The organism is Pseudovibrio sp. W74 (genome assembly GCF_001623085.1).
GTDB lineage: Bacteria > Pseudomonadota > Alphaproteobacteria > Rhizobiales > Stappiaceae > Pseudovibrio.
Window position 1 is genome coordinate 644,415 of record NZ_LMCJ01000017.1, and the last position, 57,671, is coordinate 702,085.

Consider the following 57,671-nt stretch of genomic DNA (forward strand, 5'->3'; position numbering starts at 1 on the left):
GTAACCCTTGCTTTTGAGCATTGCTTTCGGGAACTCGTAGAGAACTCCTAACCGTTCAGGATCATCAATCTTGCCATCACGCACATCACGGTAATACTCAAGTTTGCTTTTCCAGACCCCTGCTGGAGGCTCATCAGAATGCGTAGTCAGATAAACAACAAATCCTTCAGGACGGGCAATCAATCCGCCAGTGGCCTCCTGCAGCATGGCCGCCGCCTTTGGCTTCTTGCCAAACAACCACAACTCATCAACCAGAACGAAGCCAGCTTTTTTGCCAGATAGCGTGTCGCTGTCAGCAGCTACAATCTTGAGGTTTGAGTTTGTGGTCTCGTGTTTGATTGTTCGCAGGTGCGTAGTCACTTTGAGGATTTTTTTGAGTTCCGGATCATAGGAGACCATCGCAGCAGCTGGCTCAAAACAGTTGTTGGCCACCTCAATGGTTGGAGCCAATAGCAACAGCTCATTGAGGTGACGCCAATTGCGAATGAGCGCTGTCACCATGATCCCTGCTGCAATAGTGGACTTGGCGTTTTTCTTTGAGATCAGGAGCAAAAACTCACTGATCAACCTCTGCCCTTGTTCCGCATCATAGGCGCCAAAGATCGCACCAACAAAATCAAACACCCACTGGTCACAGCACTCACCAAATGTCGGCATGCCAGGAACATCAACCACCTTGAGCGATTTGAAGACGTTCAAAGCTGCTTCGGCTTCAGCAGTGAACAACGGACCAAAGGGGATGAGAGATTTCCCTTGAACGATCCGCTCCTCCCAATCCACGCAGGCAGTTGACCAGTGCTGAACTTTCAAGACAGTTCTTTCTTAGTTGATCAGTTGGGGGGCCTGGGGCGGTGCAAACTTTCCGGCATAATCTTCTGCAGTTTTCTTTCGCTCTTCTTTTTTGCCGAGCGTTTTTTCAGATGCCGCAGGAACACTCTTTCCACGGTTGGCAATCGCTTCTGCCAGCTTGTCACGATCAGAGTTCTCAAGCCGGGAGAAGATTTCCTTAATCGCTGACACCTTCCCGGCTTCGGCCTGGTCCATGAGCTTACCCAGAAGCTTGGCCTCAACCCTCGCCCGAGCTTCATCCCTGGCTTTGAGCTGACGAAAATAATTCTTGCGCAAAGTGGGTGCTGTGATCCCTAAAGCTGCAGCAATTTCATCCTGAGTTTTTCCGAAAGCGAGTAACTGCATGACAAGTCTACGCTTTTCATCACTCACCATATGAGGTGGACGCCCTCGTTTTCCAAATCCCTCAGGGATTGGATCGCCTAGCAGGTCAAAATCGAAGTTGGTCAAAAAAAAATCTCTCAGTTATATCGGGGTGGGTAAGGGCAACTCAGCCCCCGGACTTTTACCCCACCCCCACTTCCGTTATCAATCAACGCCTTGGCAACGGATCCGCTGAGCCTTCGCACTCTTTCGATTGTGGCACCACGTGCAAAGGCATTGGAGGTTGGATGGGTCGAGATCCGCGCCGCCGTCCTTGCGCTCGACGATGTGATCGGCGATCAGCTTGTGTTGCAGCTTCGAGAAATCCTTGCCGCACATCTCGCAAACATAGCTACGCAGCTGCTTGATGTACCTGGCGAGCACCTTCCATTCAGGTGTCAGGTAGAACGGATCAACTGCTTTCGGCGCTTTGCGCAGCGTTGGGCCCAATGTGTTTAAACGGGGAGTGATCGACTTGAGGGGCAAAGCCAGAAACCTAAACAGAAAAAAGGTCCGCTTCTCAGCGAACCAGTTAATTGCACTTTGCACGTGCTCCAAAATTCCATAGAAACTCTTCGCGCCAACTCCGCTTCTCAGCGTCTTACGTTGACTGGGTCTCGTGTCCAGGTCGCTCTGTTTGGTATAGCGGCTCCTAACCGCTCAGGCCCCGGAGATCCACGGGATCATCCTGATATGCATGATGGTTAACGCAGCGCCACTTTGTCAACTGTCACTGTTGCTTTTGTGGTTCGGCCAAAGGCTTCAACGTCCACTCTCAAGGACTGACCACCATCAGATACTTCTCTCACAACCCCCTTCAGAAGAGCACCGGATCCAGCAGTCAGCACGACACCACAGCCGATACTAAAGAGCTGGCCATGCAAGTTCTTTCTGCCAATCTGCGCTTCACACGAGGCATCGAGCATACGTAACATCTCAGCTATGGGAACACGGTGTGAAGCCGCATCTTTGGTTGCAGCAAGAATTTTTTCCACACCATCGCAATTGCGCACCTGATCACAGGACTGGCCGCCGATAACATCCAGTCCAACGAACAGATACCGAGGAAACATGGGAGCGCTCACATCCAGCATTTGCGCCGACCGCTTCACCTTCTTTCGCTTGGGAAGCATGGGCAGGTAAGCCACCGCACCTGTCGCCGCAACGCTTGCCTTCGCCCGATCCTCACAGTTGGGGTTCGTCTGCACCACGACCCACTCAAGGGGCGCCTGCTTGATGAGAGTGCGAAGCAAGTTGTAATCCTGCTCCAACGCCCTGTTACCTGCATTCGGTGCCTGGTTCATCACTGAACCCCGCCAGACTTTGATGCCATTAAAAGCCAATCCCGCGTCTTAGTCGCTGTATGCGTATCACTACTGCGAGCAACTGGAGCCTCATTAGCGGGCTTTGCCACCTCGGGCGAGCTTGCCAAATGGAGCACATCACGTTCCTCATTCAATCTATGCAGTGGCATAGGTTTGCCCTCCGTCATCAGCAGCCAGCGTTGCGACATCGCAACCGTAAACTTCCAGAAACACAGCGTTACAGAGATCCATGCGTCGTTTGGCAAAGGCGTTGATCATCAACTGAACGGGATGACGATTAGGCAAAGGCCGCTCTGTGCATCCTGTCTCGCCATAAAGCACCTTCAACGCTTCAGATCGCTGTGCTTTCAGGCGGGCTTCTCGCGATTGCACCTCAACAATCAATCCTTCAATCTCGCGATCAGAGGGAAACCTGTGCTCGGTTTTTACGAAATCAAACAGCACAGAAATCCAGTCTCCGTTGCAAGCCTCCAACGTCTGCGCTTTGCCGTCAGCCAGAAGGATGCGCATCACCGCATCAGTGGGCAGGCTATAGCGGCGACCATCCCGCCTTTTGCGCATGGGCTTCACACCCATCACCGCTTTGCATGCAGCAATAGCAACCGCGTAATCAGGCCATCTACGCCCGGAAACTTCCCGTGCAATCTTGGTGGAAGCGAGCTCGAGCGTCTCAGCCTCGAACCCGCCTAACTGTTTGCACAGCATGTTAAAATAAGGCTTCTTTTCTTCACCTGGAACCATGGTGAACTTGCCAGAGAGCGGTTTGACGAAGAAGTGCATCACATCGGCATAACGATCTTCAAGGGACTTTTCGTCGAGCTCTGTCATCGGGCGTACTCCGCTTCAAGCTCGGCGATCACCTCCCGGCAACTCTCCCGCTCAAGCTCTTCGCGCTGCGCCCGTTGCCGTGCAGCTTTCTCGCCCAACCGCTGGTATTTGCCATAGATTTTCGAGACTTCCAGCCGCGCCTTGTGCGCAGAAAGCACCGCTCCGGTGAAGTAGTTCAGCGAATGGATCAGGCCGGGAGCCCGTCCAGCCACCTCGCGCACCGCTGTGACCACGTCCTGTTCCAGGTCACAGCCACGCACAAACCAGCCGATGGCAGGGTTGGCACCGCCCCGCAGTTCATCAACATCAAGCCCCACTGAGGTAAGCAGAGCAGCAACCCCGCGCATAAACCGCCTTGCTGCCTCGCTTTGCTGCAACACGCCAGCAACTGGAGGCATGGAATTTGCCTCAACAGACCCACTCGCAGCCGCTTCGTCATCAACATCAGAAGTTTTTAAAGACAAGTTATTATAGCTGCCCGTCTGGGCGGGCATCCCCTGCCCCTCTGTGCAACAGTCTGCAGATACATGCCCGTCTTCAATATCGGCAGCAAACAGGTCCATCTGCTCCGGTATCGGCATGTCTTTATTGATGACCCGATAAGTGTAGGAGCAGCGCCCGCCATCAGGGCGTTGGCCCGCGTTGCGCTCAAGCCAACCCGATGCCATCAACCGACTGATGGCCCGATACACCGTAGATCGCGCCACCCCCAACAGCTCCGCAATCTTCACTTGAGATCGATAGCAGATTCCGTTTCTGTCGGTAGAGGAACACAGAACACCCAGCACATCACGGTCACGTGGCATCAGGCTTTGATCCGCATAAACCGCCGCAGGCACAAACGAGATACGCGGGCGATCTGCTTGGCTTTCAAGGGCTAAAGTCGCGTTCATAACGTCCCTCCATTTTCAGGTGTGCTCCTTGAAGAACACATCATGTGAAATGACTGAGATACCCAAAGTCACAAAACGCTCATCCCTCTCCAACACTGTCAGAGACGGAGGATTTGTAGGCTGAGAGGTATTTGGCGTATTCCTTTTGGGCGGCTTCGAACATGCCGACGATGCGGTTGTGTTCGGCTGGGGTGATCTCCCAATCAGCAGCGGCTTCCGAGGCGGCTTTGATGGCATCACAGGCCGCCTGAACCATATCAAGAGCACACGCAGCCGGGGTTTTGCTGGTTTTTGCGTCCAGTTTGGTGGTGATGTAGCCAAGAGCTCGCAAGTGCGCGAGTGTGAACACCGGATCACTGCCGATGGAGACCAGCTCTTCTTCCAGCTTCACCAGGCTCATCAAAGTGATGTTGCCAGCCTCATTCACATCAGGCCATTTTTTTATGGTGGTCAGGCCTAGTTCCAGAAAGGCGGCCGTGCACTCCTGCCCGCCAAAAGCTTTGATCAACTCTCTGGTCTGACGACAGATCCAGACTTTGCGCCCGTTGTTCGTTCTGGAAAAACTCATAGGTACCCGATCCCTTCCAGAAGCCCAATGACCCATTGAGGATCAGGCCATATGTTGATAGGCGAGAACAAAAGACCTGACAGCGTGGGCAACTAAAAACAACAATTCGCAATCATCATGTTCTCAACGACAAAGCAAAAGTGAGAGCAGCTGAGTGATGCGCCAGCTAATCAGCTGCTCTCTACAAGTCGCGACCTAAGGAAGTTCAGGAGTTATCCCGATGGGTTTCCACGTGCTTAAGGCTCAGATTGCGACCGGATAGGTTCTGCCCGCTTCCAATTGAACAGTGTCCTAGGCAATGGCTTACAATTCGCTTGCCCTAGTTCATCAAGAACATCGAACCACGCAGCAGGGAACATGCCTTTCTGTTCTGCCGCATATACCGCACCATCTCTGACGCCTAAGGCGTCCTTAATAGTGTCTCGTCCCAAGACAACAACGATGTCGCGCACATTTTCCATAAACCGTAATTTACAATTTATTTGTATTTTTTCAAGTGCAAATTCTTTTTAGGTGCAAATTTTTTGTAATATGGGATCTATAAAGATATGGAACAACCAGCAGAATCCTCGAACAAAAATGTCTCCGAGCGCCTCAAATGGCTCAGAGAGCATTACAACATCTCAACGAAAGAACTCGCCACGAGCATTGGCGCGAGCTACTCGCAAATGGCTAACTGGGAAAACGGAACGCAACGCCTATCACTCAAAGGCGCCTTAGCAATCAATAGTCGCTATGGAACATCGTTGGATTTTCTTTTTTTAGGAAGAGCCGAGACGTTACCGACAACCATGGCAAAAGCCTGGGCATCCAGACCTCTGGTAAGCAACTCCAACAGGTCTAATGACAACCCAGAAGAATAAGCAGAAACCACTAACTTTGATAATCTCAATGCGTCGCCCATAACCTCCCCCAGACAGCACCTCAATGCAGATACATGCAAACCCAACAAATCAAAAAAATCAAATTCTAACCCAAACCAGCCCCTAACTCCGCGCGCGAACTGACCTTAGGTCACTTTGATTAGCGATTAAAATCCAGCGCCTTACGTTTCCGTAAACTTATCACCCACACCTACAGCACCTACCAGCCACTCCACCCACATGCGGTAGTTTTACTCCCTCAACACACCGAACACCCATAAAACTTCCTGTTGATCACCACCCCACAGCATCATCCAAACACTGAAAATGAAGCTCAAATGAGCTTTCAGATCAAGGTATTTTGCAAATTTTTTGTAATTCAATAATTGACATTACAAAATTTTTGTATTTAATCATCTCCATCAATTACTCGTTTTTGGAGATCCAGATGCCCAGTGCTCAAGTCATCCAGTTTCCCGGAAGCCGTAAAACCACCCCACCTCGTCCTGTAAAATCCGCAGCCGAGATTGGCTTTGAGGCTCTTGAAGTCAGCTCCCAAACGCAGACCGACACCTGCTTTGCCCGCGATGACCTACGCGAGATGCTCCAGATCTCCCCCGACAAGAAAGCCGCCATCGCAAACCGCATCTATTCACTGCGCGAAAATTTCGTGGATGCACAAATCTCCCTGACAAAACTGCTGAAGCAGATGGGCCGCACATAACAGCGCCACCTGTCCCTCACGATCATCAGTTCGAGTTCCCATCCTAAGGAACAGACCCATGACCAGCATTGAGAATGACGTCTTTAATGATCACTGCAACGTGCCCCTGTTCCTCGTCAGCGAAGCCATGAAGCTGGTCGTCCTGGCAATCTTCGCCGCCACTCTGCTCTTCCTCGCCCCTGCGCTTGACCAAACAGTGATTGAGGCAAAACACAGCGTCCCTGCGGATTTCATCGCCGCTCATCTTGCCGCATTCGAAACCAGGTAAGGAGGCTAAAGTGGACCTCGCCCCGCGCCGCAAGAAAGCACCTCAACCATTCCCGGTCGCCAACCTCCTACCGCGCTCTGACAAGGAGCAGGAGATAACGCTCGAACGCCTCCTCAACGCCCAGAAAGTCATTGCCACCCTCATCGCAGCAGGCAACACAAAGTACCTCCCGATCTTCCAACGCCTGAAACACGAGATCAAAGAGTTCCAGCAACGCGAGGACGACCTGGCATTGGCGCTACGGATTGCGAAGGATGATTAGGTGGGTGAGATAGAGAGAGAGCTATGGTGACTACAGCGGGCACTCGCCTCGAAGCTGCGCATACCCATTTTAAAAAACCCAGAGCCCTTTAAAGGACTCTGAGCAGTCTGAATTTCTTGATCTGGTATCGAGCTCGACTACTTGGCAGCCTTGGAGGTCAGCTTCGCCAAAACACCACGCATTTTTTCGATTACCGGTGATTTATCGACATCATCCAGATCCTTCATTGTTTCCTTCGGATCTTCGTAAGCCAACCAGACCTGACCCTCGGAATCCTCATAGACCTGAACTTTAAGTGGCAGGTACAGGCCTGCCCGCGGGTCGATCTCCATCGCAGGGGTACCAAGAACCGGATTACCGAAAATCAGCAACTGGTTCGCCGGAATGGACATACCAACCTTTTCAGCTCCCGCTGCATGGTCAACACGAGCAAATATTGTTGCCCCTGCTTTCCTGGCAGTAGCCTCCAGCGCATCCATAGTCTCCTGCACTGCTTTATTGGTATCGACCTTGATAATATCTTGAGCCATAGAGGGATACAAACTCCCAAGTATTAGCGCTGAAGCCAGAAACAAACTACGCAAATCACTATCCTTCTTGTGAAATTAATCCGGCTTCGGGGAACATATAGCCAAATACGCCAGAAGCCAAACTTAGATAACCAAGCCCTTCCCCTACCGGAGTTTGATTATTTAACTATGGAAATATTCCAGCTACATATAAATTATTTTCACATGACCGTGTCTGATGGACTGATGGGTGTGGGATGGAGCGTGCTGCAACTGCGGACTGAAGGTTAGCCGAGTAACAGTGTGATCGAAGCTTACAGCTTCTGCGCATTTGGCATGGCACATATGACCAAGAGCGGACACTGAGACGTTTATTGCGATCACCATATCAAAGAGCATTCTCAATTACTGGTTGGCCTTACTATGCTCTTAACGGAAATAGAAAGCAGGCCTCCCTATTGGGACTGTGGCCATTCTGGTTGGCGATATCCTGCCAGCATACTCAACGATACTCGAATTGAAATTCCCTTGCTCGGAGGATTGCTAAGGATAGGTCATCTGCATGCCCTTCAATAACCTGCGTCAAACGTTGCTGCATGTTACCACCAGTCAACACTATTGCTCCAATCTGCATTTCTCTATCAAGATACGCCGTAGTGCCCGGCTTGACATATGATGATTTGGGAACAAGGGATATTACGCCAATCAGGATACTTGTCTTCACATGTACCACGCAGCTGCTGCCTGGCTTCATGCCTAGAGCAGTGATGACAACGACTGCATCTGTCTTCACATCTGAGCCAACAACTGAAAATCCATTCTTACGCAGCGTGATTTCCATTTTGTTTTTAAGCCTGTTTGGACTAGGCAAGCAACCATCTGTTACATTGTCGAATACGTGAATTTTAACGGCATCAATTGAGCTGAGTAGCGCGGCATCAGCTGCTTCATAAGAGGTTAATGATTCAGCATGAACTGTTTGCCGACAAAACAAAATCACCAAGGAAATAGTAATAAATTGAACCGTCTTTCTCATGCGAGGCTCCTTAGTTGGACAATTCGCCGGGCAGGCAAGTGCCACATAGTCTAGTATCTTCGTATTGGAGGCCAGACATAGCCTTCTCTGCTGCAGCTAGTGTGTCGAAAGGAGTCCACTTGGTAGGACCACTATCTTTCTTGTGTTGATTTTTTTGCCCGCTGCCATAATTACAATGTGAGCAGTCGCCCCTATGAATCCGAGCTCGTTTATGTGGAGGGGCCTTAAATAACCAAAACGGTTGCATTTGCTTTGCTCCTTAGTTGGATTCATAATGTGATTTGTACATTAAAGAGACGAAATCGCGCCATGTCTTCACTTCTTTGCAAATCCCTTTTTGTAAAAGTTTTCTACCAATAGAAATGGGTATTCTTCGACTTTGGGCACCATTATGAAGTATGTACCCAATCACATGCTTCTCACCCTTGGTTCTCTTTTGGAACTTCGTCTCTGATTTCTCTTTCTTTTTGGGATTGAGTTTAAAGTTGCCTGTTTTGATAATAGTGCTTCCGCCATAATAGCTTCCTCTCTTCATTATCCCCCCAATAAACTTTCTCAGAGAAACAGTCGCTGATGTAACACCAAAACTAACGGTGGAACTGCAAAAGCGCCAAGACATTAAACACCATGCCATATTTGTTTAAAATTGCAGTTTTTTCCAGTTAGTCATATCCTACATTCAAACCTATGTTTGGATTTCATAACCTCATGAATATTGCTCCTATAGACAGACAGGTCGTCATTTTGTCCGCTGAGAAGAAAAGCAAGCGGCTGCTTAGTGAGGCGCGCGATCAACGTTACCTAGTTTTGCTCGGTGAGCCAGGTATCGGAAAGTCTGAAGCGCTGAAATATGAGGCAGAAGCTGAAGCAGGCCAGTTTATTACAGCTAGAGAGGTAATGAATGGAGCAGATTTGAAGCCCAGCCAGACAGTCTTCATCGACGCACTAGATGAATATCGGTCAGATGGGCAAGTCAAAGATAAAATAGATAAACTTTCCAATGCCTTGTCTCAGCAGGGTATTCAAAAGTGGCGACTCAGCTGTCGTGCTGAAGATTGGCGCAGCCTTGCCGATTTGAATGCCGTAAAGCGCGCCGCAGGTGGTCAAGATATTGTCGTCGCCCAACTGCTTCCACTGAACGAAGCTCAGATACAGGAAATACTATCAGTTAGAGGAGAACGAGATCCTGAAGGCTTTATCAATGAGGCTCACAGACTTGGGGCTAGTGCCTTTCTACAAAGCCCGCTAAGTCTGACCTTGCTGCATACGGTTGTGACAGCCAACAATACCTGGCCATCAACTCGCTTCGATCTGTTTGAACAAGCAGTCAAAACGTTAGCTCACGAACACGACCCTGAACGTGCAACAGATCCTCGAACCGCCATATCCGAAATCGTCGAGGCAGCTTCTCAGTTATGCTTTTATGTTCTCGCCTCTGGCGCAGAAGCAATATGGCATTCGAACGGCCTTCCCTCAAACTCAGGTAAATCCGAGTACGTCAGTCCAAGTTCTTTGGGTTTGGACCATCCCCTTGCAAGAGCAGTGCTGGATACAGCTCTGTTTAAGGGTGAGGGACATGTTTTTGAACCTTTCCATAGAACTGTTTCTGAGTTTTTGGCTGCACGATATCTCGCTTCTTTAGTTACTGGTGGCATGCAAGCCCCGGCCTTTCCTCTCGGAAGAGCAGAAGCATTAATCACGAGTGTCGACAACAAGGCACCTAGCGAACTTAGAGGACTTTATGCTTGGTTCGCGGCCCATCTACATAAGCAACGTGACATTGAAGGAGCATTGCGGCTCATTGAATGTGACGCAGCTACGGTGCTTGCGTACGGGGATGCTGCAGCTTTTGACACAGCAGGCCGTAAAGCAATTTTGCATAACTTGGATAAAGACGATCCTTATTTCCTTGGCTCTCTGGATGAGACCACTGTCTTAGGAGGCTTAGCAGGGGACGACTTGACTGAAGAATTCATTTCAATCCTTGATGCTGAAATAAACAGCCATCTCCAACTTACGGTCTTGCAGGCCCTTGCGGATGGCCCCCAAATCGAACGATTACAACCAAAACTGCGCGAAATAGCCTTGGACCCTAATCGTCGGTTCTGGATGCGAGACAGAGCTGCTCGTGCATTAATTAAGAGTGCAAGTGATGGGGACCATGAGGGGTGTACTCTTCTTAAAGCACTAAACAGTTCGCCTGTAACTAAAGATCAAGTTCACTTGCGAGCTCAGATAGCCTCCATGATATCACCTGATATCCTCCCTACGTCTCAGATCAGGAAAATCTTAGCCGATTACAACTCGCTTCCCGAGCCAGAAGACAATGAAGAACCGCTTGATGTCGGAGTCTTAGATTCACTCTCAAACGCTCTAAAGAGATCACCACGTCCAGAGCTATTCGATGAGCCGATATTTCTGGAAGTGGATGAATTTTTCCAACTAAAAAGTGAAGTAACGAGGTTTCTTCAACGTGCGGTGGCTGCCGTCATTAACGAAGACCCAGATGTAGAAGCGGCCAAGCTTTTAACTTGGATTGATAACTCAAAGGTACATATCTGGAGCAAGGTAGGAGCAGGCACAACTCAAGCGGTTCGTGGGTGGCTCGCAGTGTGTCAACGAAAGCGAGAACTGGAACTATTTCTTGTAATTATTAAAAAGACATCATTTGATGATGCTCCATGGATGCCAGCCTATCAGTATAATTCGACGGTTGATAGCCTTCCTTCAGCAGAGTTAGTTCTGGATTTACTCAGCCATGCACAACAAGAAAATCAAGGCAAACAACGAAGGCGTTTGTTTGAAATTGCAGCGTATACAGCAAAGAGAAGTGCAGATTGGCTGGAGCTAAAAGACACTGTTATCGCTAGCCTGCAATCTGAGGGAGATTTTACTGACTTTATCAGTAAATTACTTTCCAATCCCAATCAGGAGTACGAAGAGAAAGCAGCTAAGCGGGAGAGAGAAGTTGCTCGAAAGGCCGAAACCCAACGAGTTGAGAATGTTGCGAAGCTTGCGCCAATTTTGCCTCAACTAAGGTCTGCCGACCCTTCTGTGTCAACTTTCTTGCTGAGTGCAGCTCGGTGCTATAGGGATGCCGTCCTTAAGAAAGTGCCAGACCCCTGCGTGAGGCTAGCTGAAGTCAGCAATGAAGAGATTGCCGATGGATTGGTCGAAGGATTTATCCACTTCACAGCATGTACAGATACCGGCCTAAGTGCGGCTAAGCTTGGATGTAAAACAGCAGGACAACCAGACTATGAGCAAGAGTACGTCATCGCGGCAGGTATACATCAAGCGCTTCTCAATGATCGAGAAAAAGATATAGCGTCATCCCCTCTGATAACAGCAATAACAGGCCTTCGTTACAAGTGGTTCAGTCAAGTAGACCAGCCTTCTATAAGTGACTGGGCCATCAACAGGTTAGCACAAGATGTTGAGGAAGGGGCAGAACTTGTCTTCACCTATTGGAACTCAGCACTAGAAGCTGGTCGGCATTACTTGGACTATCTGGATCTCTTTTTGGAGTCAGATGACCGTGAGTTTCTATTCCAAAGCCTTCGTAAGCTACTTCACATGCAACCAAGCCTTCCAGATTTAGCCCTTAAACAGGCATTGGCCGCCGGTATGGATGTTTTTTCCCGTGATGAGTTGGAGGAGCTGATTGGTCTTGCATTGAAGTCTGAAAGTCTTAGCAAAGAGCAGAGAGATATTTGGAATTCAGCAGCTTTGATGCTTGATCCAGATAAAGCTTCAAATGAGCTATCAAACGAAGAGTGTCAATCAGCCCTTCTTGCTCTAAATGGAAATCTATACCAAGCAATGAAGGATTTCTGCCCTAATCAAGATGCCTTGGATTTTGTCTATATAGAGGTACTTGGGAAAGAAATTTCCTTAAAACAAGACGACTGGCTAAAGCCAGAAAACAAGAGCGCGTTGGTTAATGCTGCTATTGATCGTCTAAGCACTTCAGATGTTTCAGACGTAGGAGCAAAACTAAAAGCTCTTATCAAAGATGTCGATCCAAGTTGGGGATCCAGGATCGCTCATGCCGCTGCGGAGCACGCTAGCAAGCTAAGAGATAAACTCTATACACCACCATCTATTGAGGAGCTTAGTAAAGCTCTTGCTGGTGGGCCTCCTGTAAATCCAGCTGACCTCAAAGCATGTCTGTTGGAAGAGATTGATAGGTACAAAAGCACGCTTCGAACGGGTACGGAAATGCCTTGGAAAGCTTATTGGAACACGAATCGCTACGGTAAACCGACGACTCCAAAGGTTGAAAATGTATGCAGGGATCGATTTCTTGAGCTGTTGCGACCACCTCTGGAAAAATACGGTGTTGCAGCAAGCCTTCCTGAAGCAAGAAGGAAAAACGACACGCGGGCTGACGTTCTCTTGATCAGTCACGCTGGCAAGAATCTGCCAATTGAAGTCAAACGCCATTTTCATGACGAACTGTGGACTGCCCCAGTAAACCAGCTTGCTGGTTATGCATCGGATGAAGGAGCCTGTGGTTATGGGGTCTATCTCGTCTTTTGGTTTGGAGCAGACGAAAGAGCTACGCCCGCAAGACCAGATGGTCGTGCACGTCCAAAGAATGCCCAAGAACTAGAAAAACTTCTAATATCTGATTTGCCTGCTGAGATGAAGGATACGATTTCTGTGTTCGTGCTGGATGTATCAAAGCCAAAGAGCCCCTCTGATTAAGGAGCCTCAACCCTTGATGGAAACACCCGAATGGCAGCAGTTGGCCCGTTCAGCAAGTTACTCTGTGGCCATAGCGGGCAATCACTCTAGACTTGGTCAATTACAACCTCGAAGTATTTCTCTTTCCGATTGTCTGCGGGGCTAATAACCCATAGCCGGCATTCGCTGCAGGTGTGAAACCCAAAGGAGGCAACAGACCGACGTGGAAGCTTGGACCATCAGCGGTCATCAGAGCGTTTCCATCAAGAGTTGAGACGACTCTCTCGCAGTTGGTCCACCCTTCTCAAACAATCAATTATTGTTTTTACGAATCTCGATAGCCTCTTCAATCCAATCCTCGATGTGATCTTCAATGTAGCTATATACACCCTTACTTGTCGATCTTGGAGGATCATAAGCTTTTGCGATAGAAGAAAGCCGCTTTCCTGTAGGCCCGTGCTTGACATAATACAGAGGATTAGCGCCTTTGGTCGACTGCTTACCTTGGCTGTTTTTAATGTTGTGAATAAAGATGACTAAAACGCCTTTGTTCTTGTTCCAAGATTCCTTTATTTCATGATTGATCCATTTTCGGTCTGCCGTGTTTGAGCCCGCCAATATAATTGTGCAGGTTCGACCGTTCATCTGATCTTCAATCCATTTTTTTATCTTAGCATCACCACCATTTGTGACTGTCTCCCAGTCATTATCTGATGCAGGTTTGTTCCCCTCAACAGCGCCTATATTACGTATCGTCGACACACGCCAATTGTCAGGTTTATATTGGAAGCTATAAAAACATTTTCTAGCCATGTTTAGTAATCCTTCAATTATTTATCTCATTTAAAATAGTCATCACATTGCTCAAAATATCTTCGAACGTTATGCAATCGTTGCCCAACTTAGAAAAGCAATCTTTGATAGGCTGGGACACTGGTCCATTGTATTTTTCGAAATCACTATTAACTTCGTCCCACAGCTCTTTTGCCATGTAACCGGTAGCTCCAATAGGTAACAGAAACAGTCCTTTCTCTTTTGCAATCTCAAATTCTTGGCGCATACCGTTTGACAGAACGATGTCATCGCCAACTAGTTTATTCCCAAAAATGAAGATGGCTATACCAGAGAAGGAGAGCATATCTCTTCGATACTCTGTCCAAAGTTTCGCTAAATCCTGACCATTTGTAGGGGATTGAGGAAACGGGCGGAGTATTAATCTCTCTCCGCGGATCGTTTCACCATACTTCATGTAAATTTGCTCAAGTGCGCCAGTGATTACTGCGCTTCCAATGCCGAGGCCAAATCCCGAAACAACGCGAAAATTCTCCTCTATAATCGCTTTACTTAGCTCTGCAACGAACTCATGAGTTTCTTCTTCGTCTCTAGGGGAATAGCTATGGGCTGCCCCCGATACAAAAACGGTATCACGCCTATATTGCTTTTCGAGGTCGTCCAGAATTTCCGTTATTTCGTGATACTCATCAATCATAAGTGATTGGATGCCATAGCCAAGTAAATCTTGGACAAAGTAATCTTGCTTACGCTTTCGATATTCGAACTCTGCCTCGTCCAAGCAGTCTTTTAACTGTACTGTTCGCAAAATGCAGTAATGCATTCTTTGATTTTCATCGTAGGCAACGCGCACCCTGCTGAGTATGTAGTCGATATTTGGATCAGAAAAACTAAATCCAAGAAATAGAAACGTTTTAGAGGTTATGTCACCTGTTAGAGCGTTTATGAAAGATTGTTTTTCAACGTGATATTTCTCGTAATCGAGTCTTGTTAAGACAGCATCATTGGGATGATCTACATCGCCATGCATTTTGTAGACAATTGCATCACGTTTTGGAGTTGTTTTTGCTAGATGCGCTTTTGTGTATTTAAGATCTGTGATTTTTCCCGCGTCCGCCAACGACTTTTCGATTAATTTGTCGTAGTTAGTGGTCCAGAACGTGGTGATCGGTAATCTGGCGAGGATTCTATGATTGCCTGTGATTTCAGCTTCGCTGCAAAAGTTTGTTATGAGTAACTGGTTTAACCTACTCCGATTTCTACCCTTTACGTTATAGTGATACTGCGCCAAAGACACCAAGTCAGTTTTTTCTTTTTCGATGTCGAGCTGAAGTTCTTCGGCTACAGGTGCCAACAACCTCGCCCAATCAACATACCCTGCGGATACAGACAATCCTGCACCGATAAATAAAGCAAGGTTTTCTTCTTGGAGTTCTTCAGCGAGCGCACGAACTAGTTGATTTTTTTTTATCTGCAACACAATGTAGACACTCCTACTTAACTCAAGAGTTTTTTCAGATTTTCCCAGTTCCAGCGATAGAGTTGCCCTGCTCCTGGTACTGCAGTATAATTGCCATCTTTGTAGCCAATTACTTGAACTACTTTTTTGTCTGCATCTCGCGCCATCTTGATTTCTTTCAACACGCCTCCTGCTCTGTAAGTTTGGGGCCCGACCATAACGATCACAATGTCAGATCGTTTGATTGCAGTATTCGCTTTTACTTCCCAATCTCTTTCTGGAGCAGCTTCTTTCAAAGAGTTATCAATTACTTCAAATGGAGAGTCTGGTAGGCGAGATTGACCAATAATAAAGTCCTTGAGCTTTTTGTCATTATCAAAATCAAAGCTCACGAAAATTTTCTTTTTCATAAGGAACATCCTGTGCTTGCTTTCAAACAATCATCTGAATTTAAATATATAATTTGATTGTAACTCTGAGTCATACAGTTATAGATTGATTTATGCGTCACGATCAACACAACTAGCATCTTAATTCTACTTACTGAGGCATTTTGCCTCGTCTTCAACTTGATTCTGCTGATATTTTCCGCTTGGAGTACTTGTCAGTATGAAAGTTTATTACTCTCCCGAACCCACGCACATCGCAGCAAGAAACTGCCATCAACGACTTTGGGTAGGCGAAGAATCGTATTATTCAACTATGAATTTTATTTTGGGGTATGCGTTATGGAAGCTGAAGAAGGCGCGCGAGCTGCAAACCGGAGCCACGAGTTTTGGGCAAAGACAGCTATTTTTATAGTCCTAGCATGTTGGGTGATTACTGCTGTTGTGGGCTTTTTTCTTCCAGGCGACCAGCGTGGTACATTCGGAGACCAGTTTGGTGCAGTGAATGCCCTTTTTTCAGGGTTGGCACTTGCCGGTCTTGTTTATGGCATCTTGCAGCAACAGGCTGCTCTGAAGATGGCTCGAGCTGAGCTGAACCTCGCGAGAGAAGATGCCCGAAAGACCAAAAAGATGCTTGATGAACAGACCAAAGCTTTAGATGAGCAAAATCAAGCAAATCGGCGGCAGGCATTTGAAACTCATTTTTTTGAACTGCTCAAGACACATAGAGAAATTCGAGAGGATCTAAGGCACTCAAACTCCAGTGGCAAAAAGATTTTTGCTAGTGTTATTATTGACTTCACTAATAATCGAAATTCTAAAACTCGAGCGGGTGTCGATAATACCATAGAAAATATCTATCTGTTCAATCAAAGTATTCTTTCTACTTATATCTGGCAACTTGGGAGCGTCTATGAGTTCCTCGACAGTGCTGACTACGTGAACATGGGTTACTCGGATAAGATGCACGGGGTGGCCAAGTATCAAAGTATTTTGCACACTCAGATGGAAGAAGAAGAACATATTGTTTGGTATGTTTGCTTGAAAAACGAGAAACTTAAAAAACTTAGAAAATATCAAATAGTAAGTGATGGGCCAAGATTTGCTAGTATCAAGCAAATTGCGATAAATCGGTTGGGCAAAGAATTTGCAGATAGCCTCGATCTCCCAGATCTTGCAAACCAATCAGAACCTGCCTAGAATATTACAACGCATTAGCAAACGGATGGATGATCCTTGTTGATCAGAGGGCTGACGCTGAAGGTGTTTCCGGCCTTCATGCGCTTCTTACACTCTAGTTTAATTAATTAAACATCTGCCAGATCTTAGCGCGATCTGCATAGGTTAGTATGAGTGTGGCTATTCCACTAAACAATGTGATTAGATAAACGCCTTGCCAGCAGGCAAATTTTACTAATGTAACATAGGGCCAACCTAAAGTTGGATCCTCACTCTAGCAGAGAGTTTGTCAAGACAGGTTGGACGGCAGCTATTGGTCAGCTGGGAACTTCCCGATCATTGAGCCAATGTGGAATGCCCGTTTAAACCCACCTAGAAGTGTTCCAATGTCCGGTTATGTGCCAATTGTCTACACATGCCAGGATCTAAAGTCAGTTTTTCGCTGCCTACCAACCACATAATACCCTCACGACCAACTCACACAAACGCAAACCGGCCGATAGCCTCACGCTTTAGTTCCAGGCTGCCGCCCTCTCCGTATTTCGGCCTGTTATAGGCATGCCCCATCAGTTCCACCCGAAGCCTGTGATCAACGCACGCTTCCAGCATGCTCTCCTCGAAAGAGTGGCGCAGTGAGTACGGAGTATGGCGTTCTGTTTCTTTCAGTTTGCGCTCAACCATTACCTTGTTGATCAAGGCACCCCAGCGATCCGCCTTCAGGTAGTAAGCCTGCACCCCGCCCATTGCCACAATCCGCTTTGCCGCATCAAGCGAGACGCCGACAAGCGGGACTTCTCGCTCTGACCATTTGGTCTTCAGCTTGCGCTTGATAGCCCCATCACTGTACTCCTCAACGCGGATGTGAGGAACTTCATGCTCAAGAACAAAGTGCTCCAACTTCGCACCCAACAGCTCTGAAGGTCGAAGACCTGTGTTGATCAGGATCTTGAACACCAGCACAGCCTCCTCATTGGTCGCGCCAAAGGCATCTGGAGCCAGCAGAACGGTCTTAATCCAATCGCGTGAGAATGACGGCCTGTGATCCTGCAAATCGTTTTGTGCAAGTCTGAGCTGAAGAAACGGGTTGGCCAACTGCTCCTGCTTCAGATCTCGCCAGGTCGAAAAAATTTTGGAGAGGTGCGTGAAGTCTTTGTTCGCCGTGCTGGGCTTCTTTCCTTCATCGACAACACGGTCCATCCACCACTCACGAAGCTTAAGCCCATCATCACGAGTTAGCTCATGGACGTTTTTGTCACCCACAACGGTGATCAGGTTATTGATGGCTTTATGTCTGGGGTTCTTCCATTTGCGGATTTGGTCATCGCTCTTTCCCAGGAGCAGATCTGGAGTGAGTTCCAGATACTCCTCATAGAGCCTGGAGACCTTCAGGATCGGTTTATCCGCACCGCCTAACAATCCATCAGCAACAACAGAAACTGTTTTGGATTGCTCACCCTCAGGGATCACCTCGATACGATTGAGCAGGCCACCTAAAGGCTCTGCAACAACCTCCTCCAATGACAGATAGGTATACCCCTGCACTTCTGCAAAATTGACTGCAGTCTCATAGTGAGCCTTTGCCCCTCATGATCTTCTGCAAGCAAAGCCTCCCAGTACGCGACAAGCCTCTCCTCAATAATGAGAGACTTCTTTTGTGCTACATCAGGGCTTTCGGTTTTAAGGGAGAGCTGGATGCGTGAACGCGGATCGACAGACGCATATCTTTTGGGAACACGCTTCACAAAATAGTACATTCCACGACTGATCGTATGAGCCATATTCTACCCATCCTACATGCAGTGTTATGTAATTTGTTATGTAGAATGTTATGTAGCTCAGTCCGCCAGTGTCAAATCACTTTGCGCAACACGCTTTAACCCATTGATTAAGCGTATCTATTCGCATTTTTAAAAAAGGGAAGATGGCGGACACGGAGGGATTCGAACCCTCGAGACCCTTCCGGGCCTACTCCCTTAGCAGGGGAGCGCCTTCGACCACTCGGCCACGTGTCCATGAGCGGGTAGATACCACGAACCACCTGAAATTCAAGAGCAAGTAGCAACTGTAGCTGTGGAAATAGAAAATACCCTGTGTAGAAACTACAAAAGTCCCAATCTCACCCCCAATTTCCCATCAATACGATTTTCTGGATGCGCACTTTACAAAATTCTGAAATAGGCGTATATTTTCAATCAAACGATTGATTAAAAAATAGGCGTCGTCATGACAAACTCCCCTACCCCAAATGAACTGCGTGAAGTTCTGGCATCTGACACCCCATCGGCCAAAACAAAACGCGACCTTATTGAATCTGCTCTCTACCACTTCGGTCGTGAGGGATATGCCGGCACATCCACGCGCTCTATCGCGCAAACAGCGAAGGCCAACATTGCTTCCATTGCCTATCACTTCGATGGCAAGGCCGGGTTGAAGCGGGCATGCATCAACTTCATTGCCATGTCGATTGGCGATGTGATGTCTGTTGTGCTGAACCGAAAGCTTTCTGACATCGAGCATCTGTCACCTGAAGACGCGCGCACTAAGATTCTGGAGATGATCGACCGCATGATCACCTTCACTCAAACAAACAAGCGCGCTGAACTGGTGATTGGCTTTATGCTCAAGGAGGTGTTGCACTCACCAGAGGAAGTGGACACGCTTTACCACTTGATCTTTGAGCCGCTGATGGACCGTGTCACCGTGCTCTTCAGCCGCGCAACTGGCCAGCCTGTCACCTCTGATGAACTGAAGCTCGCAATCTTCGCCATGATCGGCCAGTTGCTTTACATCCGTCTGGCCCGTCCGCTAGTGCTCAAGCGCATGGGCTGGCAAGCCGTCGGTCCGGATGAGCTGGCACAGATCAAATCTATCCTCCACCGCTCAATCAACGCCTTGCTGGATGAGCTGTCGAAAGGCTCGAACCATGCTTAATGTCTGCACCCTTCCTGTCGTGGCAAGTTGGCTTGCCTTATGCGCGCCGGAACCAAACCTGACAGCTGGTTATGTTGAAGGCGAGTACCTCAAGCTGGCGCCAGTGGAGCTCTCCGAAATTGCTGATGTGCAGGTCGAAGAAGGAGAACGGGTCAAGAAAGGCCAGCTCATAGCCATATTGGAATCCTCCGATGCCAATATGAAGCTGGCTGAAGCCAAGGCTCAACTGCAACAGACACTCGCCTCACTCAATGACCTTAAGCTTGGCAAGCGCCCTGAGGAGATCGACGTTTTAAACGCTACCCTGCGCTCAGCTCAGGCACAGGCCAAACATTCGCAAAACGTCTACGACAGATATCAGGGCCTTCTCGGGCGTAAAGTCATCTCCCAGGCACAGTTTGATGAAGCAGAGACCGCCCTGCTCGTTGCACAAGCCCGCATAACAGAGCTGCAAGCCCAGCTCTCCGTTGCCAAACTGCCAGCACGTGAAGATCAGATCGCTGCCGCCGAGAGCCAATATGAGATGGCAAAGGCAAAAGTTGATCTGGCCGAGTGGTTGCTGGAGAAGCGGAAGATCTACGCTCCGGAAGATGCCAAGGTCACAGATGTGTTCCTACACTCTGGTGAAATGGCAGGCCCCACAGCGCCAGTTGCCAGTCTGTTGCCCGTCAATTCCATCAAGCTTCATTTCTTCGTGCCCGAAGAGCAATACACCCAGCTGGAAGTTGGCACCAAGTTCAACGCCAGATGCTCCGGCTGCACCACCCTGCAAGCCTTGCAGATCACCCACATTGCAGAAGGCCCGGAATTCACCCCGCCAGTCATCTACTCTTTAGAGACACGCGAGAAGCTGGTTTATGAGGTGCAGGCAAAGCCAATCACGAAGCATTCTCCGTTGAGACCCGGTCAGATTTTTGACGTTGATCTGGACAGCTTACAATGAACGCAATTGAAGTCAAAGGCCTGACCAAACGCTTTGGCGACAAGCTGGTCGTCAACAATGTCTCGCTCAAAGTCAAACCGGGTGAGATTGTTGGCTTCCTTGGTCCCAACGGCTCAGGAAAAACCACAAGCATCCGTATGATGTGTGGCCTTCTCAAGCCAGACGAAGGCAACGGACAGGTGCTTGGGTATGATCTGATCAAGGACCGTCTCCTGATCAAAAGCCAGGTCGGCTACATGACGCAGAAGTTCTCGTTCTACGAAGACCTCACCATCGAAGAGAACCTGAGCTTCGTCGCACGGCTTTACAACCTCAAACCAGTGAAGCAGCACACCACCGCAACACTGGAAAAGCTCGGCCTGCTTTCCCGCCGCAACCAGTTAGCAGGCGAACTGTCAGGTGGTTGGAAACAGCGCCTCGCTCTGGCAGCCTGCACCATGCACAAACCGAAGCTCCTGCTGTTGGATGAACCCACCGCAGGTGTAGACCCAAAGGCCCGTCGCGATTTTTGGGAGGAAATCCACCGCCTTGCAGCTGACGGCATGACCGTTCTTGTCTCCACCCACTACATGGATGAGGCCGAGCGTTGTCATCGCATCACTTACATCTCTTATGGCGAACTTTTAGCCGACGGCTCCCTGCATGATGTCATCGCAGATGCAGGACTGTACACATACACACTCACCGGCCCCAACCTTGAACGTTTTATTCCTGAGCTTCAGGAAAACAAAGGCGTGCAGCAGGTCGCACCGTTCGGCAACTCATTGCACGTAACAGGAACAAACCTTCAGGCATTGAAACGCGCGCTCAAACCACTGGAGCAACACGAAGACATCCAGATAGAACAATCAGAAACCAATCTGGAGGATGTCTTCATCAAGTTCATGAGTGACAGCACGGACAATATGCAATGAGCAGAGTATTCTCCCTTCAGCGGCTCTTTGCCATGCTCATCAAAGAGTTTATCCAGATGCGCCGCGACCGTATCACCTTTGCCATGATGCTCGGCATTCCCCTGCTTCAGCTCGTGCTGTTTGGCTACGCCATCAACAATGACCCGCGTGGCCTCCCTACAGCTCTGGTTGCCATGGCAAATGACCCATACTCACGCGCTGCCGTCACAGCCCTTGAAAACTCTCAGTACTTCAAGTTCACTGATGTGAATGTCTCACCGTCAGAAGCCCGCAGCCTGCTCCGGCGTGGTAAAGTCACGTTTGTGGTGACGTTCCCGAGCGATTTCGCCAAGCAGGCAGAAGCAGGAACGCCCAACGCACTGATTGAAGCAGACGCCACAGACCCAGCAGCGTCCGGCGCTGCGGTCGCCTCTGCTCCAGCAATCATCGAAAAAGCCGTTGCATCCATCAAACAAAAGAACCCGAGCCTGAAGCAGGATCTTTTGAAGTCCAGCACCATCATTCATCGCAAATACAATCCGGAAGGCATCACCCAGTACAACATCGTCCCCGGCCTGCTGGGCGTCATTCTTCAGCTGACACTTGTGATGATGACTAGCATCGCGCTGACGCGAGAAACAGAACGCGGCACCATGGAAAACCTTCTGGCCATGCCCGCATCTCCTTTTGAGATCATGTGCGGCAAAGTCCTGCCCTATCTGGGCGTGGGGGCGGTTCAGGTCGCCGTAGTGTTGAGTGCAGGCCGCCTGCTCTTCAACATCCCGTTTGAAGGCGGGTTGCTGTTGCTTATCGGCGCCATACTGGTTTTTGTGCTGACATTGGTGTTGCTGGGTTACTTCATCTCAACAGTCGCCCGCACGCAAATGCAGGCCATGCAGATGACGTTCTTCTTCTTCCTGCCATCCCTACTACTCTCCGGTTTCATGTTCCCCTACGCGGGCATGCCGGAATGGGCGCAGACATTGGGCGAGATCTTCCCGCTCACTCATTTCCTGCGCGTTGTACGGGCGATCTTGCTGAAAGGCGCGGAATGGAGCGAGGTATCCGCAAGCGTTTACACCCTCTTCCTGTTCGTCGGCCTGCTCCTGATGCTGGCCTTGAAGAGGTTCAAGCGGACACTGGACTAACAACTGCCCACAAGAAAAGAGGCGCTGTTTTGCAGCGCCTCAATCAGATCAACTAGCTGGCCTCAAAAGCCTCAGTGCTTTGAGAGGCGCTGGCTTCTTCAACCTCACTCGAGACCAGATTGGCCATCAGGCGAAAAGCTCCCGGCACCAGCTTCTCCATCTGATGATGCAGGATAAGCGAGGTGTGAATGTGTTGCCCCTGCCCAAAGTCACCCGCAAGCAAAATGCCCTGGTGAGGCGCTTCATCAGGGTCCGCCATCTCCAGCAGCGGCTCATAGGCGGCATCCCAGCTCTTCGCAAAGTAGAGCCCGCGCTCCTTGTGCCAGTTCGCCCAATCGCTCTTGCCAATCTCGTTAGGCTTGTTGAGCAAAACATGCTGCGGGTTCAGATAACGCACCTCGGCGTTCTCATCAGTCACCCGCCAACGCAAGCTCGGCGATCCAATCTCAAGCGGTTGAAGCGGAAGCTTCTCTGCATCCCAGCGATCCCATGGACGGTGATAGAGTGTAATCAGGCGCCCGCCTGCTTTCACCCACGCATGAATATCCTCAATCACATCATGCAGGTCCTGTCGGCTACGGAAAGCAAAGATGCCGACAACGAGGCAATCCAGCCCTTGCAGCCGCTTGGCACTCAACTCACCAACAGGCAAATCAACCAGTTCAACGCCAATGTCACCAAGCCATTTGGCAACACGGTCATTACCGCTCCCGACATAACCAACACGCTTTGCGTCAAGATGCGCCTCAACCACACAGATCCGAACCGTCGCCGGAGTAACCCGAACACGCTGGCTCACATGCGGATAAGACACAACATGAACGGTGTAAGCCTGCTCGCCCCCCTGCAGGATCGGTAACTCATAAAGCCCATTGGCAACATCATCCGGCAGAGCAATCTGGAAAACACCATCATCAAACTGTGCCGTCCATCCTTCTGGCACATCAAGGCTCAAGCCCTCGGCATTCCCACCCACCGGAATACTCAAGGACCGGTTTTCCAACGTGTTGTTGAGCACGAAGCCCGTGTCATCCAATGTAACCACATGAAAAGGAAGCACAATTGGCTCTACCTCAAACGGCAACCGCGTTTCAACCGCCACACCATGAGAAGTAAACTGAAGCTTTGCACAGGGCGCCTGAACCGCATCAGGGCGGTAAACAGCAGGGTACGGATCACTGGTGTCAGCCTCACCCCCAACTTGGACACAGGCGTCTTGCTGCACCCAGCCCTTCGGCAAATCCAGCTCAAAACTCACGGCCTCACGATTGCATTCAAACGCAACCTCAGCGCTCTCACCACGCTTCAGCTGGTCTTGAGACAACCGCACAGAGGCAACAATGCCCTCTGCCAGCTCAAGCACCTTTGCAAGCTGCAACTCCTTGCGCTCCAAACGGTGCAGAACTTCATCACGGGCGGCCTCAGGGCACTCATCCATCGCCTTCCGCAACAACTTCAGTGCCTGCGCCGCAGCCGCGCCAATCATCACACGGTTCGGGAAGGCCTCAATTGCATCCAGACAATGATCATGCGCCTTGTCCAGCAACGCTGAAAGCGTTGGGGCTCCTGCAAACGCAGCAAGCTCGGAAAGGTCTTTCGGAAGATTATCAGATAAAGACAGCTCGTCTGTTCCAACCGTGCTTTCCGCCAGATGCAGCGGCCAGACATTGCTTTTGTCGTAAGCCTGCCAGCGCCCCATACCTTGTGTTTTATGGAATGCACGAGACTGTTCCCCAATCTGCGCCCAGCTCCAGCCGGTGACTTCCTCTTCACCGTTGCCATCAAACTCCAGCGTCGCAGGTGGTGGTGGAACCTCATCATCATACGCCCCGCCAGCCCCGGACCATGCTGGCAGGTAGAGCTTTTTGACGGCCCAGCACGGCAGATCAACATCAGGAAACTCAGGATCAGCCGCCGCTTTCATCACCTCAAACGCAGCCTGTGTCATGGCGCAGTGGTGACCATGCTGGCCGGGAATATTCAAAAAAGTCGGGCTGATGATGTCTGGCCGCTCTTGCCGGATGATTTCAACAAACCGTTTCAGCGTGCGTTGATGCCCCCACTTGCCAAGTGTCTCAACACCGCTCTTTGAAAATCCGAAGTCAAAAACACTGTCCTCAGCATTTTCCGAGAGCCAGTACATGCGCATGTTCAGCACATCACAGGCTTTTTCCATTTCAGCGGTGCGCAATACACCAAGGTTCTCGGTCGCCTCGGTGCCAATATCATTCTGCCCGCCCTCGCCGCGATTGGCGCAGGCATAAGACAAGGCAATGCCATCGCGAAGACCGATCGCTGCCAGCATCTCAGAAATCTCATCATCCGGATGAGCTCCCGTATTCATAAAGGAAACCGTTGACTTGAGCGGCTGAAGCGCCCGCCAAAGGCTCACCATCCGCACACTTTGTTTGTGCTCGGCAATACGTTCTTGTTCTGAAAGTGGCATCGTGTCCCCTCAGGCTACCTTCGAAATACTTGGAATATAGGTGTCGTGTATAATCAGCGCTGCCGCTCCAAGAGCCGCAGTCATCCAACCAGACGCTCCACGCACGACACGCGGCAAAGTCCGGTCAGCGCGAACGGAAACCGTCGCATCAATCAGGTTCAGTTGAGCAATCAACCGCTCAAGCAGCTCCGGCGGCATGGCGCCACCCAGAATAACGGCCTCCGGATCAAACAGGTTCTCAAGCGTTCCAATGGCCTGCGCCAACGGGTCAGCCGCTTCACGGATCCACTCATCCAGATCAGGATCATTCACGGCCAGCAGATCAGAAAGGTCCTTCTGGCTCTCGGCAGACTTGCCGCGCTTTTGCAAAAACTCACTGGCTGCCATACGGCTGGTGTAGGTTTCAAGGCACCCACGATTGCCGCAGGAGCAAAGCCGCCCGCCCCGCTCCACAACAACGTGCCCCAGCTCACCCGCGTTGCCAAACGCACCGCGCAGGATCTCGCCATTGGAGATCACGCCAAGCCCCAGACCAGTGCCAAAATAAACAAAACAGAAGGATTGCAGATCCGTAGCAGAGCCAGTTGTCTGCTCTGCAATCGCCGCCGCCGTCGCATCATTTTCTACGCGCACAGGCACCTGAAGCACATCTTCAAACAGCACCTGCGGGTCTTTATCGTCCCAGCCAACCAGCTCGGCCTTCCCCGCTCCGGTCAATCCCACACGGCCAAACGGACCTGGCATAACGATTCCCGCACCCAAAACAGGCGGTGCGTTCTTGCCAATGGATGAAAGAGCCTCATCGCAGGCCGTCTTAACGGTTGGCAAAACCACAGCGGGCTCGCTGCTCTCGATGTGTATGCGCTTGGTGTAAAGCGTATCGCCAAGAAAATTCACCAGCGCGCACAAGATCGCGTTGGGGCGAACCTCCACCCCCAGCGCAACAGCACCCGCCGGATTTAAAGTGTACTGCACCGCGGGCAAACCACGCCCTTTTGTTTGCCGTTCACCCGCAAGAATCAGAGCCTCGCTCTCCAATTCAGCTATGATGTTACTCATTGCCTGTGTGGACAAACCGGTCAGGCGTGCAAGTTCTGCTCGCCCCAGTTTGCCATGAGAACGTAAGTGTCCGAGAACGACTTTCCTATTGTGAAGTCGAGTTCTTTCGGCGTTGGAGCCAATGATTTTAAGTGGTGTTTTTCGATGCATATCTATCCATTAAATCAAAACACTTGAATACTCAACTCAATTGAATTAAATCTGTTCAGCATTGTGAAATATTAAGAGAAGAACATTTCTTTTCGCAATTTATCAAAAGAAGCCGGGGCGAGGAATAGAGGGCAGCTCCGACTTTAGGACTTAGGAGAGGGTCTTATGAAGCAGTTGAAAAAGTGGATGCTGGGGGCAACCACCGCGGCTTGCGCAATGTATGCAGCAGGCAGCGCACAAGCAGTTGAAATTGAGTACTGGCAATATTTCTTTGAGCCACGTGTGAAAGCAATGGAAACCCTGATCGAAAACTTCGAGAAGGCAAATCCGGACATCACCGTGAAAATGACCCACTTCCCGTATGCGGATTACCGTACGAAAGTGGCAGCAGCGATCCCTGCGGGTCAGGGCCCGGATGTGGTGCAGCTGTTTTACGGCTGGTTGAACGACTACGTGAACGCACAACTCATTCAGCCACTTCCAAACGATGTTTTCCCGCCAGCTGAAATTGAGGCTGAGTTCTTCCCAATGGTTCAGGCCATGAAGCGCGGCGATCAGTACATGGCCCTGCCAACCGCAGTGCGCTCGCTGGCTCTGTTCTACAACAAGCGCCTGTTCGACAAAGCTGGCATCGACGGCCCACCAAAGACACTGGACGAGCTGGTTGAAACAGCAAAGAAACTCACCCAGAAAGACGGCGCAGGCAACCTGTCCACCGTTGGCATCACCACAGGCATGAACGCACAGGACCACCACTGGTTCCGCGAAGTGCTTATCCGCCAGTTCGGCGGCGATCCATACATGGATAACTACAAGAAAGTGAACTACGACACAGATGCCGGTAAAGCCGCTCTGAAGTACTACTCCGATCTTGAGTTCACTCACAAAGTAACCGCAGCAGGCTTCATGGATGAGCCACAGGCCGCCTTTAAAGCAGGCCGCGCAGGCATGCACATCGACGGCTCCTTCCGCATCGGCGCACTCAACAAAGTCCGCGGCCTCAAGTGGGGCGTTGCAGAGCTGCCAGCCGCAGCTGATGGCACCCATTCCAACTACTCGTCTTACTGGGTGAACGGCATCACGTCCAAAGCCACCGATGAGAAGTACGATGCAGCCGTCAAGTTTATGAAGTACGTCACCTCCGATGAGGCCATGCAAGTCTGGCTCGACACCGTTGGCGAACTTCCTGCAAAACCATCTGCAGCGATGACAGAAGCCAATGCCAACCACGAAGTCTACGGCCCATTCATCAAAGGCCTTGGCTATGCGAAGACAACAATCTTCGCCAACGAAAGTGGTCAGCGTCAGGCTCTGATGGACATGGTTGGACGCATGCGTCTTCAAGATCAGTCTGTAGATGACTCTCTTGCTCAGGCAGCAGGCGAAGAGCAGAAGATCCTCGACGACTACTACAACTAAGCATCACGCGACGGTCTATCAAAACGTATGTGTGTGGGGGCTCCACCTTGCCCCCACATCATCAAGACAGCATGTAGGGCAAAGGCTCCTTTAGCAGAGCCATAAAACAACTTAAAACAAATAGTTAGAGCAGTCTCAAGACTCATATTCTGAGCGAACTGCTGCAATTCCGGCTATAACCAGGGGGCGGTTTTGGGGATTTATAAGAGGCTCTCGATCTCGCAAAAGCAGATCGTCTGGGCGTGGGGGCTACTTGCCATCCCAATCGTTTTTTATGTAGTCGTGCGCTTCTATCCAACAGCGAACGCTATTCTGCTCTCTTTTCAGGAATGGAACCTGCTCGGCTCCCGCAATTGGACCGGGTTCGACAATTATGTAAAGCTGTTCAGTGATCCCACATTCTGGAAAGTGTTCGGCAACACCTTCCTCTATTTGATTTTGGGAACACCAAGCTCCCTGCTCCTTGCCTTCGTGATCGCGTTCCATCTCGACAAACTGCGCTTCATGCATGGCACGATCCGGGCATTGTACTTTCTGCCATTCATGACCAGCGCGGTCGCAATGGCGTGGGTCTGGCGCTGGTTCTACCAGCCAGTTCCAATCGGCGTCTTCAACAACACGCTGGCCACCTTCGGCATCCCGCAGATCCCGTTTTTGAACTCTACCACCTTTGCACTGCCATCCATTCTGGCACCGGCCATCTGGGCAGGACTGGGCTTTCAGGTCATCATCTTCATGGCTGGTCTGCGCGCTATTCCGCAAACCTATTATGAGGCGGCCCGCATTGATGGCATCTCTGCTTGGGAAACGCTGACCGAGATCACCATTCCCCTTCTCAAGCCAACCATCGTCTTTCTGGTTGTCTTTTCCTCCATTGGCTTCCTGCGCATCTTCGATCAGGTCTTCAACATGACCACGAATGATCCCGGCGGCCCGCTCAACTCCACCAAGCCGTTGGTTCTGATGATCTATGACACGGCCTTCAACTCTTTTGACATGGGGTATGCGGCAGCACAAACAGTTGTTCTGTTCACCGTTTTGCTTGTCGTCAGCCTGCTGCAATTGCGCGTCATGAGGGATAAGTAATATGGCTTTCTCAGATACTCTGGACACAAGCAAAAAGGCCTCGGCCCTGCGCAATTCTGCCCGCAGAAAACGCAGTCAGGCGCAGTTCATCCGTTGGCTCCTGCTGTTTGCAGGTGGCATCGCCATGATCATGCCAATCGTCTTCATGCTGTCCACCTCCTTCAAATACCCGTTTGAGGTCTACAACCTGAACCTCATCCCGGAAGAACCAACAATCGAGAACTACACCTACGTTCTTGAAGACGGGCGCTTCTTCGGCTGGTTCACCAACTCTTTGTTCATCGCAACCATCACAACCATCTGTAACGTGCTGTTTGACAGCCTCGTCGGTTACGTCCTGTGCAAGTACACCTTCCCGGGCCGTTACATCATCTTCATCGCCATCCTGTCGACCCTGATGATCCCGACTGAAATGCTGGTTATTCCGTGGTACCTGATGAGCTCTGCGTTCGGCTGGCTCGATACCTACTGGGGCATCATGTTCCCAGGTCTCATGACAGCCTTTGGCACCTTCCTCATGAAGCAGTTCTTTGAAACTGTACCAGACGACTTCCTGGAAGCCGCGCGCATCGATGGCCTTAACGAACTACAGATCTGGTGGACAGTGGCCATGCCGCTTGTACGTCCTGCTCTGGCAGCGCTGGCAATCTTCGTCTTCCTTGGCAACTGGACAGCCTTCATCTGGCCGCTCATCGTCACCAACAGTCAGGAAATGTACACCCTGCCCGTTGGCCTCACCACCTTTTCTGTAGAAGCGCAGGTGGAGTGGGAATTGATCATGACAGGCGCAGCAATTTCAACCATCCCGACCCTGATCGTATTTCTGGTATTCCAGCGCTACATCATTCGCGGCGTAGTAATGGCAGGGCTTAAAGGATGATCGACAGCTCCAAGTTCCCCCATCCTGTCTACAAAGACACAGTGCTTGCACCGCTTTTTGAGGGCGTGAAAGCACACCATGTCGCCTCAATCACCCAGATCAATCAGGCCCATCTGGTGATGCTGTGCGAGACTGGCATTGTGCCAGTTGAAACCGGCAAGAAAATCGCCAAGGCACTCCTTGAGATCGAGAAGGATCTGGCAGACGCTGATCCGGAATACACGGGCGAATACGAGGATTACTTCTTCCTCGTTGAAGCCGAGCTGAAAAAGCGGCTCGGCCCAGACATCGCTGGCATGCTGCACACAGCGCGCTCGCGCAATGACATGGACCACACCGTCTTCAAGCTAGCGCTGGCAAAACGCTGTGATGCCCTCACCCAGCAAGCTCTGCATCTGTGTGATGTGCTCATCAAGAAAGCCGAGATCGAAAAGGAAACGCTGATTGTTGCCTACACCCACGGGCAACCGGCACAACCATCCACCTTTGGCCATTACCTGTCCGCCGCACTGGAAGTTCTGTTGCGTGATCTGGAACGGATGAATCTGGCAAGAGCTGGCATTGACCACTGCCCGATGGGGGCTGCAGCCATCACCACCTCTGGCTTTCCGATCAATCGGGAGCGTATGGCGCAGCTGCTTGGCTTCAGCGAACCGCTGCTCAATTCCTATGGCTGTATCGCCTCAGTAGATTACGTGACTGGCCTATACTCGGCCATGAAGCTCATGTTCTTGCATCTGGGCCGCGTCATTCAGGACATGCAATTCTGGAGCGCGTTCGAAGTTGGACAGCTCTACGTGCCAAACAGCCTGGTGCAGATCTCTTCCATCATGCCGCAAAAACGCAATCCGGTGCCAATCGAACACCTGCGCCATCTGGCATCAATCACCGTTGGCCGCTGCGATGCAATCGTCGGCACCATGCACAACACCCCGTTCACCGATATGAACGACAGTGAGGGTGAAGTGCAGCAGGCAGGGTATGCAGCCTTTGAAAGCGGCAGCCGCGTGCTGGATCTTTTTGCAGCACTCATCGCAGCAAGTTCGATCAACGAAGCGCGCGTTGCAAAGAACACGGACGCCTCCTGCATCACCATCACAGAGCTGGCAGATACGCTGGTGCGTGAAGAAGGTCTCTCCTTCCGTCAAGCCCATGAGATTGCAGCTGACACAGCCAAAGCAGTGATAGCAGAGCAAAAGCCACTGCGTGATGGCTTTGACCCATTTGGCAAGGCCTTTGAGGCACATGCTCAAAAGGTATCCAACATGAGCGAAGACCAGTTCATGCATGCTGTCAGTGCCGAAAATTTTGTTGCTATTCGCACCCGCCCCGGCGGGCCAGCTCCAAGTGCCTTGGACGCTGCTTTGGAAACTTACAAGCAGTCCGCCAAAGCCTTGAGAGCCAAAAACAAATCATTTGCAGATCAAAGCGTGCAGGCCACTTTAGTGCGCAGCGCTGCTTTTGCAAAACTAGTGCAGGAGTGATCGATTGACCACCGTATCCCTAAACAATCTCGTTAAGTCCTACGGGGACACTCAGGTCCTGCATGGCATCAATCTAGACATTCAATCCGGTGAGTTCGTTGTTCTGGTTGGCCCGTCCGGCTGTGGCAAGTCCACCACCCTGCGCATGATCGCAGGATTGGAGGAAATTTCTGCAGGCGACATCCGCATCGGCGGTGATGTGGTCAACGACATGGAGCCCAAAGAGCGCAACATCGCCATGGTCTTCCAGAACTATGCGATCTACCCTCATATGACGGTGCGCAAAAACATCGGCTTCGGACTGCGCACTTCCAAGCTCTCCAAGGATGAGAAAGACGCGCGCATCGATGAAGTCTCCGGTATTCTGGAACTGACAGACCTGCTCGACAGAAAACCGAACCAACTTTCCGGCGGTCAACGCCAGCGCGTCGCCATTGGCCGCGCCATGGTGCGTGATCCAGCTGCCTTCCTGTTTGACGAACCTCTGTCCAACCTGGACGCGCAGCTGCGCACTCAGATGCGATTGGAGATCAAAAAACTCCATCAGCGCGTTGGCAACACCATCATCTTCGTGACCCACGATCAGGTCGAGGCCATGACAATGGCAGACCGTATCGTAATCATGAAAGACGGTCACATCCAGCAGGTCGGCACACCGTTCGAAGTGTTCTACGAGCCAGCAAACATCTTTGTGGCTCAGTTCATCGGCGCCCCTTCCATGAACATGCTGAACGGCATTGTGAAGGGAGAAACAATCGCTCTGGACAATGGCACCTCAGTTCCAGTGCCAACCACCAAGATCAATGAAAATCAGAAGGTCGCCGTTGGTCTGCGCCCGGATGCCCTGCTGGTTCAGGAAGGCGAAGGCCTCTTTTCCGGCGAAGTGTCCGTGATCGAACCACTCGGCACAGACACCCTCGCCTACGTTAAAGTGGGCGAAAAGGAAGTCATCGCCAAAGCCTCCGGCAGAACACCGCCTGCCGTTGGCGACACCGTCAACCTGCATGCAGCACCTGAAGCCATTCACTTGTTTGATGCGCACACCGGGGAGGCCATCCGGTGACCTCAAAACAAACCGATGGGGCAATCGTCTGTGCGGGACGGGTTTATTGCGACCTCATCTTTACTGGGCTCACCGAACTACCAAGACTAGGCGAAGAAACCTACGCCGAAGAACTGGCAGTTGAACCCGGAGGCGGCGGTTTCATCACCGCTGCCAACCTTTCCGCATTGGGCCACAAAACGACCCTTCTGGCATCCATGCCCGGCGGCCCGTTCGGCTCTGCGATTTTAGACAAGATGCAGCGCAGCGGCGTTGACCTAAGCCTGTCGCCCTTTAACACCGCAAACGGTGCTCAGGTAACAGCCGTTATCGGCTGTCAGGAAGACCGTGCCTTTCTCACCAAGCGCAATGGGACCGCAGTCCCAAGAGACATGCTGGAGGCGTTCAGCACATCAAAAGCCAGACACCTGCACATCGGTGAACTGGCAACACTGCAGGAACTTCCGGAACTGCTGGAGATCGCCAAGGCCGCAGGCATGACGGTTTCTCTGGATTGCTCATGGGATCAGAACTGCCTCCTCAACGGAGAGGTTCAGGACCTCATCGCACAGGTGGACCTGTTCCTGCCGAACGAGATGGAAGCAGAGCATCTTGGCTACCTGAAAGAGCCAGCCAACTGCCCGACACTCACAGTTGTGAAAAAAGGCAAGGCAGGTGCAACCGCCATCACTAAGGACGGCGAGATCACCGTAGCCGCAGACCCCGTCCCTGTTGTCGACACAACTGGCGCTGGAGATGCCTTCAACGCTGGCTTCCTGAGTTCATGGCTCCGCGGAGCAGACATCGAGACTTGCCTGCAAGATGGCAACAAGTGCGGTGCAGCAGCCGTCATGCGCGTCGGCGGCGCACCTTAAATCAAACAAAAAGGGTCACACACGCTGTGGCCCTTATCCCCCTTAGCTCCCCCTTTTATCCCCGCTTTCACCTTCCCTCAGCATCACTTGCAGTCGCAGCACCTACGTTCTGTCTCATCTGAAGCAGGCAGCCAGAGCGATTGAAGATGGAATACCACTAAAAGGATATTTCTGTTGGACACTCATGGACAACTTCGAATGGGCAGAAGGGTATCTCCCGCGCTTTGGCCTGATCCACGTTGATTTTGAAACCCAGAAACGCACCATCAAGCAAAGCGGCAGACTTTACTCCATGGTCGCCAGCCAACTGCAGAGTGAGATGCAGGAAACCTCAGAGTAATCTGTCCTTCAACTCAAACCAGGTGTAGCTGAGAGCAAGCAGGTGGCGGCGCATAGCCCTGAAAGGAAACTCTGTCGGCGCCTGCTTCATAAAACTTGGGTAAGGCATTTTTGTTGCCTCACCCAGGATCTCAGCTGCCACCAGCTGCCCGGCATAAGTGGCCATAGCAACACCATTCCCATGATAACCAAAAGCAGCGTAAAGCCCCTGCGTATTGGGAACCGCACCTGCAAATGGCACAAGTTTATGGGTCAAACAGGCAAGACCAGGCCAGAAATCTGGCGTTTCAACTTTCGCCCATTCAGGAAACATCCGCTCAAAGTCACGCCGTGTAGCTGTGCGCATACGCTTTCGCGCATGTGGTGTAGCACTCACACTTCCCCGCATACCAAAAAGCAACCGGTTGTCCGGGAGCAGACGGAAGTAATGCAGCAAAGTCCGGGTGTCATAGGCCATCTGATTAGAGAACCACCCCTGACGCTTCAACTCCTCATCAGAAAGAACGCGCGACATCAAAATGTTAGATTGTATCGGAAGATATTTTCCAGCCATCCACTCCGGCATATTTTCAGAGGAATAGCCATTGGTCGCCAAAAGTACTTTTTGCGCACGCAACTGGCCCACTCTTGCTTTCAGGACATACTGCCCATCTGCTGAAGGAGTAATGCCGAGTACAGAGGTCTGTTCATAAAACCGGCCTCCTTGCGCCTTCACAGCCTCAGCAAGACCACGCGCATATTTGTAAGGATGCAGCGCAAACCCGATTGGAATTGTCAGCCCAGAAGAAAGCCCTGAGGCCGTCATCCCAAGCTCTACAAGTTCATCTTTGTCATGAAAGGTGCAGCTGATCCCATAGCGCTTTTGTATGTCCGCAACTGTATCTTTCAGCTGATCAACACGCCGAGCTTTGTGTGCAAGAACCGTTTCTCCTTTGGAAACAACATCAGCATCAATCGAGTTCTGCTCTAACAGCTCTGCAACCAGATCAATGGCTGCACGCTCTGCATAAAAGTACCGCCGTGCATCCGCTTCCCCATAGCGATCAATCAAGTCGGCATCATCTGCAATCGTCCCACCCAGACAGCAGAAACCACCATTGCGACCAGAAGCCCCCCACCCAATATGTTGAGCATCCAGCACCGCAACATCGACACCCTGCTGCGCAAGTTTCAACGCTGCAGACAGCCCTGTGTATCCACCTCCAACAACAGCAACTTCACAGGACTGTTCATCGAAAAGCGGCGCACCAAGCGTCTGAGGAGAGAACGAACGATGCCAGAAATTCCCGGCAACCGGTTGCTCTCCATATGCATCCTCTTGAAATATGCGGTGCAAACTCAATCGAGCCTGAGCCTCCTCAAAACCTATTTGATACCTTGGGCAGTAACATCAGCAGCCGTCAGATCCAGCGCACGATGCGCTTTCTCAATCAACTCATCCACCTCACTGCGCGAAATCACAAGTGGCGGCGAGATGATCATGCTATCGCCAACGTGGCGCATCACCAAGCCACTCTCAAAGCAATGATCTCGGCAGATCGTCCCAACAGTGCCTTTTTCAGCTTCAAACCGAGCACGACGCGCCTTATCCGGTGAAAGTTCCAAAGCACCAACCAGGCCACAAATACGCGCCTCGCCGACCAGCGGATGCTCGCCGAGAGCTTTCCACTTTTCAGCCAGATACGGCCCTGTATCATTCGCGACCTTTTCAGGCAATCGCTCATTTTCAATGATATCAAGGTTCGCAAGTGCTGCTGCGCAAGCTGCAGGATGCGCAGAATAAGTAAAGCCGTGATAGAACTCGCCGCCATGCTCAATAAAGCCCTTGGCAACCTTCTCACTCACCACAACCGCACCAATCGGCAGATAACCAGAGGAAAGCCCCTTAGCAATCGGCATCAGATCTGGCTTGAAGTTGAAAGTCTGTGAGCCAAACCAGTTCCCGGTACGCCCAAACCCGCAAATCACCTCATCAGCAATCAGCAGGATGTTGCGTTCACGGCAGATACGCTGAATCTCTGGCCAATAGGTCTCCGGCGGAATAACAACACCGCCTGCCCCCTGAATAGGCTCCCCGATAAAGGCCGCCACATTGTCTTCGCCAAGACGATCAATCTCAGCCTCAAGCTCACGCGCGCGCATCAGGCCAAACTCGGCAGGGTCCATATCACCGCCTTCACCATACCAGTAAGGCTGGTTGATGTGAGTGATGTCAGGAATAGGCAGTCCACCTTGCGCGTGCATCGCACTCATACCGCCCAAGCTCGCACCGGCCATGGTAGAACCGTGATAAGCATTATGACGGGAGATGATCGTCTTCTTGGTCGGTTTGCCTTCACTGGCCCAGTAATGGCGCACCATACGAACAACGGTGTCATTGGCTTCAGAGCCTGAGCCCGCAAAGAATACATGGTCCAGATGATCCGGCGCTAGATTAGAGATCCTTTCGGCAAGGGCAATCGCAGGCGGATGTGAACTCTGGAAAAACGTATTGTAATAAGGCAGTTGTTGCATCTGCCGGTGAACCGCCTCGATAATTTCTTTGCGGCCATACCCCACATTCACACACCAAAGCCCCGCCATTCCATCCAGGATCTTATTGCCCTCAGAATCCCAAAGATAAACACCATCAGCCCGCGTAATCACACGCGTCCCCTTGGCGTTGAGGGACTTAGTATCTGTAAACGGATGCAGATGGTGGGCAGCATCCTTTTCTTGCAGAACATGAGTGGGCGGAAGATTAGCGATATAGTCCATGGGGTCAGTCCTTCCGAAAAGAGGCACGCCCTGCAAACCGGGCAATAGAAGTAAACTCCCCATTATTTTGTGATCACAAATGTAGGAGAGTCAATCTTTACTTCAATAAAGACGCTACCTGCCTATGCCTCCAGTCTAACCCATCAAAGCCTGCGGCTCTATGAACTCAGCCAGAGAAAACAGCAGATCATCAAACCTTCTCAGCAAGACTGAGAGACTCTCTGATAAACCCCATGCCCTGTGCAATGTCCTCTTCCAAGGCGATTTTTAAAGCAGTCTGATCATGCAATTTCAGTGCTTCCAATGCCTGTTTATGCTGATCCTCCAGATTCGCAGTACCAGACCGCCCATAGACCAGACGCATAAATGGACCAAACTGAACCCATAGATTTTTGACAAGTTTGATAAGAATTTCAGATCGGCTTTGTGAGTAAAGATAAAAGTGAAACTCGTAGTTTCCGCGCATGTACCCTTCCACATCGCCAGTTTCCAGAGCGACATCAATCTGATCATCAATGCCTTGGAGAACCTGAATATCTTCCTCTTTCAAATTCACCAGAGCTTTGGATGCCAGCTCAACTTCCAACAACCGCCGAGCTGACCAGATTTCATCGATTATATCTTCGCAAACATCTGGGATAGAAACACGCCTATTGCCGTGTAATTCCAACGCGTTTTCTGCAATGAGACGTCGCACAGCCTCACGAACAGGCATCGCACTCACACCCAGTTCCTCAGCCAGCCCCCGTAGGGTCACAGCCTTACCCGGCAGAAAACCACCAAACAGGATCCGTTCTCTCAATTGGCGGTAAACTTGCTCATGAACAGGGATCCCCACATCAGGAACAACAGCGCTTTGTAAAGTCATCTTACTCATGAAGGAACTATAGAAGCACCCGAACCAGCTGCAAAGATAATTTGATCACAAACTATTGCCTAGCTGAGAATTCTGTGGTCATCTTTCAAAATAGGCACACAATTAAGAACAACGGAGACGGCCGGATCCAGACACGCCAGCACCAACGCTGTGCAAAAATTTGAGGGGGGAAGATGAAATGAGTTCAAACTTCAAGTCCAGACTGACGGGCACAATGGCGACCGCAATAATGGTTGCATGTGCAGCCAGCGCAGCGCACGCAGAAGGCACCATCAACGTTTACAATTGGTCTGATTACATCGACGAAAGCGTTCTGAAAGATTTCGAAGCTGAAACCGGTATCAAGGTCAATTACGACGTTTTCGATTCAAACGAGGTTTTGGAAACCAAGCTGCTCGCAGGCACCACAGGGTACGATATTGTTGTTCCAACAGGCAGCTTCCTCTCCCGGCAAATTCAAGCCGGCGTCTTCCAAAAACTGGATAAAGACGCTCTCCCAAACCTGAAGAACATGTGGTCGCTCGTCTCCGACAGAACCTCCATCTATGACCCGGGCAACGCTTATTCCATCAACTACATGTGGGGCACCACTGGCATCGGCTACAATGTAGAAGCCGCTGCTAAACGTCTGGACGGCCAACCGGTCGACAGTTGGGAAATCATCTTCAACCCAGAAATACTCGCCAAGTTTCAGGATTGCGGCATTCATATGCTGGACGCGCCAACAGAGCTCATCCCCGCAGCGCTCAACCACCTCGGGCTAAACCCTGACAGCCACAACAAGGCTGATATTGAAAAAGCTGCAGCACTCCTCAAGACCATCCGGCCATACGTCCAGAAGTTTCACAGTTCCGAATACATCAACGCCCTCGCAAACGGCGATATCTGCTTAGCTATCGGTTGGTCTGGTGACGTCTTTCAGGCCCGCGACAGAGCAGCAGAAGCCGACAACGGCGTCACCATCAACTACATCATTCCAAAGGAAGGTGCGCTGATGTGGTTTGATCAGATGGCAATCCCGACAGATGCAACCAACTCCAAAGAAGCACATATGTTCCTCGATTACATCATGCGCCCGGATGTCATCGCAAAAGCTTCCAACTACGTGGTCTACGCCAACGGCAACAAAGCCTCACATGAGCATCTAGATCAGGAAATTCTGGAAGATTCTGCCGTGTATCCAGATGAAGCAACCATGGAAAAACTTTACGTCACAACGCCTTACGCACCAAAAATTCAGCGTATTGTGACCCGTGCCTGGACCGCAGTGAAGTCGGGCCAGTAATCATCGGCAGCAGCGGGCAACTCAAGTTGTCCGCGCGCCTTCCATGTTTCTTTGGAAGCAGGACAACAACAGAGGGTGGAGCGGGCCACGATGGAAACTCTGGTAAACACTCAGCCAGTCTGCAAATTCGCACCTTGGGAGGATCCAACTCAGGAACCTTTGGTGCGCTTTGAAAACGTCACGAAGGAATTTGGCGACTTCACTGCCATTGAGGACTTAACGCTCAACATCTATGAGCGCGAGTTCTTCGCCCTTCTCGGCCCGTCCGGCTGCGGTAAGACAACTATGATGCGTATGCTGGCAGGGTTTGAATATCCCACCGCTGGCAACATCATGCTCGGTCAGAACAATCTGCAAAAGGCACCGCCACACAAACGGCCCGTCAACATGATGTTCCAGTCCTACGCGCTCTTCCCGCATATGACAGTGGAACAGAACATCGGCTTCGGCCTCAAACAGGAAAAGACCGCAAAGGCCGAGATCCGGAGACGTGTTGAAGAAATGCTGTCGCTGGTCCAGCTGGAACCTTTTGCCAAACGCAAACCACACCAGCTTTCGGGTGGTCAAAAGCAGCGCGTTGCCCTTGCCCGCTCTCTCGCCAAAAAACCCAAGCTCCTGCTGCTTGACGAGCCGCTTGGTGCGCTGGACAGGAAATTGCGCGAGCAAACCCAGTTTGAATTGATGAACATTCAGGAGCAGCTCGGCCTCACCTTTGTCATCGTCACTCATGATCAGGAAGAGGCTATGACAGTCGCGAGCCGCATCGCTGTGATGGACCACGGCAAAATCGTTCAGGTCGCGACACCCGCTGAAATCTACGAGTATCCAAACTCCCGCTATTCCGCTGACTTCCTTGGCGATGTTAACATCATTGAAGGCCAGATAGATGTCACCACTGGCGAAACAGCAAGCCTGACGTGGGCTGAAGGTGAAACACCTTTGGCGATCTCAACCAAACTTCGCCCTCAAGCAGGAACGACCGTCTGGCTCGCAGTTCGCCCTGAAAAACTCCGCATCTCTAAAGACAAGCCAGCAAACGCTGACAACTGCATTAAGGGCGAAGTCTGGGACATCGGCTACACTGGCAACATCTCAACTTATCACGTCAAAGCCTCAAATGGCTCCATTTTGAAAGCACAGGTCTCCAACAGAGAACATCTCGCCGACCGCCCAATCACATGGGAGGACACCGTCTATGTCTATTGGGAGAAAGGCGCTGGCGTCTTTCTGGAAACGTGAGGTGAGCGATGGCAGTTGCAGATATCACCTCCCCCTCAGAAGAAATACAGGAGACATCCAGTCCGAGTTCAGGCTGGGGACGCAGACTGCTCATAGCGATCCCGTATATCTGGTTGTTGATCTTCTTCCTCGCACCTTTCGTCATTGTACTGAAGATCTCCTTGTCCGATGTCATACTGGCGCGCCCGCCATACTTTCCGAATTTCGACATTTCAGAGGGCTGGCAAGGTCTGCTCGCCATGATTCAGGCGTTTGATCTGGAGAACTATGTCTGGCTAACGGAAGATACACTCTACCTGAACTCATATCTAAGCAGTCTCAGGATCGCATCCATCTCAACGCTACTCACTTTGGCAATCGGCTATCCTATCGCCTATGCCATGGCCAAAGCCCCGAAAGAGTGGCGCGCTACTCTCCTGATGCTGGTGATCCTGCCCTTCTGGACCAGCTTTCTCATCCGCGTTTATGCATGGATCGGCATTCTCAAAAAAGAAGGCTTCCTCAACTACTTCCTGCTCTGGACAGGCATCATTGACGAACCCTTGATGATCCTGAACACCGACACTGCCATCTACATTGGCATCGTTTATTCCTACCTGCCTTTCATGGTCCTGCCACTCTATGCAGTTCTGGAAAAACTCGATATCTCACTGCTGGAAGCTGCAACAGATCTGGGGTGTTCGCCTCTCAAAGCTTTTTGGGTCATTACTCTACCACTGTCATTACCAGGAGTTTGGGCAGGCTGTTTCCTCGTCTTTATCCCTGCTGTCGGTGAGTTTGTCATTCCAGACATTCTGGGTGGATCCAGCACTATCATGATCGGCAAAACGCTCTGGGTGGAGTTCTTCTCCAACAGAGACTGGCCAGTCGCATCCGCCGTCGCAATTCTGCTGCTGCTTATGTTGATCCTACCCATCATCCTGTTCCAGAAACAGCAGGAAAAACAAGCGGAGGCCAGCCAATGACCCGCTTCAACTGGTTCAACACAACAACGCTCACACTCGGCTTTGCATTCCTCTATCTGCCGATCATCCTGCTGATGATCTACTCTTTCAACGAATCCAGATTGGTCACCGTTTGGGCTGGTTTCTCCACCAAGTGGTATCAATCAGTCTTCTTCAATGAGAGTTTCATCAATGCCGCATGGGTCACACTCCGTGTTGGTTTCATCTCAGCATCTGTCGCAACAGTCCTTGGAACCATGGCCGCACTTGTGCTCAATCGCGCCGGACCATTCCACGGCAAAACGCTCTTCACAGGTATGATCTACGCGCCAATGGTCATGCCAGAGGTCATCACGGGCCTGTCATTGCTCCTGCTGTTCGTCTCACTGGATTTCACCCGAGGCTTCTGGACAGTCACACTGGCACATATAACCTTCTCCATGTGCTACGCCGCCGTTGTCGTCTCGGCCAGACTGGTGACATTCGAACGTAGTCTGGAAGAAGCTGCCCTTGATCTGGGATGCACCCGTTTTTCCGCCTTCATGCAGGTAACACTGCCCATCATCTTTCCCGCAATTTTGGCAGCATGGCTGCTGGCCTTCACACTCTCGCTGGATGATCTGGTCATCGCCTCCTTTGCTTCAGGTCCGGGTGCAACCACCTTGCCAATGAAGATCTATTCGCAGGTGCGCATAGGCGTTTCACCTGAAATCAATGCCCTGTCATCCATTCTCATTTCTGTTGTCGCTGTTGGCGTGGTCACCGCTTCGCTGGTCACAAAACAAGCACAGGTCAAGCGCATGAAAGAAGAACGGCTGGCGATAAGCTCAATTTGATCGAGGAAGTATACGTGTCTGATACGAAACACCCATCCTCGCTGGATGAATACTCAAAAGGCGATCTGGCCTACACCCGCTCCACCCCTTATGGGACCATAGCTGAATCCAGCTATGCCGGAGCGCTCAGTTTTATGCGCCGTAAATTCACCAAGGACCTTAAGGGGATAGATGTCGCGGTCTGTGGCATCCCCTTTGACATGTCCGTCAGCAACAGGCCGGGGTGTCGCTTCGGCCCAAGAGCAATCAGGCAAGCTTCCTCCATATTGGCCTGGGACCACGCATGGGGCTGGTCCTTTGACCCGTTCGACCGCCTTGCTGTTGTCGACTACGGCGATTTCATCTTCGATCCCGGCTACCCCATGAGCGTACCGGAAGAACTGGAACAGCAGGCCTCTGCCATTTTAGACGCAGGTACGGCAACACTCATGCTGGGTGGAGATCATTTCTGCACCTATCCCATGCTCAAAGCGCACGCAAAAAAACACGAACCACTCTCCCTCATCCAGTTTGATGCACACAGTGACACATGGACTGACAACTCCAGCCGTATTGACCATGGCACCATGTTCTACAGAGCGGTAAAAGATGGTCTCATCAACCCGCAGACATCGATACAAGTTGGTATCAGAACCAACAATGAGAACACACAGGGCCTGACCACAATTACGGCGGACTGGGTCCGTAATAACGGCGCACAGGCCACGATTGAACGCATCCATAAGGTGACAGGCAAAAGTGCCAGCTACATCAGCTTCGACATCGATTGCCTCGATCCAGCCTTTGCGCCGGGAACAGGAACACCAGTTGTTGGCGGTCTGAACACCGGAGAGACACGAGAGATCCTGCGTGGGCTTGCTGGAATAAACCTAAAAGGCATGGACCTTGTAGAAGTCGCACCAGCCTACGATCATGCTGAGATCACAGCACTGGCCGGTGCCACTTTAGCCTTGGATTTACTTTGCATCTATGCCAGCCAGTTCAATCAGAACACCCGATAAAACAACAGATCAGATCACGACCAGAAGAGTTCGCATGCCAACCCTGACAGCAGTACAGCCGCAATTGGAACAGTTTCGAATTGAAGCCGACGCCTTTTTGAAACAACATCCCGACCTCGAAAAGATCGAGGTCCTTTATGCTGGCTTTTGTGGCCCGCTCAGAGGCAAATGGTTGCCAGCAGAAATGCTGGATAAACTGGCCGAAGGTGGTGTTCGTTTGCCCTTGTCCACCGTCGCACTGGACGTGTGGGGCGTTGATGTGCCGGCAACAGGCCTTGCCATTGAGCGCGGAGACCCGGATGGCATATGCATCCCAGTTCCAGGAACGCTGAAGCGCGTGCCATGGGCCAAAGTGCCGACCGCGCAAGTGCTCGTCACTCTTTTCGAGATTAAGGACCAGAAGCCAACCCCACTGGATCCAAGATATGTTCTTGAAACCGTTGAGAAGAAGTTCCAGAACAAGGGCCTGACACCTGTTGTCGCTACAGAGCTGGAGTTCTACTTCGTCGACATGGAATCCGGTCCAGCTGGCTTACCACTCCCTCCCTACATTCCCGGCACCAACCAGCGTCTCAAAGCCTCACAGATCTATGATCTGGACATCATGGCTCAATTCGAACCGATCCTCATGGAGATCAACCAAGCCTGCAAAATTCAGGATATCCCTGCAGACACCACCACCTCCGAGTTTGGTCACGGACAGTTTGAGATCAACTTGCTTCACGTGCCAAGCGCAGTGGAAGCTGCGGATCATTGCCTGCTGTTCAAGCGCGTTGTACGCCATATTGCCCGCAAACACGGCATGGATGTCACGTTCATGTCAAAACCCTACGCAGAAGAGACTGGCAGCGGTTTCCACGTCCACACCAGTCTGCTGGATACAGAAGGCAACAACATCTTCAGCGGCAGCGCAGAGGAAGCAAACCCGGCCTTGCGCAACGCCGTAGGGGGCCTGCTGGGCACCATGCTGGACATGCAAATTCTGTTTGCTCCACACGCCAATTCCTACCGCCGCCTGCAGCCGGGCTCTTATGCCCCAATCACTTGTTGCTGGGGGTATGACCACCGCGCCGCGGCGATCCGTGTACCGGCGACACATGGCAAAGGCGCAAGGCTGGAGCACCGCGTCTCCGGCGCTGATGCCAACCCATATCTGGTTGTCTCAGCGATCCTTGAAGGCATTCATCACGGTCTTGAAAACCGAAGCGATCCCGGCACTCCAATCACCTTGGAGGCGGACCTCACCCAATATGATCACCTGACAGGAAACTGGGAGACAGCGATCCAAACATGGGCGCAAAGCAAAACGGCTGAACAGATGAGCACAGCAGAGTTTCATCGCCTGTACGGCATCAGCCGGAAAGCTGAGTACGACGTGTTTGCAACCACCATTACCGGTTTTGAATGCCAGACCTACGCCAGGAAGGTCTGACATTTCATCAAACCTAGGAAGGTTCCTTGATGTTGCGCTCCATCAGCAGCTGATAGGCTTTGGGTGACAACCGGTTGAGCCACCACGCCAAACTGGCAACGCGGCCAACCGGTTTCATCTCTGTTTTGCGCACATACGCCTTGTAGATGATGTCCGCCGCCCGTTCCGCGCTCATGTAATCAACGCCATCTGTTGACGAGCCCGGACGGGCCAGACCGTTCTCTTGCGTCTCCGACCGTCCAACATTGGTTGCCACAAACGAAGGCGCTGCAATCAACGTATGAACGCCATAAGACTTCTCTTCAGACCGCAACGAGCCAAAAAAACCCTCCAGCGCATGCTTGCTAGCCGCATAAGCTGTCCGTTTAATCAGTGGTGAGAATCCGGCAACTGACGAGATCGCCAGATGGCATCCACTGGAGGCCCGCACCGCTTTCAAAAATGCCCGCGCCGTATGCACCGCTCCGAAGTAATTCACATCCAGCACTTTGCGATGCGCTGTCAGGTCCATGTCCGCAAACAATCCGATATGCGTAATGCCTGCATTGTAAACCACCAGATCAATGCTGTTGTGCCGAGCCAAAACCTGCTGAGCAACCTGCTCAACCGCACCCCCATCCGTTAAATCGCAGGCATAAATGCTCTGTCGCTCGTTCTGTTGCAGCCCCTCCAGCCCCGGACCGGGCAAATCCAGCAGAACCGTATGCCAGCTCTCACGCTGCAACCGGGTTGCGAGTGCCTGCCCTAAGCCACCAGCGCCGCCTGTAATAACCGCTGTTTTCATCAAAGCCCCACAGATGCTCGCCAGTGCTCAAACACTTCTGCACTTGTCTTTTCCGGAGTATAGCCAAACACTGATTTCAACCGCTCATTGGCCAGCACAGGACGGTATTGCAAAAACCGAACCTGCTCCGGTCCATACCGGGAAAGCCGCAGTGGTTTCGCCACACCTAAAACAAATTTCAACAACCAGGACGGCAACTTGAGAACAGGCTTATTGAGCATTTGCCCCAACCGCTGCATCGACAACGCTCCATCACCCGCCACGTTGTAAATCCCCTCAGGAGCCTCTGTCGCAGCAAGGAACAGAATACGCGCAAGATCTTCCGTCCAGATAAACACAAAGGCGCTGTCCGATCCGGCGATCCCAAGCAGCCTCGGCTTATGGAACAACGCGGTAATCTGATTGTTCATGCCCGTTCCAAGAACCGTCCCAACCCGCAACACAACCTGCTCCAGTTGCGGTGCCTCCGAACGAGCACGAGCCAAAGCAGCTTCAACCAGACGCTTATGGTAGGAGTACGCGAACTCTTCGTTGCCGCGAATATGATCATCCTCATGCAATGGCACAGGATTGTCTGCATGATACCCATAAGCTGCCCCGGATGATGTGACGACAAGACGCTTCACACCTGCTTTGATCGCAGCATCAATCACCGACTGAGTGCCAACAACATCAACCAGATACTCAATATCCCGTGTAGAACTCACAGAGGGTGTGACGATGGAAGCCAGATGCACAATCACATCAGGCCGCTCGTCCTCAATCAGTGCTGACACCCTGTCTGTAGTTACATCCAACATTCTGAAACGAGCATTTGCTGGGAGATCGCTTGATTCACGAATATCAGTCGCAACAACCTCCAGCTCCGTGCCCGCCAATTGCCGTAAGAATGCTTGTCCGACACCTCCTGCAGCACCGGTAATAAGAAGCTTGGTCATGACGTTGCCTCCGCGGGAAGCTTGACTGCTTTGCGCGCCATAAAACTGGCAAGCACCAGTCCGCTGATCGCATGCCAAATCCCCCAGGCAGCCGCCACAACAGACATGCCGCCAAGCCCACCAAAAAAGCCGAAGATCAACACCAGCCCCAGACCGGAATTTTGGATGCCAGTTTCAATCGTAATGGCCCGCCGGTCATAAGCAGACACACCAGCAACGCTCGCCAGAGTATACCCCGCCGCTAAAGCCAGCCCATTATGGACAATTACGAGAGATGCCACAGCACCCACATAGGCAAGAAAAAACGACCAGTTGGCAAACAGCGCGATGAAGATGAAGCCGATGAAAATCCCCATGGACGCCATGCGCAGTGGCTGCCGGATTTTGGCAGCCAGCTGTGGTTTGATACGGTTGAGCATGATGCCAAGGAACAATGGCAACACCAACATAAAGCAAACAGTAATTGCAACTGACAGCCTATCGATATGCGTCTCTTGCAATATCGCGCGCGTCGGGCCGTAAAGACTACCCCAAAATGCGATATTAAAGGGTGTCGCAACAATTGCTCCCACCGTAGCAAAAGCCGTCATGGAAACCGACAGCGCTGCATTGCCACCAGCACGATGAGTGATGAAGTTTGAGATGTTTCCACCCGGACACGCTGCCACCAGAATAAGCCCCAAAGCAATCGAAGGTCGGGGCTGAACGATCAGAACAAGCAGAAATGTGAGGCTCGGCAAGACCAGAAATTGAGAGCACAGCCCAATCACCACAGGCTTTGGCGACAGTGTCAATCGCTTAAAATCCGCAGGACACAGGTCCAGCGCGATTGAGAACATCACAACACCCAAAATACCGTTGAGCAAGGTCAGCGAACCAGAACTGAAGTTGAGAACAACAAGGTCAATGTCACTCATGCCATTTCCCTCTTCAACGCCTGTGTGCGCTTGTTCAGTGCAGAGCGATAACTCTGTTTGTCCACGTAGTAAGCCATCCGCGCCAGCTTGAGGTAGTTCATCCCCCCAGTCTCACGCTCAAATCCCTTGGCTTTCTCAGCTTTGATTGCCTCAGCTGTCGCACTTCCGTCCCTGAGGCCCCTCAGATAACGCGCAACCAGTTCCGCCTGATCATGACGCCCCTCCCAACCCAGACCGGTTGCCTCAATCATGCCCATTACAAACAGATCATTCCGTTCTGGATGCATGCAATTCAAAAACAGATGCGGCGCTTCGCCCTGCCAGTTCAAAAGCTCTTTGTCGATAAAGGGATAATGCAGTTTATAGCCAGTCGCGGTGACGACAAGATCATACTCAGCTTCTTCACCATCACAAAACCGAACCGTATGCCCATCCAGTTCCTTGATGTCAGCCCGAATACCAATATCCCCGTGACCGGCATGATAGAGAATAAGCGAGTTCACCACCGGATGGCTCTCATAAAGCTTATAGTCTGGTTTGGGAAACCCATAGGCCTGCGGATCACCAACAAACCATTTCAGCAATGCCTGATCCACTCGCCGCTTCAGCCAGAGCGGCAACTTCACCGCCCCACCCATCGTGTCTGCCGGTTTCCCGAAAACATATTTGGGAACAAAGTAATAGCCACGACGCATGGATATATCGCACTGTACCCCATGATGGATCGCATCCACCGCTATGTCACAACCTGAATTGCCCGCCCCGACAATCAGCACCCGTTTGCCGGCGAACTGCTGCGCACTTTTATAGTGGCACGAATGAATGAGGCCGCCAGAAAACTCTCCTGCAAACTCTGGCATATTGGGTTCAGAAAGCGTGCCATTGGCGATCAGCACTCCGGCAAATTCAGCTGAATGATCTCCGTCCTGATCTCTCCAGCTGACCGTCCACCCCTCACCATCACCTCCCAACGGCGCGATGCAGGTCACTTCTGCTCCAAAATGATAGTACCGCTTCAAATCAAACTTTTCGGCAAACTCCTGAAAGTAAGTCTTTAGTTCGCGATGACCGGGATACTCAGCAATGTGATCACCCATCGGAAAATCTGTAAACTCGGTCATTTTCTTGGATGAAATCAGGTGCGCGGACTCGTACATGGTCGACTTAGGCCCATCAATATCCCACAGCCCGCCGACATCGCTGTGTAACTCAAAGCCCTGAAAATCTATTCCCTGCTCAATAAGTGTCTTGGCCGTGGCGAGCCCCATCGGCCCTGCCCCAATTAAGGCATAGCTCTCCTTTGAAATATTCACTGTTCGTCCCCCCTCAGAACTACAATTAGATTGAACAGTCGTACAAAATAAGGCAAGCTCTTTTTATGATTAAGAAGATTTCGCAGGAAAAACAAAGACAAAGAGCCCCTTCAAAAAGCTCTTTGGAGACGCGGCAGAAGATTCTCGACGCCGCAGAACACCTGTTTGCCTTTCGCAGTTATGACGCTGCGTCCATAAGAGATATCGCACAAAAAGCAGGGGTAAAACTGGGCCTCGTAAACCACCACTTCGGCACAAAGGAAGACCTGTTTTTCAAAACAGTCGAACGCCGTGCCGACGAACTCGCCCGTCTCCGTCTTGATGCACTGGAACAGCTGAAAGCGTCAGAACAAGTCATCACCCTGAAAGGCATTCTGGAGAGTTTCTTCTACCCTTATCTGGACAAAGCTGAAAACAGCGGCCACGGCTGGCTCGCCTACGCACGTCTGGTTGCCATGATCTCTGCAGAAGAACGCTGGAGCGCAATCTCACAAGCTTGTTTTGACCCAACAGCAAAAGTATTTCTTTCAGAAATCGCCAAGCTCTATCCCACTGCCGATCTTAGGAAAGTCTCCGCAACCTTCGTCTTTTCCATCTCTTCACAAATCGCTCTATGCACCTCAGCCTGGCGTGTTGATGCAATGGCAGAAGCAGATCACACCTCCGGCATTGCTGAAATGAAAACATTGCTCGTAGCCTATGCCACCGCCGGCATCCATAGTGCCCTGTCGCAACAAGACGCCACTATATATGCAAATGCATAGATAAAACGCTATAACTTAATCATTCTAAGCTTGAATATATATGTGTTTGTATGTACCCTCCATCTATTATTAGGGGCTCAAGCAATAGGTTACAGAGCGCATTTCATATAAAAAGACGTATTAAGAACGATTTTGCATACTGACAAACCACTCTAGATTCATAGGGGAAAATCAGCGTTAGACTGAGCTCATCAGAGCAATTGAATCCAGTATTGACGAGAGCCCTCAGACAATTGCTCCAAACGGACGGAACCACCGGCGCAATCTGGGAGGGATCTATGAAATTCAAATCTTTAAAACGTGCATTTGCATCTGTTGTGATGGGTGCTGCACTTCCATCCATCTTGTTTGCCGGCTCCGCGCAGGCAGAAGAAATTCTCAAAGCAGTTTCAGCTTTTCCAAAACCGCTCGCCTTCACCCAGTCCTTTCTAGGCTATGTGGATCTGGTCAATGAACGCGGCAAAGGCATCGTGCAAATCCAGCATATCGGCGGGCCGGAAGTCTTCCCTTCCAACCAGCAGGTCGCCGCAGTTGAGCGTGGCATCGTAGACATCCATTATGGCCCAGCCGGATACCATCTCGGCTCCATGCCAGAAGCAGATGCCTGGCTCGGATCAACCATAACAGCAGCAGAAGGCCGCAAGAACGGCGGCTTCGCCCTGATGGAGAAGGCCTTTCAGGACCGGCTCGGCGTCAAGCTGATGGCCCATATTGATTCCGGTATCAAGTTCCACATTTACACGCTCAACGAACCGCAAAAGAAAGCGGATGGAAGTGTCGACCTAACAGGCAAGCGCTTGCGCACCTCTCCTGTTTACAAAAGCTTCTTCGAAGCGCTGGATGCGATTCCAGTTTCTGCACCGGTCCCGGATATTTACACCGGACTGGAACGTAGCGTGTTTGATGGCGCAGGCTGGCCAATTGTCGCCATTCAAGATCTCTCATGGGACAAATTCCTGAAATACCGTGTTGATCCCGGTTTCTTACAAACTGACCTCTCCATCGTCATGAGCCCGTCTAAATGGGAAAGCCTGAGCCCGGAAGCGCAAAAGATCCTTCAGGATGCAGCAATCGAGTATGAGCAGAAATCCTACGACAACTTCCAAGCAATCATCGCGGCAACCGATACCAAGGTGCAGGAAGACGGCATGACTATTGTCCGCCTCGAAGGTCAGGCCGCCAATGATTATCTGGACAAAGCCTATGAGGCCGTTTGGAGCCGAATGAAAGCCAGCAACTCGCCTCTCTATGACGAGCTGAGGAAAGCCTACTACCAGCGTTAAACATGGAAGGGGCACCTGCCCCTTTCTCCTTTATTGAGAGAACCCATGTCTCTTCCAAAACTTTACTCCGGCCTTATCACAGGCCTTGCGGTGACTGGTGCGCTGTCATTCGTCTTCATGACCTTTACCATCGTAATAAACGTGATCTTGCGAAACACCGGCCAACACCCCATTCAGGCCACCACAGCCCTGATTGAATACGCTCTGCTGTTTGCCACCATGGCCGGAGCTCCCTGGTTGGTGCGTCAGGGTGGCCACATCGCAATCACATCCTTCACCAATTTCCTGCCACCAGTCATGAGAACAGCCTTGAGGCGCACCGTGCTCATCACTTCAGCTGCAATCCTCGCGCTTTTAAGCTGGCGTGCCACATTGCTCACAGTGCAAATGTGGGAACGCGGCACCTATGACATCCGTTCAATCGCCATTCCCTCATGGATCCTCTATGCCTTCCTCGCTGCAGGCTTCGGATTAATGGCACTTGAGTTCTTCAGATTGCTCATTCGCGGAGATATATACTCCGGCGAAAACGCGCAGCATTAACACCTCAGAAAAGGAGCAACTTCATGGACTGGCACCTTTCTCTGGTCGTAATGTTCACCACCATTCTGGCACTGATGGCCATCGGAATGCCCGTTGCCGTCGCCTTCCTGACAATCAATCTGCTGGGTACTCTCTATTTCATGGGTGGCCTCAGCGGCATAGATCAGCTCATCGCCAACTCCACCACCTCCATCACCAACTTCTCTTTGGTGCCCGTGCCCCTGTTTCTGGTGATGGGAGAGCTGCTGTTTCACACCGGCCTTGCCATGCGTGTATTTGATGCGCTCGACAAATGCTTCGGCGGCATCAAAGGACGCCTCTCCTACATGACAGTGGTGGGGGGAACAGTCTTCGCAACGCTCTCTGGCTCCTCCATGGCCAACACCGCCATGCTGGGCTCAACCCTGATGCCGGATATGGTCAAGCGCGGATACAAGCCGCACATGATCATGGGCCCGATCGTTGCCACCGGTGGCCTTGCAATGATCATCCCACCTTCGTCTCTTGCCGTTCTGCTGGGCTCCATCGGACGCATCGATGTGGGAGCGCTGTTAATCGCAGGCATGATCCCCGGCCTTTTGCTGGCGCTCATGTTCATCCTTGTCATCCGCACCCAGATCTCACTGGACCCGACATCAGCCCCCGGCCATCCAGGTGTGAAAGCCTCTGTGCCCGAGATGATCAAAGCCGTCACCTTTGATGTGTTGCCTATGGGACTGGTCATCTTCGCCGTCGTCGGCCTGATCTTGCTGGGCTGGGCAACACCGTCAGAATCTGCTGCTTTTGGCGTGTTGGCCGTCGCCTTCCTCGCAGCGCTTTGCAAAAAGCTCACAATAGAGGCGATCATCAAATCCCTGCGCGGCGCTCTGATCGTCTCAACACTCATGCTGACCATTATCATCGGCTCCACCACATTCTCACAGATCTTGGCATTTTCCGGCGCTTCATCTGGCCTGATCATGTGGTCATCCGGCTTTGATCTCAACGCTTACACCATGTTGGCCATTTTATTCCTGACACTCGTGTTTCTCGGCATGTTCATGGACCAGCTTTCCATCATGATGCTGACCCTGCCGGTCTTCATGCCTCTGGTCAGCCTCTATGGATTTGACCAGGTCTGGTTCGGCGTGGTCATGCTGCTGGCGTTGGAGCTGAGCCTCGCAACACCACCATTCGGTCTGCTGTTGTTTGTGATGGTGGGCGTCAGCCCGAAAGGAACAACCATCGGTAACGTAGCTTGGGCCGCCTTGCCATACATCCTCTGTACACTCGCCCTGATTGTCGTGCTGGCCATTTTCCCTGAGTTAGCAACGTGGTTACCTCAAATCACGAGATAAGATGGGCTCAACTGGCCTTGAAGCGGATCACCTGCTTCAAGGCATCTTTCTCTAACCGCTCAGCTTGCCAGCTCTGCCTTTGCCTTCAGTTCTTTCTTGTCTTCAGCTGAAAGATCCCGCCAGTCACAATCTCTCAGGCATGCCTCCATGGCATAAAGCGCGAGGATGGAGACACCCCGACCAAACCGAAATTTCAGCCGTTGATAAGCTTGCACAGCTCCAAGCTCACGCAGATCATCTTCACTGCAAACATCAACCTCAGACAGCATATATTCGGTCTTCGGACCCAGGTTTCTCAATTGACTGATCGACTTGCTCAAAATGCACCATTCCAGACGTTTCACTCGGGCTTCACCTGATTAAGGCGCTGCACCTAAGCATAATTTGGAGATCGTCGTTCCAGAAACGCACTGATCCCTTCCTGCGCTTCATCATGTCCCAGAGCCTCTGCCATCGTATCCCGCTCCAGATCCATTTGATCGTCATAGCTGTTGTGATCAGCAGCTGATACCAATCGCTTGATCGCCCCCTGTGCGCTTGTTGGACCTTGCGCTATACGATCCGCTATCAGGTGCGCTTCTGCCAAAGCAGGCTTATCACTAAGCACATTGACCACCCCTAACTGATAAAGCCGTTCAGCTGAAACAGGTTGTCCCAGCAAACACATCTCCAAGACCAGCTGACAGGGAATAAGCCGGGACAATGAAGCGGTAGCCCCTCCATCCGGCACCAGTCCAACCTTCACATAAGCCAGCGTAAACTGAGACTGCCGCTCTGCTACCAGGAAGTCACAAGCCAGAGCCAAAGACACACCGGCCCCGGCAGCCCCTCCATCAATCGCCGCAATCACCGGTTTTGCGCAGTCCCTTACTTTTCGAATTAGATTATGGAGTTTTTCAATATTATTTTTTCGTTCAGAAACCGTCATCTCGCGGCGCTTAGCCAACGTGTTCAGATCGCCGCCCGCACAGAAATAACCGCCTTCTCCCATCAGGATAACGCTACGGATCTCTGTGTCCTGATTGGCGAGATCCAACGCCTGCGAAAGCCCGTCGTAGTATTCCGGCGAAAGCGCGTTGCGACGAGAAGAGTTACAGTTCATGACAATCAGACGATCAGCCTTGCGCTCAACGCTGACAAGAGAAGCACGCTTCATGACATTGCCTCTCGCGCAGCTTCCCTCTGCATAGCTCCAACAAAGCGCTCCAGATGGTAGTCGACATCGCCAAGTTGGTGATCGATCATCATCAAACGCTTGGCATAATGTCCCAGAGCATACTCCTCGGTCATGCCAATACCGCCATGCAACTGAATGGTTTCTTCGCAAACCAGTTGCGCGACACGGCCAATCAAATTCTTAGCTGCACTCACATGCTTATCTCGCTGGAAAGGTTCAGCAGAAAGGTGCCCTGCCACATTGATCAGTGCAGAGCGGGCCTGTTCGATCTCAATCAAGACCGTTGACATCCGGTGCTGAAGTGCCTGGAACTTGCCCAGCGCACGACCAAACTGCGTCCGCACGCGCAAATACTCAACCGTCAGATCCTTCGCCGCTTCCATCGCCCCAACGGCCTCGGCACACAGCGCGATCACGCCAGCAGCGCGTGCTGCCTCCAGAGCAGAAAGGACAGCCTCCGAAGCCCCCAAACACGCTGAAGCAGGCACAACTACATTCACCAGAGCAATGTCGCTGGCGTGGTAACCGTCCAGATTGGGATAGGAGTACCGCTCCACGCCTGAGGCATCGGCATCTATCATGAACAGTTGCAGCCCGTCGGCACCACGAGCGCTCACAATCAGCTTGTCCGCACTTGGTCCGCCAATGACCACTGACTTTGTACCGTTGAGCCGATAGCCATCCTCTACCCGCTCTGCAGTTGTCTCTACAACATCCAGATCATAACGCGACTGAGGCTCTTCCAATGCGGGAACGATCTTAAGCTCGCCATCAATCACATCCCCGATCAGCGCCTTCTGCTCCTCAGTCCCAAGCTCGCTCAACAACCGTCCAGACATAACGCCAGAGGCCATCAAAGGCTCCACGCAGGCAAACCGGCCCAACTCCTCAAACACGACCGCAATATCAAAGCCGCTGCCTCCAAAGCCCCCATGCTCTTCTGCAAACAGCGCCCCAATCACACCTAGTTCAGCAAAGTCACTCCAGATTTTCTCCGAAAAACCCTGCGCATGCCCAACAGAGTTAGCTCGTTGCGAGGCATCGTAGTTATCTGAAAGGTAGCGATGCAGAGTATCCTGAAGCATCCGCCGTTCGTCACTATGATTGAAATCCATGGAACGCTCCTAAAGGCCGAGAATAGCTTTGCTGATGATGTTGCGCTGGATCTCGTTAGACCCACCGAAGATGGAAAGCTTACGGTTATTAAAGTAACTCGGGCTCGCTGCAGCGGCATATTCCGGCCCAACACCTTGCACGTTCGCACCACTATCCATCGCCTCAGACACAAACGGCATAGCGTAACGCCCAATCGCTCGCCGTGTCAGATCATTGATCGCCTGCCGGATCTCCGTTCCCTTGATCTTTAGCATGGAACTCTCCGCTCCCGGCGCCTGCCCTGCCGCCGCTTTGGCGATCATGCGCAGGTTCGTTGTCGCCATCGCCATCAGATCAATCTCAATCTGCGCAACCCTTCCGGCAAAATACGGGTTCTCCAGCAGTGGCTTGCCACCAGACATCTGCTTGGCACAAATCTCCTTCAAATGAACAAGAGCCGCCGTCGAAAAGCCAACGCCTGCAATATTGGTACGCTCATGGGTCAGCAGATACTTGGCGTAGGTCCAGCCCTTGTTCTCCTCTCCAACAAGGTTGGCAACTGGCACCCGCACATCCTCAAAAAACACCTCATTAACTTCCTGTCCACCGTCAATCAGCGTAATGGGCCGAACAGTGACACCCGGTGTCTTCATATCAATCAAGAGAAACGAAATACCTTCCTGAGGCTTCACGTCCGTGTCCGTACGCACAAGACAGAAGATCCAGTCCGCATGTTGACCCAGTGTAGTCCAGGTTTTCTGACCGTTGACAACATAGTGGTCCCCATCCCGCACAGCACGGGTCTTCAGGGAGGCAAGATCAGAACCCGCCTGCGGCTCAGAATAGCCCTGACACCACCAGTCCGTACCATCCAAAATCCGCGGTAAAAAGTGATCTTTCTGCGCCTGACTGCCAAACTTCAAAAGCACTGGCGCCAGCATGGAAAGCCCGAAAGGGATCGTCCGCGGCGCATGGGCAAGGCACAGCTCTTCTTCAAAGATGTGCCGGTAGACTGCATTCCAACCAGTCCCACCATGCTCCACCGGCCAGTTGTTCGCCAGCCATCCCTGCTTGTTCAGCGTGGCATGCCACTCTTCATGGTCCGCCTTGGAAAGACGCTTTCCCAATCGGACCTTTTCCGAGAGCGTCTGCGAAAGGTTCTTGTTTAAAAACGACCGCACCTCATCACAAAATGCCAACTCTTCAGCTGAATAATCCAAGTCCATATGCCGCCCTCCCTGCTTCATTGGACATAACTGTCGGGAGGATCCAGAACGCATCGCTCAACTCATCCCCATCATGAGATCAGAGTATCGCGCATCCAGATTATTTCAATATGTAATTCATAATTCCAATATGCAGAATTTAAAGCAAGCAGCGATCACGACAATAAGAGCTTTCCGCTCGCTACAAGCTTAGCCCCGATTGACCAGAACCGAGGGCAAGCCCAACGCCCGTTCCAACTCTTTCACGCGGTCCCGCAGTTTCGGCCCAACTTCATTTTGCATGCGATTATAGCTCAGCATGTCCGGTGTTGCCCCGCAGCTGATCGCAACCGGCTCGCCAAAATCATGAGACCGGAAACCGGTTGAGACCGCATTGATGTTCTCAGCATAACGCTTATCTTCATCAACAATCACAAAGCCTTGGGCCAACAGCTGAGAGTACCCTGCAGCCCGTGCAGTCTCCAGTGCCTCAACGGAAATGCTCTCATCCCGTCCCTGTACACGCTCGCAAACCTGCGCAAACTCATGGTCCGTTACGCTGGCCAGATAAGCATGCCCGGAGGATGATCCAGTGACCGGAATGCGGTGCCCCACTTCCAGCCAGATGGCAGGTGCGCCTTGCGGGCGCCACGTCTTGGTCAACAGCATCTTGTTTTCATCAAGCACTGCCAGCAAAGCAAGCGTACCCGTCTCATCAGCAAGCTGTTGCATCATCGGGTTTGCCGCTTCAATGAAGGAAACAGAGGCACTGGCAATATTGCCCAGCGCCAGTGCAGCAGGACCAAACCGATACCGATCATGACGACGCGCATGGCTGAGATAACCAAGCTGCTGAAGGGTGAAAGTCAAACGGGAAACTGTGGATTTGGGTATGCCAGTGCGCTGAGAGATTTCCTGATTGCCAAGCCCGTCATCAGAAGCCCGGAACGCCCGTAAAACCTGCAGCCCTCGCGCCAGAGTTGTCGCAAACCGCCGGTCTTTTTCTTCATGTCCGCTCAACGCTAAAACCCCACCCCAATCATGTACATCCCTTGCCTAACACACATCATCCAACTCAAAGAACACCAGCAAGGCATCCTGCAGCACTTCTCCAAGAAAAACACCGCTCACACTTCCAGCCATTCCCGCCGGATATCATCCCGCGCTCGAAACTCCTCTGGTGTCCCGTGATAAACAATCTCCCCATGTCCCATCACATAAACCTCTTGGGCAATCTTCAGCGCGATGGAAAGTTTCTGCTCCACCAGCAAGATGGAAACACCGGCTCGCGCAATCTCCGCAATCAATTCCCCAACCTGCGTCACAATTTTGGGCGCAAGCCCTTCGGTCGGTTCATCAATGATGATCAGATCAGGATCTCCCATCAGAGTCCGGCAGATCGTGAGCATCTGCTTTTCGCCGCCAGAAAGTACGCCAGCTGCCGTATCAGCGCGTGATTTGAGGTTTGGGAACATATCGAGCATCTGCTCAATGCTCCACCTGCCCGGCTTGCGCATGTCCTTAATACCAAGAAGAAGATTGTCCCGCACACTCATCAAAGGGAAGACATCCCGGTTCTCCGGCACATACCCAAGCCCCTTACACGCAATGCTATGGCTCGGCAGGCCGGAGATAGTCTCGCCCTTGAACCAGATATCTCCTTTAGGTGCCACCTCGCCCATAATCGCCTTGGCTGTGGTGGATCGCCCGACACCATTGCGCCCCAGCAACGCCGTCACACTGCCTTTCGGCACATCCATATTAACGCCGCGCAGCACATGGCTCTTGCCATAAAAAGCGTGCAGATCGCGAACTTTCAGCATTTCACTTGCAGCAGCCCCGCTCATGCGCTCATCTCCGCAAAATCTGCCTCATCACCCAGATACGCCTCTCGCACCCGCGCATTACCGCGGATTTCCTCTGGTGTTCCGGTTGCGATGATCTCACCATAAACAAGCACTGAAATTCGGTCAGAAAGCCCGAACACGACGCCCATGTCATGCTCCACGATCAGGAGCGTCTTACCTTCCGTCGCCATCTCAATGAGCTTGATCGCCCTGTCGGTTTCAGAATGGCTCATGCCTGCCGTCGGCTCATCCAGCAAGATTACATCTGCCCCGCCTGCAATGGTAATGGCAATCTCCAGTGTCCGTTGGTCCGCATAGGTCAGCAGCACAGCAGGCACATCCGCCTTGTCCGTCAGCCCCACCTTCTCCAGCACTTCAGCAGTCTTCCGCTGAACCTCCTTCAGGTTAC

The 57,671-nt window shown here is 51.5% G+C and carries 55 protein-coding genes, 1 tRNA gene and 1 pseudogene (1 of these 57 only partly in view); 27 read left to right on the forward strand and 30 right to left on the reverse strand.

Going from position 1 to position 57,671, the window contains the following annotated elements:
* The 7 genes from PsW74_RS29745 to PsW74_RS14315 all read right to left on the reverse strand — a co-directional run.
* A partial coding sequence (locus PsW74_RS29745) for a terminase large subunit (RefSeq protein WP_206599926.1) occupies positions 1 to 810 on the reverse strand: 810 nt, incomplete at its 3' end.
* Between the two features lie 12 nt (positions 811 to 822).
* A complete protein-coding gene (locus tag PsW74_RS14290; RefSeq protein ID WP_153041729.1) occupies positions 823 to 1,299 on the reverse strand; it encodes a hypothetical protein in 477 nt (158 codons plus the stop codon).
* 78 nt (positions 1,300 to 1,377) lie between these two features.
* On the reverse strand, positions 1,378 to 1,761 hold the full coding sequence (locus PsW74_RS29750; RefSeq protein WP_206599927.1) for an HNH endonuclease signature motif containing protein: 384 nt from the start codon (positions 1,759 to 1,761) through the stop codon (positions 1,378 to 1,380).
* 155 nt (positions 1,762 to 1,916) lie between these two features.
* Positions 1,917 to 2,516, reverse strand: a complete 600-nt coding sequence (locus tag PsW74_RS14300; protein WP_063289251.1) for a transcription termination/antitermination NusG family protein — start codon at positions 2,514 to 2,516, stop codon at positions 1,917 to 1,919.
* Positions 2,517 to 2,672: 156 nt separating this feature from the next.
* Positions 2,673 to 3,365, reverse strand: a complete 693-nt coding sequence (locus PsW74_RS14305; RefSeq protein ID WP_063289252.1) for a hypothetical protein — start codon at positions 3,363 to 3,365, stop codon at positions 2,673 to 2,675.
* The gene (locus PsW74_RS14310; protein WP_063289253.1) at positions 3,362 to 4,258 is read right to left on the reverse strand and encodes a helix-turn-helix domain-containing protein; all 897 of its coding nucleotides are present in this window, start codon (positions 4,256 to 4,258) and stop codon (positions 3,362 to 3,364) included. The genes PsW74_RS14305 and PsW74_RS14310 overlap by 4 nt, the downstream gene beginning before the upstream one ends.
* A gap of 79 nt (positions 4,259 to 4,337) precedes the next feature.
* Positions 4,338 to 4,826, reverse strand: coding sequence for a hypothetical protein (locus PsW74_RS14315; protein ID WP_057465635.1), 489 nt, complete (start codon positions 4,824 to 4,826; stop codon positions 4,338 to 4,340).
* A 548-nt stretch (positions 4,827 to 5,374) separates the two neighbouring features.
* Between PsW74_RS14315 and PsW74_RS14325 the strand changes: the two genes are divergently transcribed.
* The 4 genes from PsW74_RS14325 (at position 5,375) to PsW74_RS14340 (ending at position 6,943) form a co-directional block, all read left to right on the forward strand.
* A complete protein-coding gene (locus tag PsW74_RS14325; protein WP_057465633.1) occupies positions 5,375 to 5,689 on the forward strand; it encodes a helix-turn-helix transcriptional regulator in 315 nt (104 codons plus the stop codon).
* A gap of 448 nt (positions 5,690 to 6,137) precedes the next feature.
* Positions 6,138 to 6,413 (forward strand): hypothetical protein, encoded by a 276-nt coding sequence (locus tag PsW74_RS14330; protein ID WP_063289255.1) that lies wholly within the window; start codon positions 6,138 to 6,140, stop codon positions 6,411 to 6,413.
* A 58-nt stretch (positions 6,414 to 6,471) separates the two neighbouring features.
* Positions 6,472 to 6,681: a hypothetical protein gene (locus PsW74_RS14335; protein WP_063289256.1), complete on the forward strand. Its 210-nt coding sequence runs from the start codon at positions 6,472 to 6,474 to the stop codon at positions 6,679 to 6,681.
* Positions 6,682 to 6,691: 10 nt separating this feature from the next.
* Positions 6,692 to 6,943 carry a hypothetical protein gene (locus PsW74_RS14340; RefSeq protein ID WP_063289257.1) on the forward strand — a complete coding sequence of 84 codons (252 nt, stop codon included), beginning with the start codon at positions 6,692 to 6,694 and terminating at the stop codon, positions 6,941 to 6,943.
* Positions 6,944 to 7,080: 137 nt separating this feature from the next.
* Here the strand turns inward: PsW74_RS14340 and PsW74_RS14345 are convergent, their stop codons facing one another.
* The gene (locus PsW74_RS14345) at positions 7,081 to 7,473 is read right to left on the reverse strand and encodes a DUF302 domain-containing protein (RefSeq protein WP_063289258.1); all 393 of its coding nucleotides are present in this window, start codon (positions 7,471 to 7,473) and stop codon (positions 7,081 to 7,083) included.
* A gap of 481 nt (positions 7,474 to 7,954) precedes the next feature.
* Positions 7,955 to 8,488: a hypothetical protein gene (locus tag PsW74_RS14350; RefSeq protein WP_063289259.1), complete on the reverse strand. Its 534-nt coding sequence runs from the start codon at positions 8,486 to 8,488 to the stop codon at positions 7,955 to 7,957.
* 708 nt (positions 8,489 to 9,196) lie between these two features.
* Between PsW74_RS14350 and PsW74_RS14360 the strand changes: the two genes are divergently transcribed.
* Positions 9,197 to 13,198 (forward strand): hypothetical protein, encoded by a 4,002-nt coding sequence (locus PsW74_RS14360; protein ID WP_153041730.1) that lies wholly within the window; start codon positions 9,197 to 9,199, stop codon positions 13,196 to 13,198.
* Between the two features lie 291 nt (positions 13,199 to 13,489).
* Here PsW74_RS14360 and PsW74_RS14365 read toward each other — a convergent pair whose 3' ends face one another.
* Genes PsW74_RS14365 through PsW74_RS14375 form a run of 3 tightly spaced genes read right to left on the reverse strand, consistent with a single transcriptional unit; the run spans position 13,490 to position 15,838 of the window.
* On the reverse strand, positions 13,490 to 13,990 hold the full coding sequence (locus PsW74_RS14365; protein ID WP_063289262.1) for a TIR domain-containing protein: 501 nt from the start codon (positions 13,988 to 13,990) through the stop codon (positions 13,490 to 13,492).
* Between the two features lie 13 nt (positions 13,991 to 14,003).
* Positions 14,004 to 15,449 (reverse strand): SIR2 family protein, encoded by a 1,446-nt coding sequence (locus tag PsW74_RS14370; protein WP_206599928.1) that lies wholly within the window; start codon positions 15,447 to 15,449, stop codon positions 14,004 to 14,006.
* 17 nt (positions 15,450 to 15,466) lie between these two features.
* Positions 15,467 to 15,838 carry a TIR domain-containing protein gene (locus PsW74_RS14375; RefSeq protein WP_193775966.1) on the reverse strand — a complete coding sequence of 124 codons (372 nt, stop codon included), beginning with the start codon at positions 15,836 to 15,838 and terminating at the stop codon, positions 15,467 to 15,469.
* A 318-nt stretch (positions 15,839 to 16,156) separates the two neighbouring features.
* Here PsW74_RS14375 and PsW74_RS14380 point away from each other — a divergent pair, with 318 nt between their 5' ends.
* Entirely contained in the window at positions 16,157 to 17,014 is an 858-nt protein-coding gene (locus PsW74_RS14380; RefSeq protein WP_063289264.1) for a hypothetical protein, read from the forward strand.
* A 456-nt stretch (positions 17,015 to 17,470) separates the two neighbouring features.
* Here PsW74_RS14380 and PsW74_RS14385 read toward each other — a convergent pair whose 3' ends face one another.
* Positions 17,471 to 18,535: a tyrosine-type recombinase/integrase gene (locus tag PsW74_RS14385; protein WP_153041731.1), complete on the reverse strand. Its 1,065-nt coding sequence runs from the start codon at positions 18,533 to 18,535 to the stop codon at positions 17,471 to 17,473.
* Positions 18,536 to 18,915: 380 nt separating this feature from the next.
* A tRNA-Ser gene (locus PsW74_RS14390) sits at positions 18,916 to 19,005 on the reverse strand.
* Between the two features lie 211 nt (positions 19,006 to 19,216).
* On the opposite strand from PsW74_RS14390, the gene PsW74_RS14395 reads away from it, so the two are divergent.
* Genes PsW74_RS14395 through PsW74_RS14410 form a run of 4 tightly spaced genes read left to right on the forward strand, consistent with a single transcriptional unit; the run spans position 19,217 to position 22,908 of the window.
* The gene (locus tag PsW74_RS14395; protein WP_063289267.1) at positions 19,217 to 19,924 is read left to right on the forward strand and encodes a CerR family C-terminal domain-containing protein; all 708 of its coding nucleotides are present in this window, start codon (positions 19,217 to 19,219) and stop codon (positions 19,922 to 19,924) included.
* On the forward strand, positions 19,917 to 20,867 hold the full coding sequence (locus tag PsW74_RS14400; protein WP_208987978.1) for an HlyD family efflux transporter periplasmic adaptor subunit: 951 nt from the start codon (positions 19,917 to 19,919) through the stop codon (positions 20,865 to 20,867). The genes PsW74_RS14395 and PsW74_RS14400 overlap by 8 nt, the downstream gene beginning before the upstream one ends.
* Positions 20,864 to 21,781: an ABC transporter ATP-binding protein gene (locus PsW74_RS14405; RefSeq protein ID WP_063289268.1), complete on the forward strand. Its 918-nt coding sequence runs from the start codon at positions 20,864 to 20,866 to the stop codon at positions 21,779 to 21,781. The genes PsW74_RS14400 and PsW74_RS14405 overlap by 4 nt, the downstream gene beginning before the upstream one ends.
* Positions 21,778 to 22,908 carry an ABC transporter permease gene (locus tag PsW74_RS14410; RefSeq protein ID WP_063289269.1) on the forward strand — a complete coding sequence of 377 codons (1,131 nt, stop codon included), beginning with the start codon at positions 21,778 to 21,780 and terminating at the stop codon, positions 22,906 to 22,908. Before PsW74_RS14405 ends, PsW74_RS14410 begins: the two co-directional genes overlap by 4 nt.
* A 52-nt stretch (positions 22,909 to 22,960) precedes the next feature.
* Here PsW74_RS14410 and PsW74_RS14415 read toward each other — a convergent pair whose 3' ends face one another.
* Together PsW74_RS14415 and PsW74_RS14420 are read right to left on the reverse strand one after the other, a co-directional pair.
* Positions 22,961 to 25,354, reverse strand: a complete 2,394-nt coding sequence (locus PsW74_RS14415; RefSeq protein ID WP_063289270.1) for a PIG-L family deacetylase — start codon at positions 25,352 to 25,354, stop codon at positions 22,961 to 22,963.
* A gap of 9 nt (positions 25,355 to 25,363) precedes the next feature.
* Complete coding sequence (locus tag PsW74_RS14420; RefSeq protein WP_208987979.1) at positions 25,364 to 26,563, reverse strand: ROK family transcriptional regulator; 1,200 nt, start codon at positions 26,561 to 26,563, stop codon at positions 25,364 to 25,366.
* A 165-nt stretch (positions 26,564 to 26,728) separates the two neighbouring features.
* Here PsW74_RS14420 and PsW74_RS14425 point away from each other — a divergent pair, with 165 nt between their 5' ends.
* The 7 genes and pseudogenes from PsW74_RS14425 to PsW74_RS28380 form a co-directional block, all read left to right on the forward strand.
* Positions 26,729 to 27,982: an extracellular solute-binding protein gene (locus PsW74_RS14425; RefSeq protein ID WP_063289272.1), complete on the forward strand. Its 1,254-nt coding sequence runs from the start codon at positions 26,729 to 26,731 to the stop codon at positions 27,980 to 27,982.
* 192 nt (positions 27,983 to 28,174) lie between these two features.
* Positions 28,175 to 29,068, forward strand: a complete 894-nt coding sequence (locus tag PsW74_RS14430) for a sugar ABC transporter permease (RefSeq protein WP_063289273.1) — start codon at positions 28,175 to 28,177, stop codon at positions 29,066 to 29,068.
* 1 nt (position 29,069) lies between these two features.
* Positions 29,070 to 29,948, forward strand: a complete 879-nt coding sequence (locus PsW74_RS14435; RefSeq protein ID WP_063289274.1) for a carbohydrate ABC transporter permease — start codon at positions 29,070 to 29,072, stop codon at positions 29,946 to 29,948.
* A complete protein-coding gene (argH, locus tag PsW74_RS14440) occupies positions 29,945 to 31,432 on the forward strand; it encodes an argininosuccinate lyase (protein WP_063289275.1) in 1,488 nt (495 codons plus the stop codon). Before PsW74_RS14435 ends, argH begins: the two co-directional genes overlap by 4 nt.
* A gap of 4 nt (positions 31,433 to 31,436) precedes the next feature.
* The gene (gene ugpC, locus PsW74_RS14445) at positions 31,437 to 32,495 is read left to right on the forward strand and encodes a sn-glycerol-3-phosphate ABC transporter ATP-binding protein UgpC (RefSeq protein WP_063289276.1); all 1,059 of its coding nucleotides are present in this window, start codon (positions 31,437 to 31,439) and stop codon (positions 32,493 to 32,495) included.
* On the forward strand, positions 32,492 to 33,349 hold the full coding sequence (locus PsW74_RS14450) for a sugar kinase (RefSeq protein ID WP_063289277.1): 858 nt from the start codon (positions 32,492 to 32,494) through the stop codon (positions 33,347 to 33,349). Before ugpC ends, PsW74_RS14450 begins: the two co-directional genes overlap by 4 nt.
* A gap of 103 nt (positions 33,350 to 33,452) precedes the next feature.
* A pseudogene (locus PsW74_RS28380) lies at positions 33,453 to 33,689 on the forward strand (family 1 glycosylhydrolase); the annotation flags it as partial.
* Here the strand turns inward: PsW74_RS28380 and PsW74_RS14455 are convergent.
* The 3 genes from PsW74_RS14455 to PsW74_RS14465 all read right to left on the reverse strand — a co-directional run bounded on the left by PsW74_RS14455 (position 33,681) and on the right by PsW74_RS14465 (position 37,313).
* Complete coding sequence (locus tag PsW74_RS14455) at positions 33,681 to 35,030, reverse strand: FAD-binding oxidoreductase (protein ID WP_063289278.1); 1,350 nt, start codon at positions 35,028 to 35,030, stop codon at positions 33,681 to 33,683. The pseudogene PsW74_RS28380 and the gene PsW74_RS14455 overlap by 9 nt on opposite strands.
* Before the next feature lie 23 nt (positions 35,031 to 35,053).
* The gene (locus tag PsW74_RS14460; RefSeq protein WP_063289279.1) at positions 35,054 to 36,445 is read right to left on the reverse strand and encodes an aspartate aminotransferase family protein; all 1,392 of its coding nucleotides are present in this window, start codon (positions 36,443 to 36,445) and stop codon (positions 35,054 to 35,056) included.
* A gap of 190 nt (positions 36,446 to 36,635) precedes the next feature.
* Positions 36,636 to 37,313 (reverse strand): GntR family transcriptional regulator, encoded by a 678-nt coding sequence (locus tag PsW74_RS14465; protein ID WP_063289280.1) that lies wholly within the window; start codon positions 37,311 to 37,313, stop codon positions 36,636 to 36,638.
* Positions 37,314 to 37,536: 223 nt separating this feature from the next.
* Between PsW74_RS14465 and PsW74_RS14470 the strand changes: the two genes are divergently transcribed.
* The 6 genes from PsW74_RS14470 (at position 37,537) to PsW74_RS14495 (ending at position 44,059) form a co-directional block, all read left to right on the forward strand.
* Positions 37,537 to 38,607: a polyamine ABC transporter substrate-binding protein gene (locus PsW74_RS14470; protein WP_208987993.1), complete on the forward strand. Its 1,071-nt coding sequence runs from the start codon at positions 37,537 to 37,539 to the stop codon at positions 38,605 to 38,607.
* 90 nt (positions 38,608 to 38,697) lie between these two features.
* A complete protein-coding gene (locus PsW74_RS14475) occupies positions 38,698 to 39,846 on the forward strand; it encodes an ABC transporter ATP-binding protein (RefSeq protein WP_063289282.1) in 1,149 nt (382 codons plus the stop codon).
* An 8-nt stretch (positions 39,847 to 39,854) separates the two neighbouring features.
* Entirely contained in the window at positions 39,855 to 40,811 is a 957-nt protein-coding gene (locus PsW74_RS14480) for an ABC transporter permease subunit (RefSeq protein ID WP_208987980.1), read from the forward strand.
* Positions 40,808 to 41,626, forward strand: coding sequence for an ABC transporter permease (locus PsW74_RS14485; protein WP_063289283.1), 819 nt, complete (start codon positions 40,808 to 40,810; stop codon positions 41,624 to 41,626). Before PsW74_RS14480 ends, PsW74_RS14485 begins: the two co-directional genes overlap by 4 nt.
* A 14-nt stretch (positions 41,627 to 41,640) precedes the next feature.
* Positions 41,641 to 42,627, forward strand: coding sequence for an agmatinase (gene speB, locus PsW74_RS14490; protein ID WP_063289389.1), 987 nt, complete (start codon positions 41,641 to 41,643; stop codon positions 42,625 to 42,627).
* A 34-nt stretch (positions 42,628 to 42,661) separates the two neighbouring features.
* The gene (locus tag PsW74_RS14495) at positions 42,662 to 44,059 is read left to right on the forward strand and encodes a glutamine synthetase family protein (protein ID WP_063289284.1); all 1,398 of its coding nucleotides are present in this window, start codon (positions 42,662 to 42,664) and stop codon (positions 44,057 to 44,059) included.
* Between the two features lie 13 nt (positions 44,060 to 44,072).
* On the opposite strand, the gene PsW74_RS14500 is transcribed toward PsW74_RS14495, so the two are convergent.
* Genes PsW74_RS14500 through PsW74_RS14515 form a run of 4 tightly spaced genes read right to left on the reverse strand, consistent with a single transcriptional unit; the run spans position 44,073 to position 48,011 of the window.
* Positions 44,073 to 44,843 carry an SDR family NAD(P)-dependent oxidoreductase gene (locus PsW74_RS14500; RefSeq protein WP_063289285.1) on the reverse strand — a complete coding sequence of 257 codons (771 nt, stop codon included), beginning with the start codon at positions 44,841 to 44,843 and terminating at the stop codon, positions 44,073 to 44,075.
* Positions 44,843 to 45,781 carry an SDR family oxidoreductase gene (locus tag PsW74_RS14505; protein ID WP_063289286.1) on the reverse strand — a complete coding sequence of 313 codons (939 nt, stop codon included), beginning with the start codon at positions 45,779 to 45,781 and terminating at the stop codon, positions 44,843 to 44,845. The genes PsW74_RS14500 and PsW74_RS14505 overlap by 1 nt, the downstream gene beginning before the upstream one ends.
* Complete coding sequence (locus PsW74_RS14510; protein WP_063289287.1) at positions 45,778 to 46,698, reverse strand: bile acid:sodium symporter family protein; 921 nt, start codon at positions 46,696 to 46,698, stop codon at positions 45,778 to 45,780. The genes PsW74_RS14505 and PsW74_RS14510 overlap by 4 nt, the downstream gene beginning before the upstream one ends.
* Positions 46,695 to 48,011, reverse strand: coding sequence for an NAD(P)-binding domain-containing protein (locus tag PsW74_RS14515; RefSeq protein ID WP_063289288.1), 1,317 nt, complete (start codon positions 48,009 to 48,011; stop codon positions 46,695 to 46,697). The genes PsW74_RS14510 and PsW74_RS14515 overlap by 4 nt, the downstream gene beginning before the upstream one ends.
* A gap of 65 nt (positions 48,012 to 48,076) precedes the next feature.
* Between PsW74_RS14515 and PsW74_RS14520 the strand changes: the two genes are divergently transcribed.
* The 4 genes from PsW74_RS14520 to PsW74_RS14535 all read left to right on the forward strand — a co-directional run bounded on the left by PsW74_RS14520 (position 48,077) and on the right by PsW74_RS14535 (position 51,938).
* Complete coding sequence (locus PsW74_RS14520) at positions 48,077 to 48,775, forward strand: TetR/AcrR family transcriptional regulator (RefSeq protein ID WP_063289289.1); 699 nt, start codon at positions 48,077 to 48,079, stop codon at positions 48,773 to 48,775.
* A gap of 278 nt (positions 48,776 to 49,053) precedes the next feature.
* Complete coding sequence (dctP, locus tag PsW74_RS14525) at positions 49,054 to 50,058, forward strand: TRAP transporter substrate-binding protein DctP (protein WP_063289290.1); 1,005 nt, start codon at positions 49,054 to 49,056, stop codon at positions 50,056 to 50,058.
* Between the two features lie 45 nt (positions 50,059 to 50,103).
* Positions 50,104 to 50,601: a TRAP transporter small permease gene (locus PsW74_RS14530; protein WP_063289291.1), complete on the forward strand. Its 498-nt coding sequence runs from the start codon at positions 50,104 to 50,106 to the stop codon at positions 50,599 to 50,601.
* Positions 50,602 to 50,624: 23 nt separating this feature from the next.
* The gene (locus tag PsW74_RS14535; protein WP_063289292.1) at positions 50,625 to 51,938 is read left to right on the forward strand and encodes a TRAP transporter large permease; all 1,314 of its coding nucleotides are present in this window, start codon (positions 50,625 to 50,627) and stop codon (positions 51,936 to 51,938) included.
* Between the two features lie 59 nt (positions 51,939 to 51,997).
* Here the strand turns inward: PsW74_RS14535 and PsW74_RS14540 are convergent, their stop codons facing one another.
* The 7 genes from PsW74_RS14540 to PsW74_RS14570 form a co-directional block, all read right to left on the reverse strand.
* Complete coding sequence (locus PsW74_RS14540) at positions 51,998 to 52,282, reverse strand: TfoX/Sxy family protein (protein ID WP_153041732.1); 285 nt, start codon at positions 52,280 to 52,282, stop codon at positions 51,998 to 52,000.
* Positions 52,283 to 52,311: 29 nt separating this feature from the next.
* Entirely contained in the window at positions 52,312 to 53,094 is a 783-nt protein-coding gene (locus PsW74_RS14545) for an enoyl-CoA hydratase family protein (RefSeq protein WP_063289294.1), read from the reverse strand.
* Positions 53,091 to 54,230 (reverse strand): acyl-CoA dehydrogenase family protein, encoded by a 1,140-nt coding sequence (locus PsW74_RS14550; RefSeq protein WP_063289295.1) that lies wholly within the window; start codon positions 54,228 to 54,230, stop codon positions 53,091 to 53,093. Before PsW74_RS14550 ends, PsW74_RS14545 begins: the two co-directional genes overlap by 4 nt.
* Positions 54,231 to 54,239: 9 nt before the next feature.
* Positions 54,240 to 55,436: an acyl-CoA dehydrogenase family protein gene (locus PsW74_RS14555; protein ID WP_063289296.1), complete on the reverse strand. Its 1,197-nt coding sequence runs from the start codon at positions 55,434 to 55,436 to the stop codon at positions 54,240 to 54,242.
* Between the two features lie 189 nt (positions 55,437 to 55,625).
* The gene (locus PsW74_RS14560) at positions 55,626 to 56,435 is read right to left on the reverse strand and encodes an IclR family transcriptional regulator (protein ID WP_063289297.1); all 810 of its coding nucleotides are present in this window, start codon (positions 56,433 to 56,435) and stop codon (positions 55,626 to 55,628) included.
* Between the two features lie 107 nt (positions 56,436 to 56,542).
* Positions 56,543 to 57,238 carry an ABC transporter ATP-binding protein gene (locus PsW74_RS14565; RefSeq protein WP_063289390.1) on the reverse strand — a complete coding sequence of 232 codons (696 nt, stop codon included), beginning with the start codon at positions 57,236 to 57,238 and terminating at the stop codon, positions 56,543 to 56,545.
* A gap of 20 nt (positions 57,239 to 57,258) precedes the next feature.
* Positions 57,259 to 57,671, reverse strand: the 3' portion of a protein-coding gene (locus tag PsW74_RS14570) for an ABC transporter ATP-binding protein (RefSeq protein ID WP_063289298.1). The gene runs 358 nt beyond the window's last position; only the last 413 of its 771 coding nucleotides appear in the window; the start codon falls outside the window, past its right edge — the gene reads right to left on this strand; it ends in the stop codon at positions 57,259 to 57,261.

Excerpts from the sequence above, each read along its gene's own strand:
- PsW74_RS14375 (WP_193775966.1), bottom strand. The coding sequence starts at position 15,838 with ATGAAAAAGAAAATTTTCGTGAGCTTTGATTTTGATAATGACAAAAAG.
- PsW74_RS14325 (WP_057465633.1), top strand. The coding sequence starts at position 5,375 with ATGGAACAACCAGCAGAATCCTCGAACAAAAATGTCTCCGAGCGCCTC.
- PsW74_RS14555 (WP_063289296.1), bottom strand. The coding sequence starts at position 55,436 with ATGGACTTGGATTATTCAGCTGAAGAGTTGGCATTTTGTGATGAGGTG.
- PsW74_RS14500 (WP_063289285.1), bottom strand. The coding sequence starts at position 44,843 with ATGAAAACAGCGGTTATTACAGGCGGCGCTGGTGGCTTAGGGCAGGCA.
- dctP (WP_063289290.1), top strand. The coding sequence starts at position 49,054 with ATGAAATTCAAATCTTTAAAACGTGCATTTGCATCTGTTGTGATGGGT.
- argH (WP_063289275.1), top strand. The coding sequence starts at position 29,945 with ATGATCGACAGCTCCAAGTTCCCCCATCCTGTCTACAAAGACACAGTG.
- PsW74_RS14460 (WP_063289279.1), bottom strand. The coding sequence starts at position 36,445 with ATGGACTATATCGCTAATCTTCCGCCCACTCATGTTCTGCAAGAAAAG.
- PsW74_RS14485 (WP_063289283.1), top strand. The coding sequence starts at position 40,808 with ATGACCCGCTTCAACTGGTTCAACACAACAACGCTCACACTCGGCTTT.
- PsW74_RS14550 (WP_063289295.1), bottom strand. The coding sequence starts at position 54,230 with ATGGATTTCAATCATAGTGACGAACGGCGGATGCTTCAGGATACTCTG.
- PsW74_RS14420 (WP_208987979.1), bottom strand. The coding sequence starts at position 26,563 with ATGCATCGAAAAACACCACTTAAAATCATTGGCTCCAACGCCGAAAGA.
- PsW74_RS14505 (WP_063289286.1), bottom strand. The coding sequence starts at position 45,781 with ATGACCAAGCTTCTTATTACCGGTGCTGCAGGAGGTGTCGGACAAGCA.
- PsW74_RS14330 (WP_063289255.1), top strand. The coding sequence starts at position 6,138 with ATGCCCAGTGCTCAAGTCATCCAGTTTCCCGGAAGCCGTAAAACCACC.
- PsW74_RS14395 (WP_063289267.1), top strand. The coding sequence starts at position 19,217 with ATGACAAACTCCCCTACCCCAAATGAACTGCGTGAAGTTCTGGCATCT.
- PsW74_RS14470 (WP_208987993.1), top strand. The coding sequence starts at position 37,537 with ATGGCGACCGCAATAATGGTTGCATGTGCAGCCAGCGCAGCGCACGCA.
- PsW74_RS14520 (WP_063289289.1), top strand. The coding sequence starts at position 48,077 with ATGATTAAGAAGATTTCGCAGGAAAAACAAAGACAAAGAGCCCCTTCA.
- PsW74_RS14365 (WP_063289262.1), bottom strand. The coding sequence starts at position 13,990 with ATGGCTAGAAAATGTTTTTATAGCTTCCAATATAAACCTGACAATTGG.
- PsW74_RS14380 (WP_063289264.1), top strand. The coding sequence starts at position 16,157 with ATGGAAGCTGAAGAAGGCGCGCGAGCTGCAAACCGGAGCCACGAGTTT.
- PsW74_RS14530 (WP_063289291.1), top strand. The coding sequence starts at position 50,104 with ATGTCTCTTCCAAAACTTTACTCCGGCCTTATCACAGGCCTTGCGGTG.
- PsW74_RS14535 (WP_063289292.1), top strand. The coding sequence starts at position 50,625 with ATGGACTGGCACCTTTCTCTGGTCGTAATGTTCACCACCATTCTGGCA.
- PsW74_RS14405 (WP_063289268.1), top strand. The coding sequence starts at position 20,864 with ATGAACGCAATTGAAGTCAAAGGCCTGACCAAACGCTTTGGCGACAAG.
- PsW74_RS14545 (WP_063289294.1), bottom strand. The coding sequence starts at position 53,094 with ATGAAGCGTGCTTCTCTTGTCAGCGTTGAGCGCAAGGCTGATCGTCTG.
- PsW74_RS14565 (WP_063289390.1), bottom strand. The coding sequence starts at position 57,238 with ATGCTGAAAGTTCGCGATCTGCACGCTTTTTATGGCAAGAGCCATGTG.
- PsW74_RS14345 (WP_063289258.1), bottom strand. The coding sequence starts at position 7,473 with ATGGCTCAAGATATTATCAAGGTCGATACCAATAAAGCAGTGCAGGAG.
- PsW74_RS14335 (WP_063289256.1), top strand. The coding sequence starts at position 6,472 with ATGACCAGCATTGAGAATGACGTCTTTAATGATCACTGCAACGTGCCC.
- PsW74_RS14350 (WP_063289259.1), bottom strand. The coding sequence starts at position 8,488 with ATGAGAAAGACGGTTCAATTTATTACTATTTCCTTGGTGATTTTGTTT.
- PsW74_RS14410 (WP_063289269.1), top strand. The coding sequence starts at position 21,778 with ATGAGCAGAGTATTCTCCCTTCAGCGGCTCTTTGCCATGCTCATCAAA.
- PsW74_RS14315 (WP_057465635.1), bottom strand. The coding sequence starts at position 4,826 with ATGAGTTTTTCCAGAACGAACAACGGGCGCAAAGTCTGGATCTGTCGT.
- PsW74_RS14435 (WP_063289274.1), top strand. The coding sequence starts at position 29,070 with ATGGCTTTCTCAGATACTCTGGACACAAGCAAAAAGGCCTCGGCCCTG.
- PsW74_RS14310 (WP_063289253.1), bottom strand. The coding sequence starts at position 4,258 with ATGAACGCGACTTTAGCCCTTGAAAGCCAAGCAGATCGCCCGCGTATC.
- PsW74_RS14480 (WP_208987980.1), top strand. The coding sequence starts at position 39,855 with ATGGCAGTTGCAGATATCACCTCCCCCTCAGAAGAAATACAGGAGACA.
- PsW74_RS14475 (WP_063289282.1), top strand. The coding sequence starts at position 38,698 with ATGGAAACTCTGGTAAACACTCAGCCAGTCTGCAAATTCGCACCTTGG.
- PsW74_RS14495 (WP_063289284.1), top strand. The coding sequence starts at position 42,662 with ATGCCAACCCTGACAGCAGTACAGCCGCAATTGGAACAGTTTCGAATT.
- PsW74_RS14360 (WP_153041730.1), top strand. The coding sequence starts at position 9,197 with ATGAATATTGCTCCTATAGACAGACAGGTCGTCATTTTGTCCGCTGAG.
- PsW74_RS14510 (WP_063289287.1), bottom strand. The coding sequence starts at position 46,698 with ATGAGTGACATTGACCTTGTTGTTCTCAACTTCAGTTCTGGTTCGCTG.
- PsW74_RS14400 (WP_208987978.1), top strand. The coding sequence starts at position 19,917 with ATGCTTAATGTCTGCACCCTTCCTGTCGTGGCAAGTTGGCTTGCCTTA.
- PsW74_RS14305 (WP_063289252.1), bottom strand. The coding sequence starts at position 3,365 with ATGACAGAGCTCGACGAAAAGTCCCTTGAAGATCGTTATGCCGATGTG.
- PsW74_RS14300 (WP_063289251.1), bottom strand. The coding sequence starts at position 2,516 with ATGAACCAGGCACCGAATGCAGGTAACAGGGCGTTGGAGCAGGATTAC.
- PsW74_RS14465 (WP_063289280.1), bottom strand. The coding sequence starts at position 37,313 with ATGACTTTACAAAGCGCTGTTGTTCCTGATGTGGGGATCCCTGTTCAT.
- PsW74_RS14415 (WP_063289270.1), bottom strand. The coding sequence starts at position 25,354 with ATGCCACTTTCAGAACAAGAACGTATTGCCGAGCACAAACAAAGTGTG.
- PsW74_RS14425 (WP_063289272.1), top strand. The coding sequence starts at position 26,729 with ATGAAGCAGTTGAAAAAGTGGATGCTGGGGGCAACCACCGCGGCTTGC.